Below are 45518 nucleotides of genomic sequence, written 5' to 3'. Positions count from 1 at the left end.
GCCGGCGCTGCGTGGCGGCCGCTGGCGCGCCGGCCGGTACTGTTCGCGTTGGCGCGCGCGCTCGCCGAGGCGTGGCCTGGCGAAGTTGACCGGGAAGCCTTGATCGCGTGCGCGTTCCGCACCCACCGCCCCAACGAGTCGCATCGGGCGCGCCTGCGGGTCGAGATCGGCCGCCTGCGCGCGCTCGTCACAGAACTGGCGCAGATCGAGGCCACCACGCGCGGCTTTGTTCTCAAGCCGCTCGGCGAGCGCGCCGTGGTCGTGCTGGCGCCGCCCATCGACGGCGACCAGGCGTCGCTGGCGGCGCTGCTTGCCGACGGTGCGGCCTGGTCGACCTCAGCCCTGGCGCTGGCCTTGGGGGCCAGCCAGCGCACCGTCCAGCGCGCGCTGGCCGAGCTGGAGGCCGCCGGACGGGTACGCTCCATAGGGCGGGCGCGGACGCAGCGCTGGCTGTCGCCGCCGCTTGCGGGATTCACGACAATCTTGTTACTCCCCGCCGCGCTCCAGATGGAATAGAGTTGTCTTACGGCGCCGCTTCGAGGCGCGCTGTAAGACGACCGCAAGGAGACAGCGATGACCCGCAAAGCCAGTACACCCAGCAAAGACAAACCCCAGGCGAAGGCGCGTGCGGCCGAGATCGTGCGCGAATACGGTCCCTTCGCCGGCGCCGACAAGGTGGCCGGCGTGACCCACGACGGCCAGCGCGTCTGGGCCGCCACCGGCACCAGGCTGATCGCCTTCGATCCCGAGAGCGGCGAGCCCACCCGCACGCTCGACCGCGCCTGCGACGCCGGCACCGCCTTCGACGGCACCTACCTGTACCAGATCGCCGAGCAGCGCATCGACAAGATCGACCCCGCCAACGGCAACGTGGTGGCATCGATCCCGGCGCCCGGCAACGGCTACGACTCGGGACTCACCTGGGCCGAAGGCAGCCTGTGGGTGGGCCAGTACCGCGACCGCAAGATCCACCAGATCGATCCGGCCACCGGCGCCATCATTCGTTCCATAGAAACCAACCGCTTCGTCACCGGCGTGACCTGGGTCGACGGCGAGCTGTGGCACGGGACATGGGAAGGCGACGAGAGCGAAATCCGCCGCATCGACCCGCAAAGCGGCGCCGTGCTCGAGCGGCTGGAGATGCCGCCCGGCGCCGGCGTCAGCGGGCTCGAGTCCGATGGTGCAGACCTGTTTTACTGCGGCGGCGGAGAGAGCGGAAAGGTGCGCGCCGTGCGGCGTCCGAAAGGCGCCGGGTCGTAATCGTCGCAGGAGCACGTCGAGTAAGGCTATATCTTCGGCGCAGCCGAGGGCCGTCGCACGCCGGTCTGATTCAAACACTGTCCTGATCAACCCCAATCCAAGGAGCATGACCATGAAGCTGTACTACATTCCGTCCGCCTGTTCGTTTTCGCCACACATTATTGCCAACGAGCTTGGCCTGCCAATCGAACTGGTGAAGGTCGACAGCAAGACCAAACGCACCGAACACGGCGAAGATTTTCTCGCCATCAATCCCAAAGGTTATGTGCCCGCACTGCAGCTGGACGATGGCAGTGTGCTGACGGAAGGCCCGGCCGTGGTGCAATATCTGGCCGACCTGAAACCTGAAGCGCAGCTGGCGCCCGCCAACGGCAGCATGGCGCGCTACCGCCTGCAGGAGATGCTGGGCTACATCAATTCAGAGCTGCACCAGAGTTACATGCCATTGTTCAACCCCGAGACCAGCGATGGCGTGCGTACCGAGCGCATGGCCCATCTGCGTAAGCACTATGGGCTGATCGATGCCACGCTTGGCCGCACGCCATTTCTGCTGGGCGAACAGTTCAGCATCACCGATGCCTATCTGTTTGTGGTGACGCGCTGGTCAGCGTTCGTGAAACTCGACCTGTCGCCGTTCCCGAACCTGCAGGCGTTCCAGGAACGCATCGCTGCCCGCCATGCCGTGCAAGCGGCGATGCGCCGCGAACAACCGGCAGCCGCCTGACCCTTTGCCATCAGCCAAGGAGTACATCATGAACACCGCTATTTCCGAAGCAAAGAACCATCTCGTCGTCTCCAGCGAGCGCTGGCTGAGCGAGCGCAAGACGCTGCTGGCGCGCGAAAAGGAACTGATGCGCCTGCATGACCAGATTGCCCGCGAGCGCCGCGCGCTGCCGTGGGAGCGCGTCGAGAAGGACTACATCTTCGACACAGCCGAGGGCCGGTGCACGCTCTCCGATCTTTTCGGCGGGCGCCGCCAACTGCTGGTGCAGCACTTCATGTTCGGCCCGAGGTGGGAGCAAGGTTGCCCGAGCTGCTCTTTCATGGCGGACCACACCGACGGCATGAACGTGCACCTGGCGCATCGCGACATCACGCTGGTGGCCATTTCGCGTGCACCGCTGGCCGACATCGAGCGCTTTCGCCAGCGCATGGGCTGGCAGTTCAGGTGGGTCTCCTCGCATGACAGCGATTTCAACCACGACTTCGGCGTCAGCTTCACGCCGGAAGAACAGGCCAAGGGCGAGGTCTACTACAACTACGGCATGCAGTCCTTCCCGGCCGAGGAGGCGCCCGGCCTCAGTGTCTTCTACAAAAACGACGCGGGCGAAGTGTTCCACACCTACTCGACCTACGGCCGCGGCGTGGAGGTCATGATGGGTGCGTACAACCTGATGGACCTCACGCCCAAGGGCCGCGACGAGAACGACGTGCCCTACAAAATGGAGTGGGTGCGCCACCATGACCGCTACGAGCCGGCGCCGATCGCGAAGCCGGCGCCGACGGTCGGTTCGTGCTGCCATTCACACGACATGCACGCCTGAAGCGCGAGCGGCCTGAGCGCGTGAGCACCTCATGTCGAGCCTTTGGCCATGGCTGGCGGTCGCAGGGGTCGGTGCCCTTCACGGGCTGAACCCTGCCACCGGCTGGATGTTTGCCGCAGCCTGGGGTGTGCAGTCGCGCGACCGGGCGCAGGCGCTGCGGGCCTTGGTGCCGATCGCGGTCGGGCACGCCGCATCGGTCGCGTTCGTGCCCGCCGCGGTGGCACTCGGCCTGTCGATGGATCGCGCCGTGCTGCAAGCCCTGGCGGGCGTGCTGCTGGGTGTGCTGCTTGTCGTCGCGGTGTATCACCTGTCGGGCCACAAAGCCAAGCGGGCCCGGACGCCGGCAGGTCATGCCGTGCTGGCGCTCTGGTCTTTCATGATGTCCACCGCGCACGGCGCCGGATTGATGCTGGTGCCGGCGCTAATCCCGCTTTGCATGGGAGACACGCCGGCCCGCGAGATCACGGCATCCGGCTCGCTGACGCTGGCGCTCGCGGCCGTGGGCGTTCACACAGCGGCGATGCTTGCCGTCACCGGCGTGATCGCCTCCCAGGTTTGCCGCAGCTTCGACGCCGGCGCCCGCTTGCTTCAACGCCTCAGGCGGAAGCCGCCTCCAGCGCCGCGTTGAAGGTGATACCTGGCCGCGCACTGTCTTGGCGAGGCGCGCCGAAAGCAGACACTAAACTATGAAACACCCGCTCAACGATTTCACCAATCTGTTGCGTCGATCGGTTGAATCCGCAGCCAAAAGCGGACGGTAAACATTATTCACCAAGATATTAATAATTTAATTTCGCCCCGCACGGCGATTATATTCAAAGCGATACTAGACCCGAGTTCGGGCCGAATGTTTAGGCGAATTTATTCCGAGTAAATCAATTGTAATGTGACCTCCAAGGAAAAATCATGAGCAACAACTCCGTCATCCTTATTAACGCTTTCACAGTTCAACCTGAAAACCAGGCTGGACTAATTGAACTATTGGCCCAAGCAACCAACGGCACAGTGCGGCACGCGCCTGGCTTTATCTCGGCAAGGCTTCACCGCAGCCTAGATGGCACAAAGGTCACCATGGTTGCCGAATGGCGAAGCAAAGAGGATTACGAAGCAATGCGCAAAGATCCGCAGCCACTGCCTTACTTGCAGCAGGCAATGGCAATGGCGACCTTTGAGCCGGGGATGTATGAACTGGCGGACGCTTTTTCTCCCATAGGCCAATGATGCTTGACTCAAGAATCGGTACGACGGTGTTTCTCTGGCGATGCTATGTAAAAACGCAAAAATTAAAACACTTAGTGTCTAGCGTCCGCTTTTGGGCGCTTGCTGACCATGACCAACTGGCGGAAATCGGCCAACACCGATCAGTGAAGAAGTTTTCTGAAAGCAGCCGGTCAGGAAGCCGGTGTGTCTGCTCCTGGCCCAGATTCCGACGTGCCGCTTTTCGCCATAAATTTGTACTATAAAGATAGTTCACGACGCCGAGTGAGAGAGTAGGCATCGGAGCCTGGGCGCATGACTGTCCCCCGAAAACAAAACTGATATATGGGTAGGGAGCGGGGATAGGGAGTGGCCACGCAGTTCCCTACCCCTTGGTCAACGCCTCTCTTGCAGCACAACATCTGGATTGAGGAGAATGGTGATGTTGATTTCCAAGCTACGTAAACTGGTAATAGTTAGCCTAGCCGCCATGATGGCAATATTGGGCTCGGGGCCATCAATGGCGCAGACGCCAGCATCACCCAACAAATTTATCGCGAACACGCTCCAGGAAGTCGCCGTTGGAGAGCTTCCGCCCGGCAAATGGAACATGAAGGCGACCATGCTGGTCATCGAACCCGGCGGCGAGATTCCTTTTCATGTGCATACTGGTCCAGGGCTCCGCTACGTATTGGAGGGAGCCATCACCATCAACTGGAAGGCGGGGAAGACGCAGACCTTCGAGGCCGGCTCCACCTATTTCGAAGGACCGGGCGAGAACCATCCAGCCGGCACTATGTCGGCAAGGAACGGCGGTCAAGGGCCATGCCGGGTAGTGATTGTCGAACTCGTACCCCAGAAGTAAATCCCGCCCACGTGGTGTACAGTTGACGCGCCTCGCGCGCAACTGGCACCCAGCCGTCTCAAAATATTCTCCACCTTTTCCCACCCATCTTTAACCCTTAACAATCACTTCCGACATTGCGGGGACTATAGGTCGTCTTTTAAGACCACCGTGGTCTAAACAGCAACAGGCAGCTTTCGGCCCAAAAGGAGACTGTCGCGCGTCAGCTCCGAAGTTGCCATTCGCGTTTATGCGCCCACCTGACTGAGCAGGCGGGTTGCCTGAAGCGGCCGATTGACGCTTGTGTCGGATTTGTTATTTGTGCACACTACCCCTCAATGAACCTGTATCGATCCGAGAATGTGTATGAGCAAAGAGGAGTTGCGTGATGGAAATAATACACATGGATGCAGACTTAGAAGATGCAGATTGGACAAAGCAATCTTGGGACTTGCCACCATATAGGTCTGCGGAATTCCTTCAATTATTCCCTGATCTGGAGGCATTCAAAAAACTTCCGGTGTACCAGCATGCTGTTGATGCTGGGCTTATTTATGATGACGAATGGGTGATGGATCGGGCATTGACTGTAAATACCGAGACTAATGATCATCAGGTGGTCTTCGAGTTCAACAGTGCCTTCTACGTCAAGCTCGGCCACGCCGGCTGTTGGGAGGCTGAATCGATCCTAGGATCTCGGTTGCGCTTGGGCTGGCCTAACCAGTCGCTCGCAGACATAAACGCGGGCCGATGGACAGTTATCGCCGAGCAACTGCGGAATGACCTTCCCAATAAGCAGCAGGTCACAACAGGTCTAAATCGGCTGCAAGACATCGCCCGTTCGACACCTGAAGACGTATGGATAACTTTTCACGGCGCCAAGCTCTGGTGGGCGCGCCTTGCTCCGGGACCAGTTGAAGAAGACCACATCTCCAAATTTCGCGCTACGCTTGACGGCTGGCATGACGCTTCGCAAAGCGGGAGGCTTCTAGTCGCGAACGACCTTCCGGGCAAGATCGCCCAGATGCAAGGTTTTCGCGGCACAGTCTGTCGCGTTCGGGAAAAGCAGCTCCTTCGCCGCGTACTTGAAGGCACCCGAAGCGAGTTGGCGTCTCGAATTTCCGCTGAACGTGCACGACTATGTAGCCAACTTGAAAAAGCGATTTCCGAGCTTCATTGGAAGGACTATGAAACCCTAGTTGACCTCGTATTTCGGCATGCTGGGTGGCTGCGTGTAAGCGTCTTGGGGCAACATGCAAAGTCCTATGACCTTGAACTTCGTGAGCCGATTACCGACGACCGGTATGTAGTTCAGGTCAAATCCCAGGCGACTCGTGCTGACCTCAATAAAACGATTCAAGACTTCTCCGAAGCTGACTATCGAAAGGTCTTCTTTGTTGTTCACTCCCCCGCAGCCGATCTTGCAAACGCAAAGAATATCCCATCTCACGTTGAACTTGTGGCCCCGGCGCATCTGGCCGCCCTCACACTCGATGCCGGTCTGTCACGTTGGCTCGAAGAGAAGGTTGCCTGAGCAATGAGGCCGAACCAAGCCGTCAACCGGACATGCACGCAAAGCCGCACAGGCCGGTTACTTTGAACGTTGAACGATTTCAGAAAATTTCAATGTCGCATTTGGGTCGACTGGAGCCTGTCGTGATCGGCCGCACCCAGCCACAAGCCGTCTTTCGACGGTGTTGCCCAATGGTCCAATGTGGACGTCGAAGAACACTTTCGACACCAGCTTAAATGACTCAACGATATCGCGGCTTGCCTGGCCGTCTTCGAACTTGAATTGGTTCACCGCGCAGCATAAAATAAAACGTCCCTTGCCGCCGCAAGCCGCGGCGACAAGTCCGTGTTCGTGTGGCTTCAACGGAGGTTCGTATGAGCTATCACCTGGAAGGTCGTCTGCTCGAGGTTTGCAATTGCAACGTCCTATGTCCCTGCTGGATCGGCGAGGATCCTGACAATGGCACCTGCGACACCATCGTCGCGTGGCGCATAGGCAAGGGAATGGTCGATGGCGTGGATGTGGGTGGCAACACCATCGCGGCCGTGGCCCATATTCCGGGCAACATCCTGGAAGGCAACTGGACCGCCGCCATCTATGTCGACGACCAGGCCTCCAAGGTGCAGGAAGATGCATTGCTCAAGGTCTACACCGGGCAGGCGGGCGGGCCGGTCGCCGATCTGGCCGCGCTCATCGGCCAAGTGGTGTCGGTGGAGCGGGCGCCGATCCGGTTCACCGTGGTCGACGGCAAGGGCGAACTCGAGATCGGCAAAAACTACTATGCCGAACTCGAGCCCTATCGCGGCGCGATGGGTGGCCTGACAACCCTCTCCGACACCGTGTTCTCTACGGTGCCGGGGGCTCCGGTGTTTGTCGGCAAGGCCCCGACCTATCGATCCAAGAATGCCGCCCTCGGCATCGACCTCGACATCAAGAACCACAACGCCCTGCAGAGCACGTTCGTCTTCGATGCATGAGACCGACGGCAGGCGCAGCGCCTCCCGTCATCATCGCGTGTTCTTGCCGGTCCTGGCCGCGCTGATTGCGCTCGCGTGGGTGGCATTGTGGGCGTGGGCGCGCAGCCCGTACGGACGCTATCTCGAGCACGAAGACTGGACAGCGTCAGGACCGGCGGCGCTACTGTGCCGTGTCGTTCCCGCCGGCGATGTGGTCGTGCCCATGGTGCTCTACGCCGCCGCGTGGATACTCATGACGGCGGCCATGATGCTGCCGACCACCTTGCCGTTGTTCAACACCTTCGACCGGTTGACGGCCCAGCGCCCGGACCATGGGCGCCTCCTCATGCTGCTCGGCCTTGGCTACATGACGGTGTGGGGAGCATTCGGGCTCTTGGCGCATGCACTTCACAGTGCAGTGCTGTCCCTGCTCGCCAGCGTACCCACACTGGCCTGGCATGGCTGGCTGATCGGCGCCGCGACCATTGCGTTGGCCGGCGCATTTCAGTTCAGCAGGCTCAAGTACCGGTGCCTGGAAAAGTGCCGCACGCCCTTGAGCTTCGTTGTCGAGCACTGGCGTGGGCATGGGCAAGCACGGCACGCGTTCGCGCTTGGCGTGCAGCACGGCCTGTTCTGCGTCGGGTGCTGCTGGGCGCTGATGCTGTTGATGTTCGCGCTCGGCACCGGCAGCCTCGGCTGGATGCTCCTGCTTGCGGCCGTGATGGCGATCGAAAAGAACGTTCGCTGGGGCAGGCGTCTCAGCACGCCGCTCGGTGTCGCGCTGCTGTCCTGGGCAGTCGTCCTGGTGGCGACCACCCATGCATGAAGAACGCCGTGGCCTGCACACGATGCAGACGATCGTCCTCACCGCGGTGGCGATGCTCGCCTTCGCCGCCAATTCACTGCTGTGCCGGCTCGCGTTGCAGCATGGGGCCATCGATCCGGCCAGCTTCGCCAGCATCAGGCTGGTTTCCGGAGCGCTCACGCTCGCCGTCATCGTGCGGTTCAGGTCGGAACGGTCCGCGTCCGGCCATGCCGACTGGCTCGCTGCGGCCATGCTGTTTGCTTATGTCGCGTTCTTCTCTTTCGCGTATCGCAACTTGCCCGCGGGCACGGGCGCATTGATTCTGTTCGGCGCGGTGCAATTGACAATGTTCAGCGTGGGCTTGCGCTCGGGCGAAATGTTCGGAGCCATCGCATGGCTCGGTCTCGCACTGGCTGCCGCGGGGCTCGTCTACCTGGTGTCGCCGGGTGTCGCTGCGCCGCCGCTCCTCGGCGCTGTGCTGATGGCGATCGCTGGCGTGGCGTGGGGCGTGTACTCGCTGCGCGGCCGCGGAGTGGTCGACCCGCTAGCCGCCACCGCGGGCAACTTCGCACGGGCGGCGCCGCTTGCCCTCGTGCTGAGCTTGATTTTCGTCGCCAACGCTTACGCGGATGCGGCCGGGGTCGCCTTGGCCATTTCCTCCGGCGCACTCACGTCCGGCATCGGGTATGTGATCTGGTATGCCGCGCTGCGCAAGCTTTCTGCGATGCGAGCCGCCACCGTACAGTTGTCGGTGCCGCTGATCGCTGCATTTGGTGGAGTGGTGTTCCTGTCGGAAACGATTACACCGCGCCTGGCTGCTGCCTCCGCGGCGATCCTTGGTGGCATTGCGTTGGTGCTGACCAGCAGGTCGCAGAAGCCGCGCCCGTAGCGTTCCCGAGCAGCAAATAGTTTTATATTTGAAATAGATTGAAGTAAGACAATTAGGGCCTGTTAACAATCAATAAAATGTGTTTACATTCGGTATTTGAATAAATGGATACCGAAGATGCGGGAAAGCAGAAGGCTGTTGCGAGACGACCAATGGGTAAAACTGGAACCCCTATTACCAGGCAAACCTGGCGATCCTGGTGCAACGGCGCAAGATAATCGCCTGTTTTTAGAGGCGGTGTTATGGATCGTGCGCACCGGTTCCCCGTGGCGTGATTTGCCTGCTGAATTGGGTAACTGGCACACGACATATACCCGCTTCAAACGCTGGGGTGAGACAGGCGTGTGGCAGCGCTTGGTGGAATCGGTCAGCGGCGACCGCGATCTGGAAGCGTTGATGATTGATAGCACTGCGGTGCGCGCCCACCAGCATGCGGCGGGCGCCCAAAAAAAGAAGGTCCTCAAGCGATCGGTCGTTCGCGCGGCGGATTGACCAGCAAGATTCATGCGGTGGTAGACGCCTTGGGCAATCCGGTGCGCTGGGTGAAGTTGCAGACATTACGCAAGGTAAAGCGCTGTTGGAAGGGATGACGCCGCAAGCAGTATTGGCCGATAAAGGCTATGACGCGGACGATTTGCTGAACTACATTCAGGCAAACAACGCGCAAGCGGTGATCCCGCCTAAGCGCAATCGTGTCGTGCAACGTGAATATGATCGCCATTTGTATAAAGATCGCAATTTGGTGGAGCGTTCTTTTAACCGCATCAAACAGTTTCGACGGATCGCAACGCGGTATGAAAAGTTGGCACGAAACTACCTCTCTTTCATTAACCTCGTCTGCGTTTATATTTGGCTACTCTGATTGTTAACAGGCCCTAGCCCAACTCTCAAGCTTGGGCTTTTTTTTGTTGGAATAGTCATGGCGAGCTCAATTTGCGCAGTCAGTTCATGCATTTAATTGGCGTGCATTTCGACTCTGCACTTAAATTGCGCACTCATTTGGCGCATTCAATTTGCGCATACAATCCGCGCATTCTATTTGACAGACACCATGCGATGGTCCTGTTGGATTGTTGCATTCAGCCCTGCGTGCGGCCTTGCATATCAGCGCCAGCGCTTGTTCTTGCATCGTTTCTGCGCATCCAGGCGATTTTCGGCAAAGGTGTCATGCACTATTTTCAATCAAAATTTCGTGCAAAAATTCGATGATTCTGGCCTGCAAGAATGTCTGATGCAGTTCTTGTATTTTGCAGGACAGTTGACAATACTTTATGCACGGTTCTGGAAACGGCAGCTGATGGCGCTTGGAAAGGATGCGTCATGGACGGGGTAGAGATTATCGACAACATGACCGAAATCAATAAAACGATATTGCGTTTCCTTCATGATCTGGTTGGTGTGCTATCCGCTCATTACCGTCAGGTTTGGCCAGGACTGCGTGTTGCCGATCAATGATTGCAAAGAAGAACGTCTGACAGTTCCTTTGCGCTTCAAGCAACCTTCACGAGCAAATAATTCAAGAGAGCGCACCGCCAATCAAGCATTGCTGAAACCATCCTGACGCGCGCAGACGGCTTTCAATGACCCTCTGTGTGCCCCGCATCTGATCGAAGGAGTCTCATCTTGAAAGCGCGCGTCCTACTCGTCACGTCAGAAGCAGTTCCCCTCGCAAAAACCGGCGGCTTGGCCGATGTCATCACTGCATTGACAGCCGCGCTGCGCAAGCAAGGTGTTGACGCCGGCATCTTGATGCCCGGCTACCCATCTGCAATGGACACGGCCAAAAGTTTGCGTAGCGTCGGTACCCTGCATGATTTGCCCGGGGGGCCGGGATCCTTGCTATCCGGTGTTATTCCCGACATGGATGTTCCGGTCATCCTGCTAGACACAGAGCGTTTCCGAGCCCGCACTGCCAATCCATATGTTGATCAGTACGGTGGCGAGCTGTCCGACAATGCCATCAGTTTCGCAGCGCTGGCACATACCGCGACACGCATCTGCGCAGGGCAGACAGTGTTGCCGGCGCCGCATGTAGTGCAGGCCAATGACTGGCATGCGGGGCTGATTCCAGCGTTGCTGCGGACTAACAACATACAAGGCGTTGGTGCTGTCATGACGATTCACAACCTGGCATTCCAGGGTAACTTTCCGATCGATCTGGCGCCGTCACTGGGCTTGCCGCCGTATATGTTGAGTCCCGACTGCGCCGAGTATTGGGGCCAGCTCAGTTTTTTAAAGGCAGGCATACGCTATGCTGACCGCATATCAACGGTCAGCCATACCTATGCGCAGGAAATATTGACGCCGCGCTTTGGGCATGGCTTTGAAGGCCTTTTAAATCAGCGCAAGAATGATCTCACGGCTATTCCAAACGGGATCGATGTCGATGTGTGGGACCCGCGCAATGACCAGATGATCGTGCAACGTTTTTCGAGCGTCGATTTAAAGGGTAAGCGCGCCTGCAAACATGAACTCAAAAGATTATTCAATTTGTTGCCGATCAATCCGTTTGCACCGGTACTTGCGTTAGGCAGCCGCATCACGCATCAAAAAATGGCTGACGTCGCGCTGGCTGCATTGCCAACGATTCTTGAACGTCACCCGTACCTGCAACTGGCGGTTCTTGGCTGCGGCGAACCTGATTATCAGCGTGGTTTTCAGCAACTGGTTGAACGATATCCGGGACGTGTCGGTGTGCATATCGGCTATGACGAGACGCGTGCCCATGTGTTGCACGCCGGCGCCGACATGCTATTGCACGGCAGCCGTTTTGAACCATATGGATTGACCCCGATTTATGCGATGCGTTACGGCACCATCCCGATCGCCTCCTGTGTCGGCGGTCTCAACGATACGATCGTTGATGCCGGTTCGGTCGAGCACCCGGTACCTGGCGCGAATGGCGTGCTGTTCGACGGCGAACAACCGCAAGACATGGTCGATGCGGTGAACCGTACATTTCAAATTTTCACTCGCCCCCAGGAATGGCAAAAGCTGCAAGTCAACGCCATGTGCGCTGATTTTGGATGGACCGCATCTGCGCAGCAATATATCGACATGTATCGCCACATCGCTACGCCGGACACCAGGGATTTGTTCCTCGCTGTGCCTGACGCGCAGCAGCATGAACAGCGGCGTGCGAAAGGTCAGGACAAGGCCAGCAAGGCGGCCTGAACGGTAACGTTCTTTGGCCGCAATCGAAAAACTGAGGGCACCAGACCGATGCACATAGAAACAAGCTCTCGGCGCTCGAGAGCTTGGGACTCAGGGACAGGCCGTCAACGCAATGATCTGAAGCGCTACTTGAAGCATTGCCTGCGATGCGTCCGGCAAGCATCGATAGGATCTGAACTATGCAAACAGATTTTTGTCCGCGCATTTACTCCATCCAGCCGGCGTATTTGAAAGCCCCGATTGCTGCGGAAAATGATGCCTGGGATATTCATCTTGACCGATGCGCGGCCATGGGATTCGATCATGTGTTAACCGCGCCTCCAGATTCAAACCCGCAGTTGAGGGCTGCGGAAACTTCTGTGGCCACCGGATTGACGGCGCTGGTACAGGCCTGCCGATCCCGTCAGCTGCGCTTGCTGCTGGATCTGACGCTGGATCAACTGGAGGCCGGGCATCCGTTGGTGCAGCAGCATCCGAATTGGTTTTCCCGGCGCGTTGCGGTCGATCCTGACAGCGGCGATGCGCCATTATTACCTGACCCCCGTTTTAGCCCCGCGGCATTAGCCATAAGATTGACGCGGTTTGACTTGCCGGAGGTAGTGGCAGGTTTGCAGGATTATTGGCAACAGCGGTTACGAGCCTGGGCAGATATGGGTGTTGTCGGATTTCGTTGTTTGGCTGCAGCGAAAGTGCCTGCTGCATTTTGGCAAACATTGATTGCGGCAGGAAGACGCCATCAACCAGGCATGCGCTTCATGGTCTGGTCCTGCGGTTGCACGCCGACGCAGATCGCCGCCTTGGAAGGATGCGGGTTCGACGCCAGTTTTTCATCCGCGCCCTGGTGGGATTTTAAAGCTGCCTGGTTTGCTGAAGAACAAACGCGTCTTATGCGGCTGGCGCCGCCGATTGCGTTTCCCGAATGTCCTGCTGGGCCGCGTCTGGCGCAACATTTTGTAGCAGACGGCCTGGAGTCGCGGCGACGGCTGGCGTTGCGGGCGCTGCAATTTGCTGCGGCGATTGGCAATGGCTTGCTGGTGCCGATGGGGTTTGAATACGGCAGCAGCACGCTGGCAGTATCCGAAGGACGCGACGACATAGATTTTGATGGTCTGCAAGCAGTGAGCGGCATCGACCTGACTGCAGAAATAGCCGAGGCCAACAACTTTGTCGCCACCTGTGGAAAATCGTTGCAAAATGCCCGGCTACGTATGTTGAGCAGCCCAAATGCAGAGGTGGTGATGTTGCATCGTGTGGCGCCGGCCATCGCGCCTGGCGAGGGCGGACTTCTCATAGTGGCAAATGCCGATCAATCTCACGCCCAACCGCTCAGCCGCTCTCTCTGGCGCCAACGTGCCGCCGGCTATTGGCCTAAAAAAATACTCCTGACAAATCAGCCGGATCAGATCAGCAAGGCAGCAGTAAATGAATCGGCGCTCGACCGCGATGCTTTGGAATTACCCGCTGCCGCCATACGCATCTATGCCGCCGCCATGGCACCGGCAGTCTTGACAGTCGCCAATCACGATGAACCGGCAGCCAAGGCAGCGACGCGGGCGCCCAGGATTGTTATGGAAGCGCTCACGCCAACGGTGGACGATGGGCGTTTCGCGGTCAAGCGCTTGCTAGGCGAAACGGTTCAGGTCGAAGCAACAATCATGATTGATGGTCACGACCTGGTGGCCGCCGCGCTGTTGTGGCGCAGCGCCGATCAGGTTCAATGGCAACAGATCCGCATGCTGCCACTGGGCAATGATCGATGGATGGCACGCTTGCCGTTGATGCGACTCGGACGTCATTTAGTTGCGATCGAAGCTTGGCACGACAGCTTTTCCAGCTATCGCGAACAGTTAAAGAAGAAGGTGAATGCCGGTCTCGATGTCGCGCTGGAACTGGCAGAGGGGCAATTGCTGGTAAGTCGGGCGGTGGACGTTGCCGGTAAACTTAGTGCCGACCATGGTGACGCCGGCGCAGTAGCCGCATTGAAATCACTGGCTAACGCATTGGCCGCGCCCCAACCGGGCCAAGCCAGTATTGCTCAAGGCATGGATGCCGCAGCAAGGATTCAGGCTCTGTTGTCGCCGCAAACGGCTACTCTGATGGAACGGGTAGATACGCGACCGTATGTGGTTCGCAGCCAGGCAATACCGATTAATGCGGAACGGCGCGCGGTGCAGTATGCCAGTTGGTACGAACTGTTTCCGCGCTCCCAAAGCGGTGACGTCGATCGTCACGGTAGCTTCGCCGACGTCATCGAGCGGCTGCCGGCAATCCGCGCGATGGGATTCGATACCTTGTACCTGCCGCCGATTCATCCGATCGGCCGTACCCATCGCAAAGGCCGCAACAACGCGTTGACCTCGGCGCCGGACGATCCCGGCAGCCCCTATGCGATTGGCAGCAATGAAGGCGGGCACGATGCGATTCACCCGCAATTGGGGACAATGGAAGACTTCCAGCGCCTGCGCCATGCTGCCGCCGGACACGGGCTGGAACTGGCGCTGGATTTCGCGATCCAGTGTGCGCCCGACCACCCCTGGTTGCAGCAGCATCCGGACTGGTTCGACTGGCGGGCCGATGGATCGATCCGCTACGCCGAGAATCCGCCCAAGAAATATGAGGATATCGTCAACGTCAATTTCTACGCCGAGGGCGCGATGCCTGAGCTGTGGTTGGCGCTGCGCGACGTGGTGCTGTTCTGGGCCCGCGAGGGAGTGCGGCAATTCCGGGTGGACAATCCGCATACCAAGCCGTTGCCGTTCTGGGAGTGGCTGATCGCCGATATCTGCGGCCGCTACCCCGACACGATCTTTTTGTCCGAATCGTTCACCCGGCCGACCATGATGTATCGCCTGGCCAAGGTCGGATTTTCGCAGTCGTACACCTACTTCACCTGGCGTCATTCCAAGAGCGAATTCATCGACTATCTGAGCGAGCTGACCGCCAGCCCGCTGCGCGATTATTTCCGTCCGCATTTTTTCGTTAACACGCCTGACATCAACCCCTATTTCTTACAACGTTCAGGACGGCCGGGCTTTTTGATCCGGGCGGCATTGGCGACCACCTTGTCAGGTTTGTGGGGGATGTATAGCGGGTTTGAATTATGCGAGGCCAGGGCGCTCAGCGGCAAAGAAGAATACCTGGATTCGGAAAAATACGAAATCCGCGCCTGGGATTGGCAGCGCCCCGGCAACATCATCGCCGAAATCAGTTTGCTCAATCGCATCAGGGAGTCCAATCCGGCATTGCAGACGCATCTCGGCATCCGCTTTCATCAGGCGTCCGATCCAGACATTTTGTATTTTTCCAAGGCCATCCCAGCCGTTGGCGACACGAATGCGGACACCGATGAGGTCGAGCGTTATGGCGACAACGTGATTCTGGTGGCGATCAACCTCGATCCTTTCTCCACGCATTCGGCACATATCGAAGTGCCTCTATGGGGCTTCGGCCTGGCCGACGATGCGCAAATCGATGTTGAGGATCTGGTGCATGACACGCATTTCAGATGGCATGGCAAGCATCAACAGGTCACGCTCGACCCGTTCACATTGCCGTTCGCAATCTGGCGCTTGTCATCCACCCGGTCAACCGGTTCACCGCGGTCAGCCGGGGCCTGAACATGGACGATGCCGCGCCAAGCCTGCCGACCGATGCCACCAGCGTTCATCACAGCCAGCGTTTCATCGACGATCCGCTGTGGTACAAGGACGCTGTTATTTACCAGATGCACGTCAAATCGTATTTCGACGCCAACAACGATGGCGTCGGCGACTTTGCCGGACTGATCGATAAGCTGGACTATATCGCCGGACTTGGCGTCAACACGATCTGGCTATTGCCGTTTTATCCTTCGCCGCGACGCGATGATGGCTATGACATTTCCGATTATTGCGGGGTGCACCCGGACTACGGCGGCATGCAGGATGTCAAGCGCTTTATCGCTGAAGCGCACCGGCGCGGCTTGCGCGTGATTACCGAACTGGTGATCAACCACACCTCGGATCAGCATCCCTGGTTTCAGCGTGCACGCGCGGCCGCGCCGGGTTCGCCTGAACGCGATTTCTATGTCTGGGCCGATCACGATCAGGGCTATGCCGGGACCCGGATTATTTTTCTGGATGCGGAAAAATCCAACTGGACCTGGGATCCTTTAGCCAATGCGTTCTTCTGGCATCGCTTCTATTCGCATCAACCCGATCTGAACTTCGATAACCCGCAGGTGCTGCAAGCGGTATTGGAAGTGATGTCTTTCTGGCTCGATCTCGGGATCGATGGCTTGCGGCTCGATGCGGTACCGTATTTGATCGAACGCGAGGGAAGCACGAATGAAAACCTGCCTGAAACACACGCCATCTTAAAAGCGATACGGGCCGAACTGGATCGCAAATATCCGGGCCGGATGTTGTTGGCCGAAGCGAACATGTGGCCGGAAGACGTGCAGCAATATTTCGGCGATAGCGACGAATGCCATATGGCGTTTCATTTCCCGCTGATGCCGCGCATGTTTATGGCTCTGGCGCAGCAGGATCGTTTTCCGATGACGGACATTCTGCGGCAGACGCCTGATATTCCTGCGGACTGTCAGTGGGCCATTTTCCTGCGCAATCATGACGAGCTGACGCTGGAGATGGTGACCGATAAGGAACGCGATTACCTGTGGAATTTCTATGCCTCGGATCGCCGTGCCCGCATTAACCTGGGGATTCGGCGTCGCCTGGCGCCGTTGCTGGAGCGCGATCGGCGCCGGATCGAATTGCTCAACAGCTTTCTGCTGTCGATGCCCGGCACGCCGGTGATTTATTACGGCGACGAAATCGGCATGGGCGACAACATCCACCTGGGCGACCGCGACGGCGTTCGCACGCCCATGCAATGGGCTCCCGACCGCAACGGCGGTTTTTCGCGTTTCGATCCGGCCGGCCTGGTACTGCCGACCCTGATGGACCCGCTGTACGGATACGCTGCGCTCAACGTCGAGGCCCAGAGTTCCGATCCGTATTCGTTGCTGAACTGGACCCGTCGCATGCTGGAAGTACGCAAGCAGCATCGGGCTTTCGGCCGCGGGAAATTGACCTTGATCTACCCGAACAATCGCAAGATCTTTGCTTATTTGCGCGAATATGACGACAGCGATGACGGCGGCGTCAATGAAACCATTCTGTGCGTCGCCAATGTCTCGCCGTCGGCGCAGGCGGTGGAACTGGAGCTGTCGGCATTTGCCGCCCGGATTCCGGTCGAGATGTTGGGAGGAGTCGCTTTTCCGCCGATCGGCCAATTGACTTATTTGCTGACCTTGCCGCCGTTCGGTTTTTACTGGTTTGTGTTGGCGAGCGAGGCCACCATGCCTTCCTGGTATGCGCCGCCGCAAGAGCCGCTGCCCGAGTTTGCGACGCTGGTGTTGCGTGGCGGGGTCGAGGATATCCTGAAAGGCGCGATCCGGTCGATCCTGGAGAACGAAGCATTGCCGGCCTATCTGCCAAAACGGCGCTGGTACGCCGGCAAGCAGGAAAAACTGCGGACGGTGCGGATTGTATCGACCGCTTTAATGCCGCCGTCGCAGGCGCGCCCGCATGCATTGCCGGTGCTGCTGACGGAAATCGAGACCAGCACGGCCAGCGGCGTCGAACGCTACCTGATGCCGCTCGGCTTTATCCGCGAAGAAAACGTGGTCAGCGCGCTGCCGCATCAATTGGCGCTGGCGAGAGTCCGCCGCCATCGCGAGGTCGGCTTGCTGACCGATGCCTTTACGCTTGATTCGCTACCCCATTGCGTGATTGAACAGATGCGGGCCAGCGCCACGGTCGTGACTGCGGATGGCGAGATTCGCTTTATCCCGACCGCCGCCATGCAGCAGATCGAAATTGCCGGCGACGCGGCAATTCGCCGCATGAGCGTTGACCAGTCGAACAGTTCGCTGGTGGTCGATGAACGGATTGTCTTGAAAATCCTGCGCAAGCTGGCCGACGGCACCCATCCGGAAGCTGAAATGGGACGTTATCTGACCGAGCTGGATTACGCCAATACGCCGGCGATGCTGGGCGAAGTGATCGCCATCGACCGCGCGGGTGCGGCCAGGACATTGATGGTGTTGCAACGTTATATCGACAACCAGGGCGATGCATGGGAGTGGGTCATGGACACGCTGGAGCGGATGATCCAGCAAGTGACTGGCGTCCTCATTGAACCCGAACTCGATCCCGCGAGCGTTGCCGTGCCGGCGGCTGAACCGGAGCCGGACCTATTGCATGAATTTACCGAGTTTTCGCGCACGCTCGGGTGCCGCTTGGGAGAAATGCACGCGGTGCTGGCGACGCCGACCGCCAACCCTGCCTTCGCGCCGCATGCGGCAACTGCTGACGACATCGACTACTGGCAGCGCAGCGTCGCCCGGCAGCTGGACGCCGCCTTCGAACTATTGCAGGCCAGGAATGACTGGCCGAGTGCGGACTGCGCGCAGCAGGCGGCCCGGCTGCTGGCTCTGCGGCCGCGCCTGTTGCCGTTGATCGGGCAACTGGCGCAGGCCGGCGTCGGCACATTGCTGACGCGGATTCACGGCGACTTTCATCTGGGGCAGGTGCTGATGGCGCACGGCGATGCGTATATCGTCGATTTTGAAGGAGAGCCGAGCCGCACGTTGCAGCAGCGGCGCGAAAAAAGCAGTCCTTGGCGCGACGTCGCCGGCTTGTGGCGCTCGTTGGACTATGCCGCGGCATTCGCCCGCGATGCCGGGCCGGGCGATCTTGGGGCGCCGGCGCTGGAACGTAAACAGCATCTGCTGGATCGCTTTGCCGCCACCTGTCAGGCCGCCTTCCTGGACGGCTATCGCGTGGCCGCGCATGCCGCGGGCACGCCAATGCCGGCGGCGGTAGAGGCGGCGTTGCTGGGGCTGTTCACATTGGAAAAAGCCGCTTACGAAATTTGCTATGAAGCCGCCAACCGGCCGACGTGGATAGCGGTCCCGATACACGGGTTGTTGCTGATTGCCGAGCGTCTGTTGGAAAATAATGCATCGGGAGAAAACGCGCATGGCTGAGCTGATCGACGGCAGCGGCAACGCGCCTGTATCGACTCTTGCACAGACCGTTTCACCGGCACTGGCAGAGGCGGTCCAGGCCTTGTTGGCCGGTCGTCTTGGCAATCCGTTTGCATTGCTTGGCCCGCATCGCGAAGGCGATGCTGTCGTCGTGCGCAGCTTCCAGCCCGGCGCACGCAAGGTGGAAGTATTGAACGCGGATGGCGAGCCGCTGGCTGCGTTGCCGATGGTGCAGATGGGGCAAAACCGGCAACCTGGCGCGAGCGGATTGTTTGCCGGCCCGGTCGCCGGATTGAAGCCCGGTCAGCGCTATTTGCTGCGTATTTTCTGGAGCGATGCAGGTGCCAGCGAGCCCGTCCAAACCACAGAAGACCCTTATGCATTCGACTTGCTGCTGAGCGACTTCGATTTGCATTTGCTGGCGCAAGGCAAACACCTGGAGCTCGGCCGCTGCCTCGGCGCTCAGCCGATGATGCTAGGCGGCATTGACGGCACCCGGTTTGCGCTGTGGGCGCCGAACGCGCGGCGAGTATCGGTGGTGGGCGATTTCAACTGTTGGGACGGCCGCCGCCATCCAATGCGCTTGCGGCATGGCGCCGGGATCTGGGAACTGTTTATCCCACGGCTAGAAGCCGGCAGTCGTTATAAATATGAAATTGTCGGTGCCAGCGGCGAACTGCTGCCGCATAAGGCCGACCCGGTGGCACGCGCCACCGAAGCGCCACCGGCGACGGCCTCGATTGTGGCGTCGGCAGCACCGTTTGCCTGGACCGATCAAGCCTGGATGGATACGCGCGGCCAGCGTCAGGGAGAGCATGCGCCGATCTCGATTTATGAACTGCATGCCGCTTCCTGGTTGCGAATTCTGGAAGAAGGCGGGCGCAGCCTGAGCTGGGATGAATTGTCGGAGCGGCTGATACCGTATGCGCTCGGGCTGGGATTTACCCATATCGAACTGTTGCCGGTCATGGAGCATCCGTTCGGCGGCTCGTGGGGCTATCAGCCGCTCAGCCAGTTTGCGCCGAGCGCACGGTTCGGATCGCCGCCGGCATTCGCCAGATTTGTCGATGCCTGCCATGCCGCCGGACTGGGTGTGATTCTGGATTGGGTGCCGGCCCACTTTCCCACCGATCCGCATGGACTGGCGCAATTCGACGGCACGGCGCTGTACGAACATCTGGATCCGCGCGAGGGCTTCCATCAGGACTGGAATACCTTGATTTTCAATCTTGGCCGCAATGAGGTCTGCGGCTTTTTGATCGCCAGCGCACTGGAATGGCTGCAGCAATTTCATGTCGATGGTTTGCGCGTCGATGCGGTGGCCTCGATGCTGTATCGCGATTACAGCCGCAAGCCAGGCGAGTGGACGCCGAATATCCACGGCGGCCGCGAAAATCTGGAAGCGGTAGCATTTTTACGGAATCTGAACCAGATCGTGGCCGAATACTGTCCGGGCGCCATCATGATTGCCGAGGAATCGACGGCGTGGCCGGGCGTCACGGCGCCGGTTGATCAGGGCGGACTGGGCTTTTCGTATAAATGGAACATGGGCTGGATGCATGACACGCTGCGCTATGCAGCGCTGGACCCGCTGTTCCGCCGCTATCATCATCACGACCTGACGTTCGGCTTGCTGTATGCGTTTTCGGAACGCTTCATCTTGCCGATTTCGCATGACGAAGTGGTGCATGGCAAGGGCTCGCTGCTGACCAGGATGCCCGGCGACGCGTGGCAGAAACTGGCGAACCTGCGGGCCTATCTCGGCTTCATGTGGACCCATCCGGGCAAGAAACTGCTGTTCATGGGATGCGAATTCGGCCAGCCGGCGGAATGGAATCACGACCAGTCGCCGCACTGGGATCTGCTGGACGACCCGCGCCACCGCGGCATACAGCGTCTGGTGCGCGACCTGAATCGGGTCTATAGCGAACAGCCTGCCTTGCACGTTCTGGATTGCCAGCCGCACGGATTTTCGTGGGTGATCGGCAGCGACATCGACAACAGCGTGCTGGCCTATCTGCGCCATGCCGATGACGCGTCCGGCGCGCCGCCGGTGCTGGTGGTCTGCAATCTGACGCCGGTGCCGCGCCATGCTTACCGGGTCGGAATACCCGCGCAACAACAAACGGCATCGGTCTGGCAAGAACTATTGAACAGCGATGCCGCAGCGTATGGCGGCAGCAATCTGGGCAACGGCGGGCAGGTCAGCGCCGAGCCGGTCGCCAGTCACGGCCAGCCGGCGTCGCTGGTGCTGACGCTGCCGCCGCTGGCGACCCTCATCCTGCGTCAAGGCAATTGATCATGGCTGCCAACCATGTCGATCAGCTATTGCCAGGCTTGCCCTACCCACTGGGGGCAAATTTCGACGGCCTGGGAGTTAACTTCGCCGTGTTTTCCGCCAATGCGGAAAAAATTCAGCTGTGCCTGTTCGACCCATCAGGGCGGATTGAACTGGAACGATTGACGCTGCCGGAATGTACCGACGAGATCTGGCACGGCTACCTGCCGAATGCCGGCCCCGGCCTGCTGTATGGCTATCGGGCCCACGGCCCTTACGATCCGCCGCACGGACAACGCTTTAATCCCAACAAACTGCTGCTCGACCCGTACGTCAGGCAATTGTCAGGCACCGTGCGCTTGACCGATGCGCTGTTTGGCTACCGGATCAATGCGGCGCGCGCGGATCTGAGCTTCGATAAGCGGGATAGCGCGCCGACGGTGCCGAAGTGCATCGTGACCGACCCCGGCTTCAACTGGGGCAACGATCGCTTGCCGGCCGTGCCCTGGTCGCGCACCTTGATCTATGAGGCGCATGTACGCGGCATTTCGATGCTGCGTGACGATCTGAAAGTCCCTGAGCGCGGTACCTTTGCCGCGCTCGCCGACCCGCGCTTTATCGATCATCTGCTGAAGCTGGGCGTGACCACGCTGGAACTGTTGCCGGTGCACGCCTTTTTACAGGACCGGTTTTTGATCGAGCGCGGCCTGCGCAATTACTGGGGCTACAGCACGCTCGCATTTTTTGCGCCTGAACCGTCGTATTTGTCGAAAGGCTCCTTGAATGAAATGCGGATGGCGATCCGGCGCCTGCATGCGGCCGGGATCGAAGTGATTCTGGATGTGGTGTACAACCACACCGGTTGCGGCAACGAACGCGGGCCGACGATAGCATTGCGCGGGCTGGACAACGCCAGTTATTTTCGCCTGATGCCGGGCCAGGAACGCTTTCACATCGACGATACCGGCTGCGGCAACACGCTCAATATTTCGCATCCACGGGTGTTGCAGATGGTCATGGATTCGCTGCGCTACTGGGCCGAAGCCTTCCATATCGATGGCTTCCGCTTCGATCTTGGCGTCACCCTCGGGCGCGAGGGGACCGGCTTCGATCCCGGCTCCGGATTTTTCGACGCGATCCTGCAGGACCCGCTGCTGTCGCGCCTGAAATTGATTTCCGAACCGTGGGATCTCGGTCCCGGCGGCTACCAGCTGGGGAATCTTCCACCCGGGTTTTCAGAATGGAATGACAAGTTCCGCGACGGCGTGCGGCGCTTCTGGCGCGGCGATGCCGGCCAGCGCGGTGATTTCGCCGCGCGCTTAAGCGGCTCTGGCGACCTGTTCGATCACCGCCATCGCCGCCCGTGGGCATCGATCAATTTCCTGGCCTCGCACGACGGTTTTACCTTGCGCGATGTGGTCAGCTATGCCGAACCGCACAATGAAGCGAACCGTGCGGACGCCAATGACGGCCAGGCTGAACATTTCAGTGCAAATTGGGGCGTGGAGGGTGCAAGCGACGATCCGCAGATCTGCGAGCTGCGCGAACGGGTCGCGCGCGCCATGCTGGCCACGCTGATGTTTGCGCAAGGCACGCCGATGCTGCTGGCGGGCGACGAATTCGGCCGCACGCAGCAGGGCAACAGCAATGCGTATTGCCAGGACAACCGGATCTCCTGGCTTGACTGGGATCAGGCCGCAGGGCCCGACGGCAGCGCGCTGATCCAATACGTCAGCAAATTGAGCGCGCTGCGCCGGGATTTCGAGGCGCTCCAGTCCGTACGGTTTTTGCATGGCGAGCACACGCTGGGATTGGGCATTGCCGACATCGCCTGGTTCGACGAAAGCGGCCAGGCGCTATCCGCCGAGGAATGGCAAAACCCGGAAACGCGGGCGTTTGCGGTACAACGCGCCGCGCTGAATCCGGATGGCGTGACGGAGGTGGTGCTGATGATCGTCAACGCCGGTCCCGATCCGATCGATTTCAATTTTCCGCAGCGCGCTGACGATGCGACTGTTGACGACACGCCGGCAGTTGGCTGGCATCTGCTGCTCGATAGCGCCAGGCCGGATGCACCCGGCGAGACCCTGACCGCCGCTACCGTCACGACCCAGGCGCATAGCGTCATGCTGTTTGGCAGCCGCCGGCTGGGAGAGCGCAAGTGACCGCGCACTATGCCTATCCGCTGCCGTTCGGCGCGACCTGGATCAGCCCCGACCGCACCCGGTTCCGCTTATGGGCGCCGACTGCGAGCGCCGTTGCGGTCCAGCTTGAGGGCCGGCATCCGGTGCCGATGACGCCGGATGCCGAACACCGCGGCTGGTTCGAAGCGGAGCTGGCCTGCGCAGTCGGCAATGCCTATCGCTATCGCTTGCTGTCGCACAGCGATGGCGAAATGCTGGTGCCGGACCCTGCTGCGCGGGCCCAGCAGGGCGACATCCACGGCGCCAGCCTGGTGGTTGATCCGCATGCCTACCAATGGCTGCATGCGGCATGGCAGGGGCGGCCATGGCACGAAACGGTTTTGTATGAATTGCACGTTGGCGTACTTGGCGGCTTTGCGGCCGTGGCCCGGCAGCTGCCGACACTGGCGCGGCTCGGTATCACGGCGATTGAGCTGATGCCGGTAGCCGATTTTCCCGGGCCGCGCAACTGGGGCTACGACGGCGTACTGCCGTTTGCTCCCGACGCTGCATATGGCACGCCGGAGCAGCTGAAGGCGCTGATCGATTGCGCGCACGGACTTGGCCTGATGGTGTTGCTGGATGTGGTGTACAACCATTTCGGCCCGGACGGCAATTATCTCGGCAGCTATGCCGCGCCGTTTTTCCGCGATGACCGGAGCACGCCATGGGGGCGCGCCATCGATTTCCGGGTGCGCGAGGTGCGCGACTTCTTTATCGAGAACGCGCTGTACTGGCTAGTCGAATATCGGTTCGACGGCTTGCGGCTGGATGCGGCGGATGCCATCGGCGAACAGGACTGGCTGCCCGAACTGGCGCACCGGGTGCGCGCCGTTATTGCGGCCAGCGAACCGCAGCGGCAGATCCATCTGGTGCTGGAACATGACGCCAATGCCGCCCATCTGCTGGCGGGCGCTTTCGATGCGCAGTGGAACGACGACGGCCACCATGTGCTGCACGTGCTGCTGAGCGGCGAGCGCAACGGTTATTACGCTGACTACGCCGAGCTGCCGGCGCCCAAGCTGGCGCGCTGCCTGGAGCAAGGCTTCATCTATCAGGGCGAAGCTTCGGCCTATCGACAAGGGCAGCCGCGGGGCGAATCGAGTGTCGGTCTGGCGCCGACCGCTTTCGTGCTGTTCTTGCAAAATCACGATCAAATCGGCAATCGGGCGTTCGGCGAACGTCTCACCATCCTGACCGATCCGCGGGCGTTGCGCGCAGCGCAAGCGTTATTGCTGCTCTGTCCGCAAATCCCGTTGCTGTTCATGGGCGAGGAAGTCGATTCGCGCCAGCCATTCTTGTATTTCACCAGCCATACCGACGCCGCGCTGGCAGAGGCGGTACGCAGTGGCAGGCAGCGGCAGTTTTCCGGCCGGCCTGAATTTGCGGACGCCGCACAGCTGGCGCTGATCCCCGATCCAAACGCTGAGTCCAGCTTCACGCAATCGATGCCGGCAGCATCCATGGCGGCGGCTGCTGGTTCCGCGTATTTCTCCGAACCGCTAGTCGAACTGCTGGCGATTCGCCACGCGCACATCATCCCGCGGCTGCAACACGCGCGCGCGCTGCATGCACAGGTCATCGGCCCCGCGGCGGTCGTTGCGCGCTGGCGCATGGGCGACGATACGGTGCTGGCGATCGCGATCAATCTGGGGGCGCAAGCGGTCGCACTGGATACGTTCATGCCGCCAGCCGGGGTTGACGTTTTGTTTGCCAGCCCCGGCGCTGCGGATGCGTTGGTGCATGGCGAACTGGCCGCATTCTCCACGCTCGCGCTGCTGGAAGCTGCACCATGAATCCAGCAAATGAGCGGGCAAATACGCAGGAAGACATTCTGCAACTGGCGGAAGCTGCCGGCATCGCCACCATCTGGTCCGATGCGTACGGCTTGCCGCGTCAGGTGTCGCCGCCGGCATTAGCCGCGATTTTGGCGGCGCTTGGGCTACCGTGCGACAGCGCTGCCCAATGCCGCGATAGCAAGGCGCGGCTGGCGGCGGAACAGACTGCCGGCAATTTGCCGCCAATGCTGACTGCGCAGGCCGGTCAGCCGATTCGTTTGCCGCAGCAAGCCGGATTGCACGGACGGTACTATCGCATCGAGTTTGAATCCGGCGCCAGCAGCAAAGGACGTCTTGCCGCCGATAGCGGCTTGCCGCTGGCACTGCAGCCTATCGATGTCTGCGGCTATCACCGACTGTTAGTCGGCCGGCAGTCGGTGCTGCTGGCGGTGGCGCCGGCACGCTGCTTCGGCATAGCGGATGCGCTCACAGGCAATACCGACGCCACCAGGGAGGCGGATGTGACGGCCCATCTGTGGGGATTGGCGGTTCAGCTATACGGCCTGCGCCGTCAGGGCGATGGCGGCCTGGGCGACTTTACGACGCTGGCGAAACTGGCCTGCGACGCCGCGCAACATGGTGCGGCAGCGCTTGCCATCAGTCCGATCCACGCGATGTTCAGCGCCGATCCGAGCCGTTACAGCCCCTACAGCCCGTCCAGCCGGCTGTTTTTAAATGCGCTGCATATCGATCCGGCAAGCGCGCTGGGCGACCATGCGCTGACCGACGGCAACGCAGCGACCACCGAGTTGCAGCGTTTGGAACACATGCCATTGATCGACTGGCCGGCCGCGGCCGGAGCGCGACTGAGCTTGCTGCGCCAGGCATATACCCGCTTGCTGGAATCCGGAGTCAGCCATGAATTCGAGACCTTTTGCCGGCAGGGCGGCAGCGCCTTGCAAGATCACGCCCGCTATGAAGCCTTGCAGGAATGGTTGCCGCGGCAAGCCAATTGCGGCGCGCCGGAATCGACTGGCGATTGGCGTCATTGGCCGCTTGAATATCGCGATCCGCGCAGCCCGGCGGTGACCGCATTTGCACAGCGGTACCCAGAACAGATCGGTTTTCACCTGTTTCTGCAATGGCATGCCGCAAGGGGATTAATCAGCGCGCAACGTGCGGCGCGCGCTGCGGGCATGCCGATCGGGCTGATCACCGATCTTGCCATCGGCGCCGACCGCGGCGGCAGTCAGGCCTGGAGCAGGCAAGGCGAAATCATCGATGCGCTGGCGGTCGGTGCGCCGCCGGATTTTCTCAATACGGTCGGTCAGAACTGGGGACTCGGCGCGTATTCGCCGCTGGCGTTGCACGCCAGCGGTTTTCATGCATACATCGAAATGCTGCGTGCCTGCTTTGCGCACGCCGGCGGGGTGCGGATCGACCATGTGCTCGGTCTGGAGCGACTGTGGCTGGTGCCGGAAGGGGCCAGCGCAGCAGAGGGCGCGTATTTGCGCTATCCGATGGTAGACATGCTGCGCCTGATCGCACTGGAGTCATGGCGCTATCGCGCGATTGTGATTGGCGAGAATCTGGGGACGGTGCCGGCCGGATTTGACGAGCGGCTGGCGCAAGCCAATCTGCTGGGCATTTGCGTGCTGTGGTTTCAGCGCGATCAATTGCAATTCCTTGCGCCCAAAGCGTGGTCTGCCGCGGCGATAGCCACCACCACCACTCACGACCTGCCGACAGTTGCCGGCTGGTGGTCGGAAAACGACATCGACTGGCGGGCCGGGCTTGGCCTGCTGGAAGCCGGCCGCAGCGACGCCGACGAGCGCGCTGCGCGCGCGCAGGAGCGGGACGCATTGTGGCAAGCGTTGACCAAGAGCACTTGTGCCAGCGGCGCCATGCCGCCGCCAAGCGCCACGGCGGCGCCGGTCGATGCCGCGCTGGCTTTTGTCGGATCGACCCCGGCGCCGCTGGTATTGATACCGATGGAAGATATGCTCGGCCTGCCCGAGCAGCCCAATCTGCCCGGCAACATCGGCAGCCATCCGAACTGGCGGCGACGCCTGCCACTGAACGTCGAACAACTGCTGCATGAGCCGGCGGTGCTGGCGCGCCTGGCGCGCTTGAAACAGGCGCGCGCGGCCGCGGCATCGGCATCGGCATCGGCAACGGCACCGGCAGTGCTGACTTCGGACAAGGATCGGGCATGACTATTCCACGCGCTACCGTGCGGCTGCAATTCAACCGGGACTTCACGCTGGACGATGCGGCGCGCCTGGTCGACTATTACGCCGCACTCGGCATCAGTCATTTCTACGCGTCGCCATTGCAGACGGCGCGGCCCGGCTCGACCCACGGTTACGACATCGTCGATCCGACCGCCATCAATCCGGAGTTGGGCGGTGAACCGGCGTTAAGACGGTTGGTGACGCGCTTGCGAGCTGCCAGGATGGGGCTGATCCTGGACCTCGTGCCCAACCACATGGGCGTCGGCGGCAGCGCCAATCGCTGGTGGCAGCACCTGCTGGAGTGGGGGCGCGCCAGTCCGTATGCCGACTGGTTCGATATCGACTGGGAATCCGACGATCCTGCACTGCGGGGCAAGGTGTTGATGCCGTTTCTTGCCGAGCGCTACGGAAAAGTACTACCTGCCGGCGAGATTGGATTACGTTTTGACGAAACCGATGGCCGGATTTTTGCCGCCTATCATGCGCATCGGCTGCCATTGTCGGCGACCGATTATCCCGACATTTTACGCACCGCCGGAGCGCAACGGCTGGATGCAACGATTGCTGCCTTTGAGCAGATTGAGCATTTGACTTCGCCAAGCGAACGCCAGCAGCAGGCCGGCACCGCATTGGCAATGTTGCTGGAAGTCAGTCGCAGCAAGCCTGGCATGGCCGATATCGATGCGGCGCTGATGAGTTTTTCGGCCGCGCAACCGCATGCGCTGGAACAGCTGCACCTGTTGCTGCAACGGCAGCACTATCGGCTGACATGCTGGCGCAATGCGGCTGAAGAAATCAACTGGCGGCGCTTCTTCGAGGTCAGCGACCTGGCGGGCCTCCGGGTTGAACAGCCGGAAGTATTTGAAGCCAGCCATGCGCTGGTTTTCCGCTTATACGCGCAAGGCTTGATCGATGGGGTACGGATCGATCACGTCGATGGTCTGGCCGATCCCGCCGGCTACTGCCGCTTGTTGCGGCAGCGTTTGCAACAGCTGGCATCGGGGCGGCCGGCCTTGCTGGCGCCGCCAGCGCCTTACATCGTGGTGGAAAAGATACTGACCGATGACGAACGCCTGCGCCGGGATTGGGGTGTGGATGGCACGACCGGCTATGAATTCATGGATCAGGCCGGGGCCTTATTGCATGACCCCGACGGCGCCCGGCGCTTGACTGCTTTATGGGCGGAATGGACAGGTGCCGATGCCGGTTTCGAGAGCGAAGTGCGACAGGCGCGGCGTCAGTTGCTGGCGCAAAATCTGGCGAGCGAATGCCATTCCTTGGGACGGTTGCTGCACCGTCTTGCGCGCACTGACGTCGATAACAGCGACTTTTCTTTGCTGTCGATCCTGCGCGTGCTGACTGAAATACTGGTGCACTTTCCGGTATATCGCACCTACGTCGACGCTGGCGGCTGCGATCAATTGGACCGCCAGCGCTTCGCACAGGTGATGTATCTTGCGCAGCAAACGCTGGCGCCTTCCGACCATCCGCTATTGGCGACCATGATCGGCTGGCTTGGCACTGAAGCAAGCGCATCAAGCCAGACAGTGCACGCGCTGCGCAGCAGGGCAATTCAGCGCTTTCAGCAAATCACGCCGGCTCTGACTGCGAAGTCGGTCGAGGATACGGCTTTCTATCGGTATGGACGCTTGTTGTCGCGCAATGAGGTTGGCGCCAATCCTGGCCGCTTCTGCATCGGCGTGCAGGAATTTCATGACAATTGCAGCGACCGGCTCAGGGATTTTCCGCACAATTTACTGGCGACCGCCACCCATGACCACAAACGCGGCGAAGATTTGCGCGCACGGCTTGCGGTATTGAGCGAACTGCCGGATGACTGGGCCGACACCGTGCAGCACTGGCGCCAGCTGAACCAATCCGCATCCCAGCGCGCGCCGCAGGCGGCGGACGAACTGATGCTGTATCAAATGCTGGCCGCTGCCTGGCCGATCGATCTGGCGGCTGGCGATGCCGCCGGCATCCGCCGCTTCGCCGCCCGTATCGGACGCTGGCAAACCAAGGCCTTGCGCGAAGCCAAGCGAATTTCGAATTGGTTCGATCCGAACCAGCAATACGAAGCCGATTGTGAAAAGTTTCTGTACCGGATACTGGGCGACCAGCGGTTTTTGACTGAACTGGCGCGCTGGGTGCGTCGCATTACGCCTGCGGGATCGATCAATAGTTTGAGCCAGACCTTGCTCAGAATGACTACGCCTGGCGTACCGGATTTGTATCAAGGTACGGAATTGTGGGATTTCAGCCTGGTCGATCCAGACAATCGGGGCGCAGTCGATTACGCACTGCGCCAGCAACTGCTGAATGCCGCAGGTGCGGCCGCAGCAAGCTTGAGTAATTGGCAAACCGGGCTGCCGAAACTGCAAATTATTCAGCAGACCTTGGGGCTCAGAAGGCGTGCTGAAGAATTATTTTCCCAGGGCGCATATGAGCCGCTGTCGGTTGTCGGGCCAAGGTCGCAGCACATCGTCGCTTTTCTGCGCCGCTTTCAGGGGAGCGTCGCCCTGACTGTGACTACGCGCTTGCCGGCAACGCTGTTAGGCGCTACCGAGTTACCATTGGTTAGCCCGGATGTGTGGCGGGACACGGCGATCCTATTGTCCAGTGATCCTGGCGTCGAGTGGACTGATCTGTTTACGCTGCGGAAGCTGGTTAGCGTCGACGGCAAGTTGCCGGTGTGCAAGCTGCTGGACATATTGCCGGTGGCATTGCTATACCAATAAGTCGCTGCGTCATCGAAGCTAATCGGCGGTCAACACCGGTTATCTAGGATAATGGCGCTTCCCTGATCGTCTTTACTTGTAATGTTCAACTCTGTATTTCCACAACAAAAACCGTCGATGTCGCTGCAGCAAGCGTTTCAACAAACGATTGCGCACTGTCGGGCCGGCCAATGGCGGGAGGCTGAAATTCTGTACCGCGCCCTCGTGCAATCTCAGTCATCCTCGGCACAGGGGCAACCCTGGCTCAGTTATATCGACGCCCTGATCCAGGCCGGAAAACCGCGTCCTGCGCCAGCCACGCCGGCCACACTTGCAACACCGGCAGCACTAACGCAAGAAGCACAAGAAATCCAGCCAGCGCGACCGATCCCCGCCAGTATCAGGCTCGCCAAGATGCCTAATCCTTGCTACATCGCCAGGCGGCCGCGATGGCCCTGGAAAATGGCGCTCGGCTGCGCCCATGTGCCAAGCCGCATCCAGATCCATCTGCTGCTGGCACACTATCAAGGAGCCCGCTATGAAGAGGCCGAAACACTGGCCAGCAGCCTCACGCGCGCCTTTCCGCTGTACGACCTAGGCTGGAAAGTGCTGGTGGCGGCGCTGCGGATGCAGGGGCGGATCGCCGAAGCAGAGCAGACCCAGCAACAGCGCTGGATCAGTCACGCCGGCCGACGCAAGAACGTGCGGCGGGCGCAGGAGTCATTGCATCAGTAACGCTTGCCGGCGTGTCGACCGACTCAAGAACAATCACTTTGTCAAACTCTCCGCGCCAAGCCGCGGCTACCGCTCATGTCTAACGATCAAGCAAGGACAAATTTATGAACAGCATGACGCTTGCAGCCTGGGAGACGCGGATCACCGACCTGTGGATCGCGATAGACGACTACGACGCGGACGACTTCGTCGCCCACATCGATGACTTGGTCGCCGAGCTGCCGCCCGGAAGCGCGATCGGGCTGTTTGAACGTGGCGCAGCGCAAGACTCCACCGGTCACCCGGATCGGGCGGTCGCGCTATACCGGGCCGCACTCGATGCCGGCTTGACCGGCCAGCGTCGCCGGCGGGCCACGATTCAGATGGCCAGCTCGCTGCGCAACCTCGGCAACGCCGCGGACGCGGTCACCCTGTTGAGCGCTGAACTCCACACCACCAGCGACGACCTGGACAGCGCCGTGCGGGCCTTCCTGGCACTCGCGCTGGTCGATCTGGGGCGCGAACGGGAAGCCGTCTCCATCAGCCTCACCGCCCTCGCGCACTACCTGCCTCGATACAATCGATCCCTCGCCCGCTACGCTCACCAGCTCACAGCCGCAGCCCCGTCGCAGTTTCCGTAGTCCGTTGCAGCCGTCACAGCGCGGTTTTCAATTGTTTTGGCCAACGATGGAAAATCCCGGCCTTGCTGTATTTGGGTAAAAATCCGTACTCCAAAAATAGCGTTGACTATCAGGCGGCCGGCAATTTGCTGCAGAAAATTCGGCCTTGCGTCACCCTGTCCGGCTCGGTCGGTTATATCCATGATATGGCGCGTGAGTTCCTTTGCATGGCGCTCGGCTGCTCTGGCGACAGCAACATCGCACGTCAGCACGATCGACGCCAACAACGGCAACCAGATCGAAACGCTGATTCCCGCGACCGGTGCGATGCTGTTTTCGACACGCTGGCGTTTCCAAGCGATGCCACGCATCCGAGCAACGCGCTGCTTTTCGTGAATTACATCATGCGCCCCGCAGTTCGCACACGCTAAAAGCCAGGCACGCGGATTCATGGGCGAATCAAAATAATTAACAAATCATTTGATTAAGTCATTCGACCGACTTATTATGCAGCTTACCTTTAGGAACTAAATCAAGCAGACACAGACAGCAGCATTGGAACGGCAATGACCACATGTCCCAAATTAGAAAAACGCGCGCACATCAAAGGTCTGATTATTCAAGGTACGGTGAGCGCCTTGCTGGAGTCCGGGTTAAGCGCGGTGACCATGAAAAAGATTGCAGCGAAAGCTGGTGTCAACACCGCCACCCTGCACTATTACTTCGCGGATAAGAACGCGCTGTTAACCGCCGCGGTGCAACTGATCGTTTCTCAAATCAGTCGCGAATTGAGCGCCAATTTAGGGCAACAACCGGATATCAGAAAATGCATCGAGATGGTGATTTGCAATTCCTGGCAAGTCATGGCGAGGACACGAGATATCCAGCTGCTCCAGTATGAACTGCTGCTATACACCTTGCGCAACGTCGAAACGCAATCAATCGCGAAATTTCAGTACGACGGCTACCGCAAGCTTTACGAAGACCTGTTCCGCCACGCGCTTGCCGACATCAGCCCGCCGGGAGCAATTGATCTGGCTGATCTCGCACGGTTCGTAGTCGCAGGGATGGACGGCCTGATCCTGCAGTATCTGGTCGACCCGGATGCCGAAAAATCATTGCGATCGCACCGGCAGTTGATCTGCGCAGCGCAAGCACTGCTTGATGTGCCGGCGAGCCAACTCTGTTGAGCGCTGACCGCTCGTAATGAACTAGTCAGGAGCCAGGCATGAATGGTGTCACATGAAAACCCCGATCCTTTCCGACTATTTGCTGCAACATTTCGACAAGCAGTCGCCCGGGCCCAGCAATCAGCAACTGTATCGATTGCTGCGAAAAGCGATTCTCGATCGGGTCTTGCAGGTGGATGCCAGGCTGCCGTCGAGTCGCGATCTGGCCAGGGAGTTGGCGACTTGCCGCAATACGGTGTTGTATGCGTATGACCAATTGCGCGCCGAGGGTTATATCGAAGGGCGCTCCGGAAGCGGGACCTTCGTCACCGATACCGCACCGCAAGAAGGTGCGCTGAATCAGACGCCGATGTCGCACGCACCTCTTGGCGCTCAGGTTGCGCCTATCCTGTCGCGACGCGGGCAGGAGTTGGTCGCACATGCCGGTGCAGCCGCGCAGCAATGGGGGCCCTTTGTCCCCGGCGTTCCTGATGTCGTTCAATTTCCTCATCAGACCTGGAGCCGGATACAAAAAAAAGTGTGGCGCAGGCCATCGCCTGATTCACTGACGTATGCGCAAGGGGGCGGATATCTGCCCTTGCGCGTGGCGTTGGCGGATTATTTGAAAGTGGCCCGCTGCATCGATTGCAGCCCCGAACAAGTGGTGATCACCACCGGCATACACCAGTCAATCGACTTGTGTATGCGCTTGTTAAGCGATCCGGGCGATCTGGCCTGGGTTGAGGATCCCTGCTACTGGGGCACGCGCAATCTGCTGCGCGCCTCAGGGTTGAATATCCGCCCAGTGCCGGTTGATGCGGAAGGGATGTGCCCTGGCCCAGCCGATTTCGCCGCCGTGCCGCGCTTTATTTTCTTGACGCCATCGCACCAATATCCGCTCGGGATGGTAATGAGCCTGGCACGGCGCCGGCTGTTGCTGGAGTATGCATCACGCAATGACTGCTGGATTATCGAAGACGATTACGATAGCGAGTTTCGCTACAATGGTCGACCGCTCGCGCCATTGCAAGGTCTGGATAGCGCAGAGCGCGTGATTTACCTGGGCACGTTTAGCAAAACGCTTTATCCCGGCTTGCGCGTCGGTTACCTGGTATTACCCCGGGCGTTGGTTCGCTCGTTCGTGACTGGCGTGAACGAGTTACACCGCGCCGGTACCATACAAACGCAAGCGACCTTGGCAGAGTTCATCACTGAAGGGTTCTTTACCTCCCATATCCGGCGCATGAGGACCACCTATGCGCGGCGTTTAGGATTACTTCAACAATTAATCAATAAACGATTCGACCCGTCAGTCGTCCAAACCATCGGTAGCGATGCCGGATTGCACCTTGTGCTGCAATTGCCCGACTATTGCAATGACCAGGAACTTGCCGCCAAAGCGACTCACGCCGGCGTCGCCGTTCGCCCTTTATCACTGTATTACCACGATGCCACACGGTCCGCGCAGGGCCTGCTGCTGGGCTATGCCTGCGTACATGAATCGCAGATTGCCCCCGCATTTGAGGTGTTGGCGCGGCACATCGAACATGAACTGTGGAATAAGCCTGCACCCCTGAGTAGGAATGATGCCGAATATCGCGCTAGCCGCAACAAAGCGGTCCTATGAAAAAAATTGAAATGGCCCTGTTGGGTCGAATCGAAACCCGTCACCATGCGACCAACGTAAAGTAACTATGCACACGAGCAGGTGCAATCCAATCCAATCCATATATTGCCCGCAACACCAATTTTGACAAAAGGACGGTACGACAATGCGCGCTACTTCTTCCCACCGCCACAATTTTTCTGCAACAGCAGCGTCGGCTCGCACTGGTCTGATGAACGGCTTTACGCTGCTGGAACTGCTGGTCGTGATCGTCATCATCGGGCTGCTCGCCGCCTATGTGGGCCCGAAATATTTTGCCCAATTGGGTAAATCGGAAGTGACGGTCGCCAAAGCTCAAATAGAAGCGTTTGGAAAAGCACTCGATACCTACCGCCTCGACGTCGGTCGTTACCCCAGCACTGAAGAAGGTTTGAGCGGACTACTCGTCAAGCCCGCCGCTGCACAGAAATGGAATGGCCCCTATTTAAAGAAAGACATTCCGCAAGATCCGTGGGGCAATCCGTACATCTATAAGTCGCCCGGCAGCAAGTCCGACTTCGACCTGCTCTCCTATGGCAAGGACGGTCAACCCGGCGGGACCGCCGAAAACACCGATATTACGAATTAGCCGCTGTTGCAACATTTTGCAACAGCGTCTTAATCATTAAGTACCCTGACCCTGCGCCGATAGGAAATCGATTCATGCAGTACGAAATTCGTGCCCTGAGCGCCGATCATCTGATGATGCACCTGACCATCGATGCCTACGATGAAGCCGACGCACGTAGCCAGATCGAAGCGCGTGGACTATTTGCGGCCGCCGTTACGCCTACCCGACGGCCGTTGTTCGGCACATTCGGTGCGAAAACGGGTGGCGCAGCTCGCTTGTCGCTGGTGCTATTCAGCCAGGAGCTGCTGGCATTGCTGAATGCGGGGCTAAGCATCGTCGAATGCCTGGAAGCGCTGCTGGAAAAAGAAGGCAGTGCCGCACTCTGCACCGTACTGACACGCCTGTTGAGCGGGCTGCGCGACGGCAAACGCTTCTCCAGCGTATTGGCGGAACAGGCCGATCTGTTTCCCCCGCTGTATGTAGGAATCGTCAGGGCAGCCGAAGGCACCAGCGATTTACCCCAGTCGCTGACGCGCTTTATCGACTACCAACAGCGCATCGACAGCGTGCGCAGCAAAATCATCAGTGCCGCGATCTATCCATTGATCTTGTTGATCGTCGGCGGCGGCGTCAGCCTATTCCTGATCGCTTATGTGGTGCCGCGTTTTTCCGAGGTCTATCGAGGCGCCGGACGCGAGATGCCATGGCTGTCGCAACTGCTGTTAAATTGGGGGCAATTTGCAGCGGCACATACCACGCTTTTATTGTCTGCCATCGGCATCGGCCTATCCTTGCTAGCGGTCACGCTGCGTCATTTTTTCGCGCATGGCGGCGTGGTCACGCTGCTGGCAAAAATCCCCGGGGTCGGCGAACGCACCCGCATTTATGAACTGTCACGTCTGTACCTGACCCTGGGCATGTTGCTGGAAGGTGGCATTCCAATTGTCGCGGCCATGGAAACTGCGATCGGTATCGTGTCTTCGGGCATCAAGACCGGCTTGCAGGCAGCCAGCGCATCAATTCAATCCGGCGCGCCATTGTCAAGCGCGTTTGAATGCAACGGATTGACCACACCGATCTCGCTGCGCATGTTGCGCGTCGGCGAACGCTCCGGCGAATTGGGAAAAATGCTGACACAGTCGGCGGCGTTCTATGACGGCGAACTCAGCCGCTGGATCGACCGTTTCACCCGCACGTTCGAGCCTTTGCTGATGGCGGCAATCGGGTTGGTGGTCGGTACCATCGTGGTATTGCTGTATATGCCGATCTTCGATTTGGCCGGGAGCCTGTCATGAATGCGGTCGTGCAATTCACCCTGCCTCCTACGCTTGATGCCGGCATGCTGCAACAAGCGTGCGCGCTAGCGCAGCAATCGAAACGCTCGGTGATGACAGAATTGGAAGCGCTGACCAGCATCGACCCGCGTCAAGTGGTGCAGGCAGTCGCTGATTTATTTGCGTTGCCGGTAGCAGAAACTGCGGCCATGATGAGCCTGACACCCGCATTCGACATATTGCCCTTGTCTAAAGCGATGCAAACGCACTGCGTATTACTCGCCGCAGCCGATGGTCAATTGATCGGCGTGATCGCCGACCCGTTTGATATCGATTTGCAAACCTGGCTCGATACCCAAGCAAAGCAGCCTGTTAGCTATCGGCTGGCGCTGCAAGCCGACATTCACGCTTACTTAAGCAAGCAGGAAGAATCGGTACGCGCAGTAGACAATCTGGTGGCGACCGCGGGCAACGCAAAAAGAGAGGGAAAAACCGCGACGGTGCTATCTTTTTCTTCGGTTAGCGAAGCCGCAAGCCCACCAGTCAAGCTAGTCAATTCAACCTTATACGATGCGTTGAAAGCGGGCGCATCGGACATACACTTGGAAAGCACTGGCGGCGGCTTAGCAGTTAAATATCGGGTGGATGGCGTACTGGACCACGCGGCCTCACTGAACGGCATAGAAGAAGCGGAACAGGTGATATCGCGGCTCAAGGTTTTGGCTGAACTCGACATCGCTGAACGGCGGGTTCCACAAGACGGTAGCTTCCGGGTAGAAGCCGCTGGCCGGGAAATCGATCTGCGGGTATCGATCATGCCCAGCATACACGGCGAAGATGCGGTGATCCGGGTCCTCGACAAACGCGCAATGATCGAAGCCTATGGCGCACTCACGCTGGAGGCGCTCGGCTTCGATGCGCCCTCGCTATCGACACTACGCATGCTGGCGGAAGAACCATACGGCATGCTTCTGGTGACCGGCCCGACCGGTTCCGGCAAGACCACCACGCTGTATGCCGCGCTGACCGAAATCCATAATGGCCGCGACAAAATCATCACAATTGAAGACCCGGTTGAATACCAATTGCCCGGCATACTGCAAATTCCGGTCAATGAAAAAAAGGGCCTGACTTTCGCCAAAGGCTTGCGCTCTATTCTGCGGCATGACCCCGACAAGATCATGGTGGGCGAAATCCGCGACAAGGAAACAGCGGAGATGGCGGTACAGTCAGCGTTGACCGGGCACTTGGTGCTGACCACAGTGCACGCCAATAATGTATTCGACGTATTCGGTCGCTTCACCCATATGGGCATCGATCCCTACGCATTCGTATCGGCCTTGAACGGCATCTGGGCTCAACGTCTGATCCGTCTGACTTGCCCGCACTGCGCGACATCTTGCCGGCCTGACGATCACGAATTGACCCGCGTCAATTTGACGCGGGCCGATGTCGCCGATTACCAATTCAAGCAAGGCAAAGGCTGCGGCGACTGCCGCGGCACCGGTTACAAGGGACGCAAAGCCATCGCAGAGATTTTGACCTTGAACGATGAAATCCGCGAACTGATCATCGAGAAGCGCCCGATTCGTCACATCAAGGAAGCGGCCCGCCTGAACGGCACGCGCAGCCTGCGGGAAGCCGCACTGGCACTGGTCAAGCAAGGCGACACTACCTTGGGCGAAATTAAACGGGTGACCCTTCATGCGTAATGGCGTTGGCTTCGGGAAAACCCTGCGCATCGGCGTCTCACGTACCAGCCTGACGCTGTTGCAGAGCAGTGGCTGGCTGCGTCGGCGCGACTCGGTCGTGTCCGATCTGCAGCTAACGACGGAAGAAACCGCCTCATCTGACCAGATCGCAGCGCACCTCGACGCGATGCTGACCGACGGCAAATGCCGCGATCAAGCTGTCACGGTCATCTTGGCCGACGATTTGGTGCGCTACTTCATGGTCACACCACCGCGCAACGTGAAGCGCCTGCAAGATTGCCGTAGCGCGGCGGCAATGCGTTTTCAATCCTTGTACGGCGAACCCGCCGTCGACTGGCAAATGGAGGCCGACTGGGCTTTGCAAAAGCCATTTTTAAGTTGCGCACTTCCGCATTCGCTGCTGTCAGTCCTGCAACAGGCCGCCGACAAACACCAGCTCAAGCTGATTGCGGTGTTACCGCAATTCGTCGCCGCCTGGAACCAGTGGCGTTCCGTGATCAAACCGGATGCCTGGTTCGGTGTTGCGCACGCCGACAGTTTGACCGTGGCGGCAATCGACCGGCAAGGCTTACGCGCGGTGCGCACCACAGCCCTGGCAAGCGAGCATAGGCAAGATGAACACTGGCTGCCAGCGCACGTCAAGCGCGAAGCCTTGCGCTTGAATTTAGCGCAACCAAGCCGGATTCAACTATGCGGGGTTCTAGCGGCCCACTGGAGCGCACACACTGCCAGCTCGCCACCTTGTGAACGCTTGGATTTGCACACTGTTGCGCCCCATCCGGCGCACTCCGCCGGCGTCGCGTTAACGCGAACCGGGATCAGAACATGAAGCCGATTCGCCGCGCTGCTCCCAGTGTCATTGGTATCGATTTTGCACCCGCGTCGATCCGGCGCTCGATTGCCCGCACCGGCCTTTGGGCCTGGCTAATTGGCACGGCCGGGCTGCTGTTGTGTGTCGGCGCCGCGATGATCGCAAGCGAACTGATGCAGCAACGCAGCGCGCTTAAAAGCGAGCTGCGACAGACACAAACGGCGCTGGCAGCGCGTGCGCTGCGCCAACCGGCAGCGACGCAATTGGCGACGCAATTGGCAACATCGGTGGCGCAGGCGCTTGCAGTCAACGGCGCGATCGCACAGCTTAACTTGCCCTGGCGCGATGTATTCGAATCGATAGAGAGTGCAACGCCAGCCACGATCGCCTTGCTGGCGCTGGAACCGGATGCAAAGAAACAGCTGGTAAAGGGATGGGCCGAGGCAAAAACCAGCGATGCGATGATTGCCTATATCGAGCAGTTGAAAAAGCAGGATTTTTTCGCCGGCGTGCTCCTGACTAAACACGAAATCAACGAACAAGATGCAAACAAACCGCTGCGGTTTCAGTTTGAAGCGCAATGGGTAGGTACGACACCATGAATGCACCCAATTTGAGTTTGCTTGTGCTGCAGGCGCGACTGGCACTGGTTCGATTTGGCTGGACGAATTGCGTCGCGTGCATCGTTGGTGGCATCGGCGTTGCTGCATGGCTGTGGGGACTACCGTATTTGCGCGCACAAACAGCGATTCAGCAGCGAACTCTGGATCAGGTACGGCAAGCATTGCGATCGGCCGACCCCGCGCCTGCTCCTGCGCCGCGGCCATTGGCAGAAGAACGTCTGGCGGACTTCTACGATAAGCTCGGCGATCAGCGTTACGCCGAGCAACAAGTCCGGACACTGTTTGCGATCGCTGGCAAGACGCAATTGTCGCTTAACCAGGCGGAATACAAGTCCGCTTTCGACAAGAATGGCCAATATCACACCTATCAAATTGCATTGCCGGTACGAGGATCGTATGACGCGATCCGCCAGTTTTGCGAGAAAACCCTGTTGGCGATTCCATTTGCGGCGCTGGATGAAGTCAGTTTCAAACGCGACGCAATTTCCAGCCACACACTCGAAGCGAAATTGCGCTTCACCTTGTATTTAAGCACCGACAATCCTGCGCTGCCGCGCCGCATGGCGGCCATTGCCGCCGGGGATGAGTGATGACCCGACGCCATCTTCTTTTAGCCGCTGCGGTACTGATAGCCGCATGGCTGGCATTTTTCGGCGATAAAACGCCGGCCGGCGACATTGCAGAACCGGTGACGCGTCGAGCAGCCGCCGCGGCTGCAGCGGCTGCAGCAACTGCTGCCCACGCGGTCGCCGGCACTGATATCGGCAGCAGTAACAATCCCCGCCCCGGCGCAACCGGGGCCGCTCCTGTGATCTTGGCGCTGCAAGCACGCGATAGCCTGATAGGCGGCGCGCGCCACGTCGATCAAGCCCATGCCTTATTCGGCGATCAAAGCTGGATGCCGCCACCGCAGCGCCAGTCCCAGTTACTTAAACCCTTAGCGCCGAGCGCACCTGCACTGCCCTTCAGCTATCTCGGCAAAAAGATCGAAGACGGCAAATGGGAAGTCTATATCGCGCGCGGCGAGCAAACATTTATCGTGTCGGCAGGCAGCGTGGTCGACGGTAGCTACCGCGTCGATGCGATCACACCGCCCACGCTTTTCCTCACCTTCTTACCATTGAATCAGGTACAAATGCTTACCATCGGAGAGGCCAATTGATGCCCAGTCGTTCCACCCGCATATTCTCTCCGCTGCAGCGTTGGCGTCGTAGGCTGGCACAAGCCTCGCTGACGACCTTGATCGGCATTCTGGCGGGTATTGCACTAGCAGGCTGTGCGGCACAAGCAGCATACCGTGACGGCAAAGCCTTGGTGACGCGCGGCAAGGTCGAAGAAGGCTTGGCTAAATTTCAAGAAGCGATGCAGCAAGAGCCACGCGATGCCGAGTACAAAGCGGCTTATCTGCAGACGCGGGAGCGGGCCGTGGCGACTTATGTGGAACAGGGCGACCGCCTGCTTGCTGCCGGCAAATGGGCGGAGGCAGAAAAATTTTATCAACGGGCGCTCGCGATCGACCCGGCCGGCGAGCGCGCCCGGACCGGGCTGCATGCGCTGGATGCGGATCAGCGTCATGCCAAATTGTTTACGGAAGCGGCCCTCGCCTGGGAGAAAAAGGATGCCGACGGCGCACAGTTAACACTGCGCAGCATTCTGGCCGAAAATCCTGGCCATGCCAATGCCCTGGCGCTGAAACGCAGCATCTTGGAAAAAACGAGAAAAGCACCAGCCGAATCCGCTCTGGACGCGGCCTACAAAAAACATATCACGATTGAATTCAAAGACGTGGCGTTGAAACAGTTATTCGAAGTAGTCTCCCGTACCTCGGGCTTGAATTTCTTGTTCGATAAAGAGGTGAACACCGATCAAAAGACCTCGATCTTTTTAAAGGACAGCACCATCGCATCGGCCGTGCACTATGCGCTGATGACCAACCAACTGGAACAGCAGGTACTTGATGGCAACACCATTCTTATTTATCCCAATACGGCCGCGAAATTAAAGGACTATCAGGAGCTGGTCGTCAAAAGCTTTTTCCTGGCCAATGCAGATGCCAAGGCGGTCGCCGCCAGCCTGAAAACGATCGTCAAGTCGCGTGACGTGGTGGTCGATGAAAAGCTCAACATGGTGATTGTGCGCGACAGCCCGGATGCGATCCGGCTGGCAGAAAAGCTGGTTGCGCTGCACGACGTGCCGGAACCGGAGGTGATGCTGGAAGTCGAAATTCTTGAAGTCAAACGTACGCGGCTGCTGGAGCTTGGCATCGAGTGGCCCGACACATTGAGCCTGAGCCCGCTTCCCGCTATGGTTGCCAGTGCACTCACTGCGCCTTCCTCTACCACTGGCAGTTCGACGACAACCGGTGGCACGCTCACGCTGCGCGACCTGCGTTTCAACCTGAACAGCGGAACAATAGCGGCAAGCCTCTCCCCGGTTACGGTGCATGCGCGCAAGCAGGATAGCGACGCCAATATCCTCGCCAATCCACGGATACGCGCACGCAATCATGAGAAAGCAAAAATCCTGATCGGTGAAAGAGTGCCCAACATTACCACCACCGCCACCGCGACCGGCTTCGTATCGGAATCAATCAATTACGTCGACGTCGGTTTGAAACTCGACGTCGAACCGTCGGTCTATCTCGACAATGATGTCGCAATCAAGATATCGCTCGAAGTCAGCAACATCGTCAGTCAATTGCAAACCAAATCCGGTTCCATCGCCTATCAAATCGGCACCCGCACCGCGAGTACCGTGTTGCGCTTGAGAGACGGCGAAAATCAGGTCTTGGCCGGATTGATCAACGACGAAGACAGGCGTGGCGCCAACAAACTCCCCTTCATCGGCGAGATTCCGGTCATCGGGCGGCTGTTCGGCAGCAGCTCGGACGACAATCAAAAAACGGAAATTGTGTTGTCGATTACTCCGCGCATTATCCGCAATATTCAGCGCCCGGAAGCCGCCATGGCGGAATTCAAAGCAGGGACCGACAGCAGCTTACGTAGCCGCCCGGAGACGATTTCCAGTGCCGCGTTCGGTACACCGCCTGCCGCATCGCAGGCGCCGACTTCCGTGACACCGGCTGCATCACCGCAGCAGTCACCTACGCCTCCCCCGGCTAGCGCCATACGATTCAAGGGTGCGCGCTCGGCGGCCAATACGCCCGCCGCCAATAGCGCCGGCGCCGGTGAGCCGGCGGATGGTGTTGCCGCTCCGGGCAGTATGGAAACAAGAGTCGGCAATCCTTAAAACTGCAGCTATGACGCTATCGACACCAAAAACGCAATATTCAATCAAACCGTCATGCATTAGTGTGGTGCATCGCGGCTTTACCTTGATTGAATTGCTGGTGACCCTTGCCATCCTGGGGGTGCTGGCGTGCACCGCGCTTCCGGTTGCGCAAATCGCGATTCAACGTAATCAGGAGCAGGAATTGCGGCGCGCTCTCAGGGAAATCCGACGCGGCATAGACGCTTACAAGCGCGCCAGCGATGAAGGCCGCATCCCTAATCCAAGCGGCTGGTCCGGCTACCCGAAGAACCTTGAGGTCCTGGTCGAAGGCTTGCCCGACCAGCGCGACCCAAAGCGCAATAAGATTTATTTCCTGCGACGGATTCCACGCGATCCATTGAATCCCGATGTCAGCGATTCGGAAGCCGCTTCCTGGGGCAAGCGTAGTTATGCCAGCGACGCATCCGATCCGCAGGAAGGTGACGATGTCTATGACGTCTATTCCAGCTCACCGAAGATTGGATTGAACGGCGTGCCGTACCGCAAATGGTAAATACGGGACACCTAAACGCGCCGACCGACTTTCATCCAGCACGGCGGATACGCCGGATACAACGCCGGCCGGATAGCGCGACAGCGGGCTTTACCTTGATCGAGCTGCTGGTGGTATTGGCGATTGTTTCTCTGTTACTGACGCTGGCGGTCCCGCGTTATTTTCAGAGCATCGATACCGCGAAGGAAATTATCCTGGCCGAGAATCTGCGTACCACGCGCGAGACGATAGACAAGTTCTACGGCGATACCGGACGCTATCCCGAGTCGCTTGATGAGCTGGTAGAAAAAAAGTATTTGCGGGCACTGCCGCTTGACCCCGTAACGGACAGCGCAGCGACCTGGATCATAGTTGCGCCGGATCCGACTGCCAAGGGAAGCATTTACGATATTAGGAGCGGTGCAGAAGGAAAGGCGAGAAATGGCAAGCCGTATACTGAGCTTTGAAGGCGTGAGCTTTGAAGGCGTGAACTTTGAACCCGCAAACTTTGAACCCGCGAACTGTGACCGCGCGAAACACTACACCAAAGGCTTCACCTATATAGGATTACTCATTTTCATCGCAATCATCGGTGTCGCTTCCGCCGCCACGCTGCGACTGGGTTCGGTATTGCTGCGACGTGCCGCTGAGGAAGAGTTACTCGACATTGGTGAAGAGTTTCGGCAAGCGTTAATCAGCTATGCCAATGCGAGCCCGGTTGGACCACCCGGAGCGCCGCGCTCACTACAAGACTTGCTGAAAGACCCACGCTATCCAAGACCGGTGCGCCATTTGCGTAAGCTGTATGCAGATCCAATTACCGGTCGTACAGAATGGGGAACACTTGAAGCAGTAGACGGCAACGGCATCGTTGGCGTCTACAGTTTGTCGGACGCCAAGCCGATTAAAATTGAAAACTTCGATCCGATGTTTCAGGATTTTGCAGGAAAAACATCCTATCGAGACTGGCTGTTTTCAAGCACACCGCAATTATATCGACGCCCAAATCCATAAACCCGCGCGCATCGGTAGCCTGGCGCAGCGCAAGATGCTGGGTACGAAGACCGCTCAGCCGAGTGCTCGGCAGGTCAGCAGGCCGCGCATCTTTATCATTTCTGGCAAGTGTTCTCGGCTTTCATCGCCAGGGTAGCGCCCTCGCCCGCGATTTCTGCGCATCTCCTCAGCGCGGCACTGCACCAATCCGGCGCGCCAAGCCACCAAGGAGCATCTCCAAGCCCAGCTCGAATCCGCAGTCGTCAAGCGTACTCGATTCCGGGCCTGCCGAAGATACGCTCGCCTCGAGGGCATCGGCGAGATCCGGGTAGTTCGGACGGTAGTGGGCCGGAGAGCGATCGAAGCCGGTGGTGAAGGTCTCCAAGGCAGAACCCAGGACCAGGTAGTCGAGCGCCGCGGCGGTCGCTGCCGCCTCCGCAACGGAGCAACCGGCGCGGCGCAAGGCCGCCAACAGGGCGTCGTAGCCCGCCAGCGCATCGGTGCTCGCGACGGGTCCACGGGCCACGATCGCGATGATGTTGGGATGGCGCCGGTAGACCGCTCGGTAGTCGCGCGCGTAGTCGGCGACGCCGCGCTGCCAGTCTGGACTAAGCAGCGGACTCAAGTCGATCTCCCGGTTGATCAGTTCCGAGACCGCATCGATCAGATCGTCCTTGGACGAAATGTGGTTGTACAGCGATGCCCCACGCACCCCAAATCGATCAGCCAGCGCACGCATGGTCAGCGCCGGAGCGCCAGCCTCGTCGATGATATCCAGTGCTGCCTGCGCAATAGTGGCGCGGCTCAGGAGTGTTTTGGCAGGTCGGCCCATGGCTCCTTCATCTTCTTTCTTGCTGAAATGATTGTTCGGTCACCCGCTCGTTGCACGCGGGCCGGTGGTGAATATCCATACCGTCCCTTGGTCCCATACCGCGGCCTTGTTAATCGCACGTAACCTTATCCGATCGCCGTCGTTGACACAACGAAATGAATGGTTTATTGTACAAACTAACTAAGTTAGTTAGTTAGTTTATTGGATCATGATAGATCACACCGATGTCGAATTGCCCGACCGCTTGATCCTTAGCTTAGCCAACGCATGTTTTTCAATTAAATAAATAATAATATTTAAGGAGACATCAGTAGTGTCCCAACGTTCGTCATAGGAGAGTGAGCTGAATTTGCTCACTTCGCACATCATATTTTTCGATGGGTGGT

Annotated in this window: 37 protein-coding genes and 2 pseudogenes; 36 read left to right on the top strand and 3 right to left on the bottom strand. The window is 59.3% G+C overall.

All coding sequences use genetic code 11. The annotated features are described in order from the left end of the window. The 8 genes and pseudogenes from ACFOFO_RS19590 to ACFOFO_RS19555 all read left to right on the top strand — a co-directional run. Positions 1-516 (top strand): annotated as a pseudogene (locus ACFOFO_RS19590) (helix-turn-helix domain-containing protein); the annotation flags it as partial. Positions 517-573: 57 nt separating this feature from the next. Continuing rightward, a complete protein-coding gene (locus tag ACFOFO_RS19585; RefSeq protein WP_390327510.1) occupies positions 574-1260 on the top strand; it encodes a Vgb family protein in 687 nt (228 codons plus the stop codon). Between the two features lie 112 nt (positions 1261-1372). Next, a complete protein-coding gene (gene gstA / locus ACFOFO_RS19580) occupies positions 1373-1984 on the top strand; it encodes a glutathione transferase GstA (RefSeq protein ID WP_390327512.1) in 612 nt (203 codons plus the stop codon). A gap of 28 nt (positions 1985-2012) precedes the next feature. Beyond that, the gene (locus tag ACFOFO_RS19575; protein ID WP_390327513.1) at positions 2013-2804 is read left to right on the top strand and encodes a DUF899 domain-containing protein; all 792 of its coding nucleotides are present in this window, start codon (positions 2013-2015) and stop codon (positions 2802-2804) included. 31 nt (positions 2805-2835) lie between these two features. After that, positions 2836-3432 carry a hypothetical protein gene (locus ACFOFO_RS19570; RefSeq protein WP_390327515.1) on the top strand — a complete coding sequence of 199 codons (597 nt, stop codon included), beginning with the start codon at positions 2836-2838 and terminating at the stop codon, positions 3430-3432. 278 nt (positions 3433-3710) lie between these two features. Continuing rightward, positions 3711-4025, top strand: coding sequence for an antibiotic biosynthesis monooxygenase family protein (locus ACFOFO_RS19565; protein WP_390327516.1), 315 nt, complete (start codon positions 3711-3713; stop codon positions 4023-4025). 418 nt (positions 4026-4443) lie between these two features. Next, entirely contained in the window at positions 4444-4866 is a 423-nt protein-coding gene (locus ACFOFO_RS19560) for a cupin domain-containing protein (protein WP_390327517.1), read from the top strand. A 382-nt stretch (positions 4867-5248) separates the two neighbouring features. Continuing rightward, complete coding sequence (locus ACFOFO_RS19555; RefSeq protein WP_390332494.1) at positions 5249-6379, top strand: restriction endonuclease; 1131 nt, start codon at positions 5249-5251, stop codon at positions 6377-6379. A 57-nt stretch (positions 6380-6436) separates the two neighbouring features. On the opposite strand, the gene ACFOFO_RS19550 is transcribed toward ACFOFO_RS19555, so the two are convergent. Then, positions 6437-6721 carry a hypothetical protein gene (locus tag ACFOFO_RS19550; protein ID WP_390327522.1) on the bottom strand — a complete coding sequence of 95 codons (285 nt, stop codon included), beginning with the start codon at positions 6719-6721 and terminating at the stop codon, positions 6437-6439. A gap of 11 nt (positions 6722-6732) precedes the next feature. Between ACFOFO_RS19550 and ACFOFO_RS19545 the strand changes: the two genes are divergently transcribed. The 15 genes and pseudogenes from ACFOFO_RS19545 to ACFOFO_RS19475 all read left to right on the top strand — a co-directional run bounded on the left by ACFOFO_RS19545 (position 6733) and on the right by ACFOFO_RS19475 (position 31760). Continuing rightward, positions 6733-7335, top strand: coding sequence for a DUF1326 domain-containing protein (locus ACFOFO_RS19545; protein ID WP_390327524.1), 603 nt, complete (start codon positions 6733-6735; stop codon positions 7333-7335). After that, entirely contained in the window at positions 7328-8140 is an 813-nt protein-coding gene (locus ACFOFO_RS19540; RefSeq protein ID WP_390327525.1) for a DUF2182 domain-containing protein, read from the top strand. The genes ACFOFO_RS19545 and ACFOFO_RS19540 overlap by 8 nt, the downstream gene beginning before the upstream one ends. Further along, positions 8133-9008 (top strand): DMT family transporter, encoded by an 876-nt coding sequence (locus ACFOFO_RS19535; protein ID WP_390327527.1) that lies wholly within the window; start codon positions 8133-8135, stop codon positions 9006-9008. The genes ACFOFO_RS19540 and ACFOFO_RS19535 overlap by 8 nt, the downstream gene beginning before the upstream one ends. A 117-nt stretch (positions 9009-9125) precedes the next feature. Then, positions 9126-9870 (top strand): annotated as a pseudogene (locus ACFOFO_RS19530) (IS5 family transposase). A 362-nt stretch (positions 9871-10232) separates the two neighbouring features. Further along, the gene (locus ACFOFO_RS19525) at positions 10233-10463 is read left to right on the top strand and encodes a hypothetical protein (protein ID WP_390327530.1); all 231 of its coding nucleotides are present in this window, start codon (positions 10233-10235) and stop codon (positions 10461-10463) included. A 168-nt stretch (positions 10464-10631) separates the two neighbouring features. Beyond that, positions 10632-12182, top strand: a complete 1551-nt coding sequence (gene glgA / locus ACFOFO_RS19520; RefSeq protein WP_390332492.1) for a glycogen synthase GlgA — start codon at positions 10632-10634, stop codon at positions 12180-12182. A gap of 179 nt (positions 12183-12361) precedes the next feature. Next, a complete protein-coding gene (locus ACFOFO_RS19515) occupies positions 12362-15799 on the top strand; it encodes a maltotransferase domain-containing protein (protein ID WP_449369383.1) in 3438 nt (1145 codons plus the stop codon). Positions 15800-15801: 2 nt separating this feature from the next. Further along, positions 15802-19215, top strand: a complete 3414-nt coding sequence (gene treS / locus ACFOFO_RS19510; protein ID WP_390332488.1) for a maltose alpha-D-glucosyltransferase — start codon at positions 15802-15804, stop codon at positions 19213-19215. Next, a complete protein-coding gene (gene glgB / locus ACFOFO_RS19505; RefSeq protein WP_390332486.1) occupies positions 19208-21514 on the top strand; it encodes a 1,4-alpha-glucan branching protein GlgB in 2307 nt (768 codons plus the stop codon). The genes treS and glgB overlap by 8 nt, the downstream gene beginning before the upstream one ends. Positions 21515-21516: 2 nt before the next feature. Then, positions 21517-23658: a glycogen debranching protein GlgX gene (gene glgX, locus ACFOFO_RS19500; protein WP_390332483.1), complete on the top strand. Its 2142-nt coding sequence runs from the start codon at positions 21517-21519 to the stop codon at positions 23656-23658. Then, on the top strand, positions 23655-25472 hold the full coding sequence (gene treZ, locus ACFOFO_RS19495; protein ID WP_390327541.1) for a malto-oligosyltrehalose trehalohydrolase: 1818 nt from the start codon (positions 23655-23657) through the stop codon (positions 25470-25472). Before glgX ends, treZ begins: the two co-directional genes overlap by 4 nt. Then, entirely contained in the window at positions 25469-27670 is a 2202-nt protein-coding gene (gene malQ / locus ACFOFO_RS19490; RefSeq protein WP_390327543.1) for a 4-alpha-glucanotransferase, read from the top strand. The genes treZ and malQ overlap by 4 nt, the downstream gene beginning before the upstream one ends. After that, a complete protein-coding gene (treY, locus tag ACFOFO_RS19485) occupies positions 27667-30426 on the top strand; it encodes a malto-oligosyltrehalose synthase (protein ID WP_390332481.1) in 2760 nt (919 codons plus the stop codon). The genes malQ and treY overlap by 4 nt, the downstream gene beginning before the upstream one ends. A gap of 117 nt (positions 30427-30543) precedes the next feature. Next, on the top strand, positions 30544-31140 hold the full coding sequence (locus tag ACFOFO_RS19480) for a hypothetical protein (RefSeq protein WP_390327547.1): 597 nt from the start codon (positions 30544-30546) through the stop codon (positions 31138-31140). Between the two features lie 104 nt (positions 31141-31244). After that, positions 31245-31760, top strand: a complete 516-nt coding sequence (locus ACFOFO_RS19475; RefSeq protein WP_390327548.1) for a tetratricopeptide repeat protein — start codon at positions 31245-31247, stop codon at positions 31758-31760. Here ACFOFO_RS19475 and ACFOFO_RS19470 read toward each other — a convergent pair. Continuing rightward, a complete protein-coding gene (locus ACFOFO_RS19470; protein ID WP_390332478.1) occupies positions 31721-32191 on the bottom strand; it encodes a hypothetical protein in 471 nt (156 codons plus the stop codon). The genes ACFOFO_RS19475 and ACFOFO_RS19470 overlap by 40 nt on opposite strands. 114 nt (positions 32192-32305) lie before the next feature. Between ACFOFO_RS19470 and ACFOFO_RS19465 the strand changes: the two genes are divergently transcribed. From ACFOFO_RS19465 to ACFOFO_RS19405, 13 genes are all read left to right on the top strand, one after another. Continuing rightward, positions 32306-32929, top strand: coding sequence for a TetR/AcrR family transcriptional regulator (locus tag ACFOFO_RS19465; RefSeq protein WP_390327550.1), 624 nt, complete (start codon positions 32306-32308; stop codon positions 32927-32929). 52 nt (positions 32930-32981) lie between these two features. Beyond that, complete coding sequence (gene pdxR, locus ACFOFO_RS19460) at positions 32982-34535, top strand: MocR-like pyridoxine biosynthesis transcription factor PdxR (protein ID WP_390332477.1); 1554 nt, start codon at positions 32982-32984, stop codon at positions 34533-34535. A gap of 211 nt (positions 34536-34746) precedes the next feature. Further along, the gene (gene gspG / locus ACFOFO_RS19455) at positions 34747-35142 is read left to right on the top strand and encodes a type II secretion system major pseudopilin GspG (RefSeq protein ID WP_390327551.1); all 396 of its coding nucleotides are present in this window, start codon (positions 34747-34749) and stop codon (positions 35140-35142) included. Positions 35143-35216: 74 nt separating this feature from the next. Continuing rightward, positions 35217-36419, top strand: a complete 1203-nt coding sequence (locus ACFOFO_RS19450; RefSeq protein ID WP_390332473.1) for a type II secretion system F family protein — start codon at positions 35217-35219, stop codon at positions 36417-36419. Further along, complete coding sequence (locus ACFOFO_RS19445) at positions 36416-38110, top strand: GspE/PulE family protein (protein WP_390332471.1); 1695 nt, start codon at positions 36416-36418, stop codon at positions 38108-38110. The genes ACFOFO_RS19450 and ACFOFO_RS19445 overlap by 4 nt, the downstream gene beginning before the upstream one ends. Beyond that, a complete protein-coding gene (locus ACFOFO_RS19440; protein WP_390327553.1) occupies positions 38103-38939 on the top strand; it encodes a hypothetical protein in 837 nt (278 codons plus the stop codon). The genes ACFOFO_RS19445 and ACFOFO_RS19440 overlap by 8 nt, the downstream gene beginning before the upstream one ends. Then, positions 38936-39523, top strand: a complete 588-nt coding sequence (locus ACFOFO_RS19435; protein WP_390332469.1) for a hypothetical protein — start codon at positions 38936-38938, stop codon at positions 39521-39523. Before ACFOFO_RS19440 ends, ACFOFO_RS19435 begins: the two co-directional genes overlap by 4 nt. Continuing rightward, entirely contained in the window at positions 39520-40134 is a 615-nt protein-coding gene (locus ACFOFO_RS19430; RefSeq protein WP_390327555.1) for a hypothetical protein, read from the top strand. Before ACFOFO_RS19435 ends, ACFOFO_RS19430 begins: the two co-directional genes overlap by 4 nt. After that, entirely contained in the window at positions 40134-40706 is a 573-nt protein-coding gene (locus ACFOFO_RS19425; protein ID WP_390327556.1) for a hypothetical protein, read from the top strand. The genes ACFOFO_RS19430 and ACFOFO_RS19425 overlap by 1 nt, the downstream gene beginning before the upstream one ends. Continuing rightward, positions 40706-42793, top strand: a complete 2088-nt coding sequence (locus ACFOFO_RS19420) for a secretin N-terminal domain-containing protein (RefSeq protein ID WP_390327557.1) — start codon at positions 40706-40708, stop codon at positions 42791-42793. The genes ACFOFO_RS19425 and ACFOFO_RS19420 overlap by 1 nt, the downstream gene beginning before the upstream one ends. 10 nt (positions 42794-42803) lie before the next feature. Beyond that, a complete protein-coding gene (locus ACFOFO_RS19415) occupies positions 42804-43328 on the top strand; it encodes a type II secretion system protein (RefSeq protein WP_390327559.1) in 525 nt (174 codons plus the stop codon). A gap of 56 nt (positions 43329-43384) precedes the next feature. Further along, positions 43385-43774: a type II secretion system protein gene (locus tag ACFOFO_RS19410; protein WP_390328295.1), complete on the top strand. Its 390-nt coding sequence runs from the start codon at positions 43385-43387 to the stop codon at positions 43772-43774. Continuing rightward, positions 43749-44321, top strand: a complete 573-nt coding sequence (locus ACFOFO_RS19405; RefSeq protein ID WP_390327561.1) for a type II secretion system protein — start codon at positions 43749-43751, stop codon at positions 44319-44321. The genes ACFOFO_RS19410 and ACFOFO_RS19405 overlap by 26 nt, the downstream gene beginning before the upstream one ends. 166 nt (positions 44322-44487) lie before the next feature. Here the strand turns inward: ACFOFO_RS19405 and ACFOFO_RS19400 are convergent, their stop codons facing one another. Next, entirely contained in the window at positions 44488-45132 is a 645-nt protein-coding gene (locus ACFOFO_RS19400; protein WP_390327563.1) for a TetR/AcrR family transcriptional regulator, read from the bottom strand. Between the last annotated feature and the right edge of the window lie 386 nt (positions 45133-45518).

The organism is Pseudundibacterium arcticum (assembly GCF_042646465.1).
Taxonomy (GTDB): Bacteria; Pseudomonadota; Gammaproteobacteria; order Burkholderiales; family Burkholderiaceae_D; genus Undibacterium_A; species Undibacterium_A arcticum.
This window is presented reverse-complemented; position numbering and strand designations above follow the sequence as displayed.

Bases quoted from the DNA above. Each gene is read 5' to 3' on its own strand.
- ACFOFO_RS19585 (WP_390327510.1), top strand. From the start codon at position 574: ATGACCCGCAAAGCCAGTACACCCAGCAAAGACAAACCCCAGGCGAAG.
- gstA (WP_390327512.1), top strand. From the start codon at position 1,373: ATGAAGCTGTACTACATTCCGTCCGCCTGTTCGTTTTCGCCACACATT.
- ACFOFO_RS19575 (WP_390327513.1), top strand. From the start codon at position 2,013: ATGAACACCGCTATTTCCGAAGCAAAGAACCATCTCGTCGTCTCCAGC.
- ACFOFO_RS19570 (WP_390327515.1), top strand. From the start codon at position 2,836: ATGTCGAGCCTTTGGCCATGGCTGGCGGTCGCAGGGGTCGGTGCCCTT.
- ACFOFO_RS19565 (WP_390327516.1), top strand. From the start codon at position 3,711: ATGAGCAACAACTCCGTCATCCTTATTAACGCTTTCACAGTTCAACCT.
- ACFOFO_RS19560 (WP_390327517.1), top strand. From the start codon at position 4,444: ATGTTGATTTCCAAGCTACGTAAACTGGTAATAGTTAGCCTAGCCGCC.
- ACFOFO_RS19555 (WP_390332494.1), top strand. From the start codon at position 5,249: ATGGATGCAGACTTAGAAGATGCAGATTGGACAAAGCAATCTTGGGAC.
- ACFOFO_RS19545 (WP_390327524.1), top strand. From the start codon at position 6,733: ATGAGCTATCACCTGGAAGGTCGTCTGCTCGAGGTTTGCAATTGCAAC.
- ACFOFO_RS19540 (WP_390327525.1), top strand. From the start codon at position 7,328: ATGCATGAGACCGACGGCAGGCGCAGCGCCTCCCGTCATCATCGCGTG.
- ACFOFO_RS19535 (WP_390327527.1), top strand. From the start codon at position 8,133: ATGCATGAAGAACGCCGTGGCCTGCACACGATGCAGACGATCGTCCTC.
- ACFOFO_RS19525 (WP_390327530.1), top strand. From the start codon at position 10,233: ATGTCTGATGCAGTTCTTGTATTTTGCAGGACAGTTGACAATACTTTA.
- ACFOFO_RS19515 (WP_449369383.1), top strand. From the start codon at position 12,362: ATGCAAACAGATTTTTGTCCGCGCATTTACTCCATCCAGCCGGCGTAT.
- treS (WP_390332488.1), top strand. From the start codon at position 15,802: ATGGACGATGCCGCGCCAAGCCTGCCGACCGATGCCACCAGCGTTCAT.
- glgB (WP_390332486.1), top strand. From the start codon at position 19,208: ATGGCTGAGCTGATCGACGGCAGCGGCAACGCGCCTGTATCGACTCTT.
- glgX (WP_390332483.1), top strand. From the start codon at position 21,517: ATGGCTGCCAACCATGTCGATCAGCTATTGCCAGGCTTGCCCTACCCA.
- malQ (WP_390327543.1), top strand. From the start codon at position 25,469: ATGAATCCAGCAAATGAGCGGGCAAATACGCAGGAAGACATTCTGCAA.
- treY (WP_390332481.1), top strand. From the start codon at position 27,667: ATGACTATTCCACGCGCTACCGTGCGGCTGCAATTCAACCGGGACTTC.
- ACFOFO_RS19480 (WP_390327547.1), top strand. From the start codon at position 30,544: ATGTCGCTGCAGCAAGCGTTTCAACAAACGATTGCGCACTGTCGGGCC.
- ACFOFO_RS19475 (WP_390327548.1), top strand. From the start codon at position 31,245: ATGAACAGCATGACGCTTGCAGCCTGGGAGACGCGGATCACCGACCTG.
- ACFOFO_RS19470 (WP_390332478.1), bottom strand. From the start codon at position 32,191: ATGAATCCGCGTGCCTGGCTTTTAGCGTGTGCGAACTGCGGGGCGCAT.
- ACFOFO_RS19465 (WP_390327550.1), top strand. From the start codon at position 32,306: ATGACCACATGTCCCAAATTAGAAAAACGCGCGCACATCAAAGGTCTG.
- pdxR (WP_390332477.1), top strand. From the start codon at position 32,982: ATGAAAACCCCGATCCTTTCCGACTATTTGCTGCAACATTTCGACAAG.
- gspG (WP_390327551.1), top strand. From the start codon at position 34,747: ATGAACGGCTTTACGCTGCTGGAACTGCTGGTCGTGATCGTCATCATC.
- ACFOFO_RS19450 (WP_390332473.1), top strand. From the start codon at position 35,217: ATGCAGTACGAAATTCGTGCCCTGAGCGCCGATCATCTGATGATGCAC.
- ACFOFO_RS19445 (WP_390332471.1), top strand. From the start codon at position 36,416: ATGAATGCGGTCGTGCAATTCACCCTGCCTCCTACGCTTGATGCCGGC.
- ACFOFO_RS19440 (WP_390327553.1), top strand. From the start codon at position 38,103: ATGCGTAATGGCGTTGGCTTCGGGAAAACCCTGCGCATCGGCGTCTCA.
- ACFOFO_RS19435 (WP_390332469.1), top strand. From the start codon at position 38,936: ATGAAGCCGATTCGCCGCGCTGCTCCCAGTGTCATTGGTATCGATTTT.
- ACFOFO_RS19430 (WP_390327555.1), top strand. From the start codon at position 39,520: ATGAATGCACCCAATTTGAGTTTGCTTGTGCTGCAGGCGCGACTGGCA.
- ACFOFO_RS19425 (WP_390327556.1), top strand. From the start codon at position 40,134: ATGACCCGACGCCATCTTCTTTTAGCCGCTGCGGTACTGATAGCCGCA.
- ACFOFO_RS19420 (WP_390327557.1), top strand. From the start codon at position 40,706: ATGCCCAGTCGTTCCACCCGCATATTCTCTCCGCTGCAGCGTTGGCGT.
- ACFOFO_RS19415 (WP_390327559.1), top strand. From the start codon at position 42,804: ATGACGCTATCGACACCAAAAACGCAATATTCAATCAAACCGTCATGC.
- ACFOFO_RS19405 (WP_390327561.1), top strand. From the start codon at position 43,749: ATGGCAAGCCGTATACTGAGCTTTGAAGGCGTGAGCTTTGAAGGCGTG.
- ACFOFO_RS19400 (WP_390327563.1), bottom strand. From the start codon at position 45,132: ATGGGCCGACCTGCCAAAACACTCCTGAGCCGCGCCACTATTGCGCAG.